The organism is Ruegeria sp. AK4 (genome assembly GCF_056541025.1).
In genome coordinates this window covers 441306-493776 of sequence record NZ_JBQFXS010000003.1, presented here as the reverse complement: position 1 = coordinate 493776, position 52471 = coordinate 441306, and the positions used below count along the sequence as shown (strand labels likewise).

Sequence of the window (52471 nt, the reverse complement as noted above, 5' to 3'; positions counted from 1 at the left end):
GCGATCTTTGAGGACCTGCAGCCGCATCTTCTGCCGCATACGATCTTGACCTCGAACACATCCTCGATCTCGATCACCCGACTGGCCAGCCGGACGGACCGGCCCGAGCGGTTCATGGGTTTTCACTTCATGAACCCGGTACCGGTGATGCAACTGGTGGAACTGATTCGCGGCATCGCGACCGATGAAGAGACGTTCAGCACCTGCAAGTCCGTGGTGGACCGGCTTGGCAAGACCGCCGCCAGCGCCGAGGATTTTCCCGCCTTCATTGTGAACCGCATCCTGATGCCGATGATCAACGAGGCGGTCTATACGCTGTATGAAGGTGTGGGCAATGTTCAGTCCATCGACCAGTCGATGAAGCTGGGTGCCAATCACCCGATGGGGCCGCTGGAACTGGCGGATTTCATCGGGCTGGATACCTGTCTGGCGATCATGAACGTGCTGCATGACGGGTTGGCGGACACCAAGTATCGCCCCTGCCCGCTGCTGACCAAATATGTCGAGGCCGGATGGCTGGGCCGCAAGACCGAGCGCGGGTTTTACGATTATCGCGAAGAGGTTCCGGTTCCGACACGGTAAAGGGGCCAGCGCCCTCGCCCGGAGTATTTTGGACAGATAACGTTTCGGATCAGGCGTCGGGTGTCTGGCCCAGTTCCATCGTGCGTTTTCTGAGCCAGGCCATGAAGCCGCGCGGGTCGCGTTCCAGCAATTGCATGTCTTCGTCCGAAACCGGATTGCCGATCACCGGGGATTGCGGTTTGTTGCAGGAGCGGACGATCTCGTGCAGCAGCAGGCCCTGCCGCAGGATCGCGGACAGTTTGTTGGCGATCTGGTAGGCGCGAGAGTTGCGGCCCGGGAAGAAGATCGGCACCACCTGAGCGCCCGAACGGCGGATCATCTTGGCGGTAAAGACGTTCCATTCGCGTTCGATGGCCGGGCCGAACCAGTCATCCGACGACATCACCACTCCGGACGGGAACAGGGCCACGACGCCGCCGTTTTTCAGATGCTCCATCGCCTTGCCACGCATTTCCAGCATTTTGGCCTGCGCCTCGGGGTCGTGCGGGAAGGGGACGGGGATCATGAACGAGGTCGCGGCCTCGTCCAGCCCGGTCAGGACCGAGCGGGTCAGAATGCGGTAGTCGCTACGCACCCGTCCGATCAGTTCGGCCAGGATCATACCGTCGACCATGCCATGCGGATGGTTTGCGACGACAACAACCGGGCCTTTCTTGGGAATGCGGTCCATCTGGTCCTGCGGGGTGGTCAGGTCGATCCCCATGATATCCAGCGCGCCGCGCCAGAATCTCTGGCCCCGGTAGTATTCGTTCTTTTTCTCGAACTTGTTGACCATCCGCAAAATGGTCAGCTTGCCGGTGCACCATTCGATGGCGCGGATGGCCGTTGCGGTCCAGGCGTCGTCGAACGAGTTCGCATAGGTCAGGGTTCTACGGTCGTAGATTTCGCCCTCATCCGCGGTCCCATCCACCATCGGGCCTGTCTTGGTTTCGTGCGTCGTTTCCGCCAATTCCTGGTCTTCCCGTTCTTCCTGTCCCGGCGGGGCGGTTCAGAACCCCTCTCCGAACTTGTCGTTCACAAGAGCTTCCAGGGCTTCTGCCAATGCCTCAGCATCCGGCCCGGACGTCTCGACGTCAATAGTGGTTCCGCGCGAGGCTGCCAACATCAAAAGACCCATGATACTGTCGCCCGAGGCAGAAAGTCCGTCTTTGGACACCTCGGCGCGGGCATCAAAGCCTTCGACCAGTTCCACAAGCTTGGCCGAGGCGCGGGCGTGCAGACCTTTTTCGTTAATGATTTTCAGGCTTCGGCAGGTCATTTCAGTCAATCCGGTCTTCGTCCAATGTCACATTTTGCGCATTGATGTACTTCCGTCCAGCCTCCATCGCGCGGCGCACCGCATCGGCAACCGGCAGGTGGCGGCTTTTGGCCAATTTGATCAGCATCGGAAGATTTGCGCCATAAAGGATGCGCCGATCCTGCGGCGCGCAGGCCCGCAGGCTGAGATTCGACGGGCTGCCGCCAAACAGGTCGGTCACGATGACAACGCCGTCGCCCACGTCAACCTCATCGGCGGCGCGGCAGATTTCGGCCTGTTTTTCGTCGCGGTTGTGGTCGGCCTCGATCGCGATGGCCTTCAGGCCGGGCTGCGGTCCGACCACATGCTGCATGGCGGACAGGTACTCCTGAGCCAACCCCCCATGCGCTACGATCACTATCCCGATCAATCCGGCCTCACATTCAACGCGCGTCGTTCCATTTCGCGGTGCCTAATTGCCACCTGCTGCCCCCTTTCTGCAAGGGCTTTCGCAACCGCTTCGGCCATGGCGACGGATCGGTGCTGCCCGCCCGTGCAGCCGAACGCCACGGACAGGTGGGCTTTGCCTTCGGCGCGAAAGGCCGGCAGCAAGAGGGTCAGCATATCCACGACACGGTCGAAAAACGGTGCGTAGTTCGTATCGGACTGTACATAGTGCGCCACATCCGGGTTTCGACCATCTGCCGCCCGCAATTCGGGGCGCCAATAGGGGTTGGCCAGAAACCGGCAGTCAAACACCATGTCCAGACCCCGCGGCAGGCCGCGCTTGTACGAGAAGGATTCGATCGACACCGCCAGATGCCGACCGTCCTTGGGGGCGAACCAGTGTTCAACCTCTTCGCGCAACTGGTGCACGTTCAATGCGCTGGTGTCGATCAGGGTGTCGGCAATCTCGCGGATCGGGGCCAGCAGCTCTTTTTCCTGCCGCACGCCGGTTTCCGGGCTGGAATCGCGCGCCACCGGGTGCCGCCTGCGCGTTTCCGAGAATCGCCGCAACAGCACATCGTCACTGCAATCCAGATACAGGACTGTCAGATCGACCTGCGCCATCCGGCCCAGCTTGGCCGCCAGTTCGATAAACCCGATGGTCGAGAAATCCCGGTTGCGGGCGTCGATGCCAAGGGCCATCGGGCGGTCGCTGTCGGCCCCGTCCAAAAGTCGGGACAACAGCCCCATCGGCAGATTGTCGATGGCTTCGAACCCCAGATCCTCGAGCACGTGGATCGCCGTGGACCGGCCCGCGCCCGAGGGGCCCGTCACCAGTACGATGCGCCGTTGCGAAGTCATGTCCCGGGCCAATCCGTGGTCACGCGTCCCATCCTGAGAAGTTGGATCAAAGCTTCCGCCAAATTGGGCAGGTCGGCCCCGCGAAGCAAGGGAACAGATTGCCTCAGCACCTGCGTGGTTTCGGGTTCCGGCAGGCGGGCGTTTTCGGTTTGGTCCAGATCGATGACATAGGCCAGCGGCGCGGGGCCACAAGGCGTGGCCCGCAACAGGCCGATACCGCGCGCCTCGATCAGGCCCGAGATGTGCGGAACGGCACCGGCCATGACCTGATCCTTGTCCATGTGCAGATTGACACGGTCATCGGCGACCAGCCCCGCCCCCAGCGCCATCATGCGCAGACCAAGGCCGGATTTGCCCGACCCCGAGGTACCGACGATCAGAAGCCCCTTGCCATCGACGGCAACGCAAGTTGCATGAACACAGGCGCTGTCCTGATTTGAAGCATCTGACAGGGCCGCTATGGTCATGGTGTCAGACCGGCAGCCCCACGACAAAACGCGCGCCCAGCGGGTCCGAGGTGATGTCGGCCTCGGTCGGGCGGATGTTCTCGGCCCAGATCACGCCGCCATGGGCCTCGACAATCTGTTTCGAAATGGCCAGACCCAGGCCCGAATTGTTCCCGAAATGCTCGGCAGGGCGTTGCGAATAGAAGCGTTTGAACACTTTGGTCAGCGATTCTTCGGGGATGCCGGGGCCGGTATCTTCGACCACTACCAGCACGCGGTTGTCGCGCTTGCGGACCCAGACCCGGATCGCATCGCTTTCTTCGCAGAAGGAAATCGCGTTGGTGATGAGGTTGACAAAGACCTGCGCCAAACGGGCTTCCAACCCGTTAACCACGATGGGATCGGTCGGCAAGTCGGTGATGTAGTCGATGCCTTTCGACCGCGCATCCTCTCCCAGAAACTGCCCGATATTGCCCAGCAGTTTCAGCAGGTCAAAGGGCTGTTCTTCCTCTTTGACCAGTTCCGCATCCAGACGCGAGGCGTTCGAGATGTCGCTGACCAGACGGTCCAGCCGTTTCACGTCATGCTCGATCACGCCCAGCAGTTTTTCGCGCTGATCGTCGCGCTTGACCATGCGCAGTGTGCCGACCGCCGATTGCAGGCTGGCCAGCGGGTTCTTGATCTCATGCGCCACGTCGGCGGCGAATTGTTCGTTTGCGTCGATCCGGTTGTAAAGCGCCGTCACCATCCCGCGCAGGGCCTGGCTAAGGCGTCCGATCTCATCCGGGCGGGCGCTCAGGTCGGGGATGCGGATACGGCCGGGATTGACGCCGGTGCCACGGTCCTTGCCCATTTCGGCAGCAGCGGCCAGATCGGCTAGCGGATTGGCGATGGTCGAGGCCAGCACAAGGCTAAGCCCGATGGACACCAGCAGGGCCACCACGAACATCTGCAGCACACGTTCCTGTTCGCGCCGGGCCAGCGCGTCAATTTCACCGGCAGGCCCGGTAATCGCAACCGCACCGGCGGGGATGCCCTCGTACAGGATCGGCGCGGCGGCCACGATCACGGTATCGCCCGCATCATCGGAAACCGCCTGCACCTGATTCTGGCCCTGCAGCGCGGTCGGAACGATGGTCTGAACCCGCTGCGCGAGGGTGGGCGCCTCAACTTCCGACGACCAGTTGAAGATACGCGACAGGCCGGTCCAGACCGCGTTCAGCGTGTCACTGATCACCGTGCTTCCGGTCTGCAAATCCGCATCCGAGCGCAACAGCACCGGCAGTTCCGACTGCGGAGACGCCCCTCGGGTCCAGCCGATCAGGGTGCCGCTGGAATCGTAGACGAACACCTCGCCGCCTTCGGGCAGGCTCAGGCCCGCCAACGTGTCCTTGACGTCCAGATCAGCAGCGTTGCGGGGATTTTGCGCGCTGCCCTGCCGCAACTGCGTCTCGAAAACGTTGCTGACCAGCTGCGCGTCGCCCATCAGGTTGCGCGCGGTCTGCTGAACCTGTTCCTTGCGGGTGTCGTTCAGGTAAAGCAACCCGGTCACGAGAATGACCAGCGCGATCAGGTTGAAAGTGATGATCTTGCGCGCCAGCGGCGAGCCGCGCAGGGAAAACAGGTTCCGCCTGGATCGCTTCTGCTGCAGCTCTACCGACTCGGGGTCCTGCGGGATAACCCAGTCATCCCCCAGAACGACGTCACCGTCGCGCATTTCGTCGGATCGTTCAGTGTCGCGCACGGAACCCCATTACCTCTTGTAGACGGCCACGCCTATTCTTCGTTGTATCTGTACCCGATCCCGTACAGGGTTTCGATGGCCGAAAACTCTGGGTCTGCTGCGCGCATCTTCTTGCGCAGGCGTTTGATGTGGCTGTCGATCGTGCGGTCGTCCACATAGACCTGATCGTCATAGGCCACATCCATCAGCTGGTCGCGGCTTTTGACAAAGCCCGGACGCTGGGCCAGCGCCTGCAGCAACAGGAACTCGGTCACGGTCAAGGACACATCGGCCCCCTTCCAGCTGACCGCGTGGCGCAGCGGGTCCATCCGCAATTCACCCCGTTCCATCACCTTGGTGTCGCCGGTATTGGCGGCAGCGGCATCGCCGCTTGTGGCCTCTTGCCGGCGCAGCAGCGCGCGGATGCGTTCCACCAGCAAACGTTGCGAGAAAGGCTTTTTTACATAGTCATCCGCGCCCATGCGCAGGCCCAGAACCTCGTCGATCTCGTCATCTTTCGAGGTCAGGAAAATAACTGGCATCTGCGTCTTCTGGCGCAGCCGCTGCAGCAAATCCATGCCGTCCATACGCGGCATCTTGATATCCAGCACGGCCATATCCGGAAGCTTCTTGTTGAACGCGTCCAGAGCGGCCTGCCCGTCATTGTAAGTTTCGACCTCGAAACCTTCGGCTTCAAGCGTCATGGACACGGACGTCAGTATGTTTCTGTCGTCGTCCACCAGTGCAATCTTCGACATCGGGTTCACCCCTATTCCTGCTCACTCACGCAATAATACGCTTTTTTGTAAGACATTGTTGGCGGTTTTGATCTACCGAATCAATCCGTAACCACGAATCGTGCCATTCTTGCGGCAGGTATGCGGCAAAATTGCCTTGCCCTGCCCGAATTGTTGCCCTGAATAGAGGCAGGCAATTCGTGATGGCGCTAAACCTGTGCTTGGTTGCGCTAACTCGCCGAACCCGCCTGTTCATGCCCCAAAATACCATGATAAGAGGCGCTTGACCGCCGGACTAATTCCGGCATCTGCCCCAAAGGCGCATCCGGCCCAGAGCCCTCGCGCCGCCACAGGAGAAGACACACATGACATCTGGACGGGTTAACCCGCAATTCCGCCTCGAGGATCAGGGCATCGAGGGTCTGGGACATGTCTATTACAACTTCATGGAACCGGCGCTGATCGAAGAGGCGCTGAAGCGCGGCGAAGGCACCCTTGGCAATGGCGGTGCGTTTCTGGTCACGACCGGCAAGTTCACCGGCCGCTCGCCCAAGGACAAGCATGTCGTCAAGACCGACAGCGTCGCCGACACCATCTGGTGGGAAAACAATGCCGAGATGACCCCGGATGGCTTTGACGCGCTGTACCAGGACATGCTGGCCCATATGAAGGGCCGCGACTATTTCGTGCAGGACCTCGTCGGCGGGGCCGATCCCAGCTTTTCGATCAACGTGCGCATGGTCACCGAACTGGCCTGGCACAACCTGTTCATCCGCCATCTGCTGCGCCGCCCGGATCGTGAGGATCTGGACGATTTCACCGCAGATTTCACTGTCATCAACTGCCCCAGCTTCCAGGCCGACCCGGCCAAACACGGCTGCCGGTCCGAGACTGTGATTGCGCTTAACTTTGACCGCAAGATGATCCTGATCGGCGGTACCGAATATGCCGGTGAGAACAAGAAATCCGTCTTTACCCTGCTGAACTACATGCTGCCGGAAAAAGGCGTGATGCCGATGCACTGCTCGGCCAACCACGCCGTTGGCAACCCGGTCGATACGGCTGTGTTCTTCGGCCTGTCGGGCACCGGCAAGACCACCCTGTCCGCCGATCCGGCGCGGGTTCTGATCGGCGACGACGAACATGGCTGGTCGGACCGCGGCACCTTCAACTTCGAGGGCGGCTGCTATGCCAAGACGATCAACCTGAACGCCGAGGCCGAACCCGAGATCTACGCCACGACCAGCAAGTTCGGCACCGTGATCGAGAACATGGTGTTCGACCCCGAGACCAAAGAGCTGGATTTCAACGATGACTCGCTGACTGTGAACATGCGCTGTGCCTATCCGCTGGAATATATCTCGAACGCATCGAAATCGGCACTGGGCGGGCACCCGAAGAACATCATCATGCTGACCTGCGATGCCTTCGGTGTTCTGCCTCCGATCGCGCGGCTGACGCCTGCGCAGGCGATGTATCACTTCCTGTCGGGCTTCACGTCGAAGGTTGCAGGCACCGAGCGTGGCGTGACCGAACCGCAGCCCACATTCTCGACCTGCTTCGGCGCGCCCTTCATGCCGCGCCGCCCCGAGGCCTATGGCAACCTGCTGCGCGACAAGATCGCCCAGCACGGCGCCACCTGCTGGCTGGTCAACACCGGCTGGACCGGCGGTGCTTATGGCGTGGGCAGCCGGATGCCGATCAAGGCCACCCGTGCCCTGCTGACCGCTGCCCTGGAAGGTTCGCTGGCTGACGCCGAATTCCGCAAGGATGCGAATTTCGGCTTTGACGTGCCCGTCTCGGTGCCCGGCGTTCCCGAGGTTCTGCTGGACCCGCGCCGCACCTGGGACGATCAGGCCGCGTTCGACAAGCAGGCCGAGAAGCTGGTGCAGATGTTTGCCGAGAATTTCGAGCAATACGTCCCGTTCATCGATGAGGATATCAAAGCCGTCGCAATCGGCTGATCCGGATCAAGGGGCGTTCGCGCCCCTTCTTCTTTCCGGGCACCTGTGTGCCCTTTGATCACCTTAGAGTTGCGAAATTAACGGATTAGTTACGAATGCATTGCCCGTCGCTAAAACATCGGGTAAATCTGCTGCCTATTAGACTGAATAAGCCCGGCGCTGACGCACCGGGCCGAAATTGAAAATACCTATGGGCGGCTCATGCAAACACACTCACGTTGGCGATTTGAGCAACCTAATCAGACGTGTAGTCTATAAGTATGGGGATATGTGTCAATATGGGACTTGCTGAAAAATATCTTGTTCAGCCTGTTTCGACTCGTGGTGAATTTGCGGGCTTTGGCGCAGGCAACAACAGGTAAATCAATGACAGAAATCTCGAAACTCACCGAGCTGCGCAAGCTGATGCAGAGCATGGAACAGACCCTTGGGCTGGAAAAGCTCTCTCCGGTTGAACGCGATATCTACTACGCGGCCGAAGAACTTTCCAAAGCCGATCAAGAGGTCCGCACCTTCGGTCTGATCGAACACACGCTGGTCAAAAGCGTGTCGCGCCCGACCTTTTTCCGCGCCCTGAAGTCGCTGGTCGAAAAAGGCTACTTGTCGCAAAGCGGTACGGCCAACCGGGGACGGTATATCGTTCATGCCCCCAGATGACGCCCCGAACCTGCGTTTCGGTGACTGACCACCGTGCGCAACTGGGCTTCTGACACCGTATACGCCTCACTGGCTTACGTTCTGGCGTGGTTCCTCTCGTTCGAGGTGCTGATGCCGTTGCAGAACGTGTTCTTTCCTGAATATCCCAGCCGGGCCAGCCTGTTGTTCCTGCCGCATGGCGTGCGGGTTCTGTCGGCGTGGCTGATGGGGTGGCGGGCCATACCCGCCCTGCTGCCCGGCGTGTTTTTCGTCTTTTGGTATGTCGGCGGGTCGGACGTCTTTCTGCCCAGCCGCCTGCTGGCCATCACGATTGCTGTCACCACCGTTCCTGCCGTGTTCTACCTGCTCAAATGGGCGGGATGGGACCTGTTTCCACGGGCCGACCGCAAACCCTGCTGGAGCTGCATCATGGGCGTCGGGGTGATCACCTCATTCCTGGTGTCCATGCTGACCAATCTGGCCTTTGGCAGTGCAACCGCCGAATACATCGCCTATCTGATCGGCGATATCTCGGGCCTGTTCTTCCTGATGCTGGGCCTCTATTTCGCCTTCCGTTTCGCCGAGAACGGGCGTTAACCCACAAGCCCGCGCCGCAGCAGGTTCAGACCGGCCACAAGCAACACCCAAAGCGTCGCCTTGCGAAAACTCGCCTGATCGATCCGGTTCTGCAGACGCACGCCAATCCACATCCCGGCCAAGGCGGGCAGTATCAGCGCGGCGGACAGCGGAACCGTATCGGCACGCAGAATCCCCGACCCCAGATGCGCTATCACAAGGGCCACCGCACCCAGCCCGTAAATGACGCCCTGAATGCGGATCTGTTCCAGTTTCGGCGTGTTCAGCGCCGTCAGATAGGCAACGGTCGGCGGCCCCCAAACGCCGGACATGCCGCCCACCAGCCCGGCAACCGACCCGACCAACGCCTCGATCCGCGCCGAAGGGTGATGGATCACCAGACGCACGCCCAACACCTGTATCAGCGCAAAGAACGTGACCGGAATGCCGATCATCAGCAGGAAGGCCGATGGCGGCAGGATGCTGACGAACTGCGCCCCCGCCAGCAGAAAGATCAGCCCCACGATCAGAAACACCCGGAACCTGCGGATCGATTGCACCGCCGCGCCTGTCCCTTCGCGCAGGGCCTGCACCCCGTTGGTGACAAGCGTGGGCAGGATCAGCCCGGCCAGCGCCAGATTGGGCGGCATGATCATGCTGAGACCCGAGACCAGGATCATGGGCATCGCGAAACCGACCATGCCTTTGACGCAGCCCGCCACAAAGGCGATCAGGATGGCCAGCGCAAATTCCAGTGGCGTGAGTGCGGAAAAAAATGTCATGACCTCTCAATATCATCCACCGGGCGCTCTGCACCTGCAAAATGAACAGCGCAACTTTCGAACTTTTTTATGCCTCCACAGGTATTTTTGTTGCGCTGCATGTGCAGCATGGTATGACCGTACGACCGACAAAAGGATGCGATTCATGGCCCACGACGGACAGGATATGACCGAGATGACGACAGCAGCAGTTTTGCCCGACCTTCTTGCCCTGACCCGGGCCGCAGTGCCAGCAGTCAAGACCGTGTTCGAGCGCGCCCGCGAGTCCGTGCGCGGCATGGTGACGGCAGATGGCCGCATCTCGGGCGCTCTGATCGAGGCCAACCAGACCGCCGCCCACGGGCTGGCGTGGCTGGCCACCTATCACCAGTCACTCACCCAGATGCAACGCTGGGCCGAGGCGCTGGAGGCCGAAGGCAAGTTCGGCGAGGTCGAGCAGCTTTTGCACCAGATCGCCTTTGGTGAATACCTGCATCAGGTCGCAGGCGGCATCCCGATGAATCAGGGTGAAGTCGTGCGCCTGCAGGATTTGGGGCTGGGATGGGATGCGCTGTCGGGCTTCCAGTGCAGCGAAGTGCAGACCCTAATGGCGCAGGCCAATTCGCAGGCCGCGCGCACGCGTCTGGTCGAATTGATGCAGGATCAGGCCGGTTCGACCATGTTCGGGGCCTCGGGTCTGGACGAAGAGCTTGAGATGATCCGCGAGCAATTCCGCCGCTATGCGCAGGAAAAGGTCGAACCGAATGCGCATGACTGGCACCTGAAGGACGAGTTGATCCCGATCGAGATCATCGAGGAACTGGCCGAGATGGGCGTTTTTGGCCTGACCATCCCCGAAGAATTCGGCGGGTTCGGGCTGTCCAAAGCCTCGATGTGCGTCGTGTCCGAGGAACTGTCGCGCGGCTATATCGGTGTCGGCTCGTTGGGCACACGGTCCGAAATCGCCGCCGAGTTGATCATCGCCGGCGGCACGGATGAGCAAAAAGCGCAGTGGCTGCCCAAAATCGCCAGCGCCGAGATTCTGCCCACCGCCGTTTTCACCGAACCCAACACCGGCTCCGACCTCGGCAGCTTGCGCACCCGCGCGGTCAAAAATGCCGAGGGCGATTATGAGGTCACCGGAAACAAAACATGGATCACTCACGCGGCACGCACCCATGTGATGACCCTGCTGGCCCGTACCAACCCGGACACCACGGACCATCGTGGCCTGTCCATGTTTCTGGCCGAGAAAACACCGGGCACGGACGAAAACCCCTTCCCCACCTCCGGCATGACCGGTGGCGAGATCGAGGTTCTGGGCTATCGCGGCATGAAGGAATACGAACTGGGCTTTGACGGCTTCAAGGTCAAGGGCGAGAACCTGCTGGGCGGTGAAGAAGGTAAAGGCTTTAAACAGCTAATGGAGACCTTCGAATCCGCCCGCATCCAGACCGCCGCCCGCGCCATCGGCGTGGCGCAAAGCGCGCTGGATATTGCCATGCAATACGCGCAGGACCGCAAGCAGTTCGGCAAGTCGCTGATCAACTTCCCCCGCGTCTCGGGCAAACTGGCAATGATGGCGGTCGAGATCATGATCGCCCGCCAGCTGACCTATTTCAGCGCGTGGGAGAAAGATCACGGCCAGCGCTGCGATCTTGAGGCCGGGATGGCCAAGCTGCTGGGCGCGCGCGTGGCCTGGGCGGCAGCGGATAACGGTCTGCAAATCCACGGCGGCAACGGCTTTGCACTGGAATACAAGATCAGCCGCGTTCTGTGTGACGCGCGCATTCTGAACATTTTCGAAGGGGCCGCCGAAATTCAGGCACAGGTCATCGCACGGCGTCTGCTTGGGTGACCGAATTAGGCACTCCTGTTTCCCCGACTGACCCGGCCTTTGTGCCGGGTCTTTTTCTGTGCCAGCGGGTCGACCACCCTGCCCTGATCCGTCGATGCAGCAACTTCCCCTATGATCCGGGCCGGAACACAGGTAGAGCGTCCTGCGAGACAACACCCCTGACCGAGCAGTTATATGACGAGACGACTTCTGGCACTTTGGGCAATCCTCGCCGCCCTGGCACTTGGCGGCTGTGCTACAGCGCCGGCGACCGCCACCCAAAGCGATATTGACGAGCTGGCGCAAGCCATCCGAAGCCTCGGCCCCGATGTCGATCCGGCCGAGGCGCAAGAGGCCGCCGTCATCGCCTATATCCATTCTCAGCGACTGAAGCAGGAATGGAACGTCACCGACGCGGCCATCATCCACAACGCCAAGATCGCCAACGGGTTTCGCGAAAAGGGCCTGTGCAACGACTGGGCCGAGGCCATGACCGGGCGTCTACGGCAAGAGCAGTTCAAAACGCTGGACCTGCATTGGATCACCTCTCCGCCGACGCAGTTCCGGATCATCCATCACTCGGCGCTGATCAGCGCCAAAGGTGACCCGATGGACAAGGGCATCATCCTCGATCCCTGGCGCAACAGCGGCGCGCTGTTCTGGACCCCGGTGGTCGAGGACACACGCTATAACTGGCGGCCCCGCCTGGAGGTGCGCGAGGAATTGCTGAGCGGCGCGAACCCGTATTGAAGGATACTCCCGATGACACGCCTGACCCTTCTGCTGCCTCTGATGGCCTTGTTCCAATGTGACAAGGACGAAACCGTCGCCGCCTATGGTGCGGCGGATCAGACATGGGTGCTGCAGGAAATTGACGGGCAGCCCTATGAAGCCAGCGCCCTGCTGCGCTTTCCCGAACAGGGCCGGATCGAGGGCAATGCCCCCTGCAACAGCTATAACGGCGCGCTGAACGCACCCTATCCGTGGTTCGAAGTCACGGACCTGACCGCCACCCGCGCCGCCTGCGCCGGTCTCGAGGCCGAGGGGTTCTATTTCGCCGCCCTGATGGCGATGACGCAGTCCGAGGTATCCGGCGACGTGCTGATCCTGCGCAACGAGGATGGGCACGAAATGGTGTTCAAAGCCGCCGAATAAGCTGTTCTAGAAACCGCGACCGCGCCTCGGGCAGCGGGTTATGCCCCAGTGCCGGGGCGACGCGGTGCTGCAGGAAATAGCCGGTGGTTTTCAGCCCCTCGACAATTTCTGAATCCGGCGCCTGCCCTTCGCCACGCAAGCAGGGCGGCAGCGGCAACAGCTTGTCGGCCCATTCCCCTGCCCCCTTGGCACTGACGGCCCGCCCGGTTTTGGGCGAGACATAGACCAGCCCCTCCGCCGCGCCAGTCACAGCGCAGGTTTGCAGGTCAAGGCCAAAGCCCAGCTCCTCCAGCAGCGCCAGTTCCCAACGCAGATAGGCCAGCGGCCAGATCTCATCCTGCCCCAGCAGGTCCATCAACTGTTCGGTCTGTTTGTAGATCGCGGGATGCGGCTCACGTTCCGGCAGGCAGAAGGACAGCAGCGCCACCACCGCGTTCAGCCCCGCCAGCGCCATCCGCCCCGAAAACGCCGCCGCCGCGCGGGACCGCAGGGGTTCGACCTGAAAACTGCCGATATGTTCCTCGAGCCGCGCACGCCACAGCACATCCAGTTGCGCACCGGGCTGCAGGATCGGCGCGATCTTGCGGCTGGTGCCACCGCGCACGACACCGGCATGGCGACCGTGGCCCTCGGTAAAGACCTCGATAATCGCTGCCGTTTCGCCATGACGGCGAGAGGTCAGAAGAATGCCGTGATCGCGCCAGTCCAAGATGTGATCCGGTTTTGTGTCAGCCTGCCCGCAGAAAATCCCAAGGACGCCTGATACGCAAGTGCTGACGATTCAGGGGCCCTTTTCAAAGCCGCCAAACTCTTGTGACTTTCTGCCATCCGTTTTGTCCGCGTTCTTGTCGCCCCCACCTGTGCCGTCATCAGGAAAGAGGGCATTTTATGATTGATGACGAACCCCTGCCAGCCACCTATTACGATGACAACGACATCTGGACGCTGGATCCCACCGCTGCGGACAAGCATGTCTACGAGGCGTTTGCCGCCGATGTGGTCGATCTTGTTCAACTGCTAGACGACAACAAGCCGATGTTGTCCCGGGATGTGTATGCAAGGCTTTTTGCCTCGCTGCGGGACCTGTCCCGGGTGTTGGGTCGGTACGAAGAGGGGTGGAATTTGGACTAGCGGGTTTGGTCGACCCGTCCACGAAAGCTTGACCCATCAGCCTTGCACGGATTAATTTAACTATATCGTTAAACAAGGATCCGATACCATGCGAGGCATCACAATCACCTACAAATACGACGGGGACGAGGCCGAATGGCTGGCCGCCGTCACCGAATTCATCGCGGCAATCAACAGCGACCCGGCTGCGGCGGGCAAGTTCACATATCAGGTCGCCGTGGCCGATGACGGCGTCACCCGGTTTCACTGGGGCCGATGGGACAGTGCCGAAACGTTGGCCCATGTTCAGGCTCAGCCCTATTTTCAGGCCTTTGCCCCCAAGGTGAAGGGTTTTGCCGGGGACACGCTCAGCGCCACCGGGCACGACGTCACCCTCAAAAGCAGCGGCTGGTGAGAGCCCCGCGCCCCGTCAGAATGTCATACCGGCGTGGATCAGGATGCCGACGACCATCAGGATGTTCAGCACCATCGAGATGCCATTGCCCACATAGATCGGCAGCTTGCCGACGACCAGCCCATAGGCGAACCACAGAAAAGACAGCGCCGCATAAAGCGACCAGGACAGCAGCGACTGGCCGGTGGCGTGTTGGGAATGGGTGAAATACAGCTTGACCAGCTGCGGCAGCGTCGCAAAGGGGCCGACCACGCCGATGAACACCATGAACCCCTCGAACCGCTGCATCCAGTGGCCCAGATTTGACTTTTCCAGTTTCTCTGCAAGCGTTTCAGCCACGCCAACACCTCATTTTTCCTGCTGTATCCGCGGGATGTGCCGGATTCTGACCGTGCGGGACACCGCGCCAAAATAATCGCTTTGCGCCGCCTGTCCAAGACCCGTTGGCGCGGACGTCAGTCCAGCCCTTCCTCGCCCAGCAGATGCCGCCCCTGCCGGTCTTCGACCTCGATCACCCAGAGGTCGGGGTCAAAGCCGCGCTGCCGGGTGACGGCGGCATCGACGTCAGACTCGGGGCCGCTGGACAGTTCGACCCATTTCCGCGCACCGCTCATCAGATCGAAGCTGCGCTGGAACGCGACCGCTTTCCCGTCGAGCGTGTTCAGCTTGACCAGAACAGCGCCGGCGGTGTTGTCGCCATGAGTGACGACAAAGGCCGGGATATCCTGCAGGCGCAGCCGCGCCAGATAGGCATGGACCCAGAATTCCGCCGTCAGCCGCGTCATGCATTGCCGTCTTTGAAATCCAGACCCATTTCCGAATACCGCTCGGATTCCTCAAGCCAGTTGGGCCGGACTTTCACCTGCAGAAACAGGTGGATCTTGCGGTCCAGGAACTCTTCCAACTCGGCCCGTGCGGCCTGACTGACCGCCTTGATGGTCTCGCCGCGTTTGCCCAGCACGATGCCCTTGTGGCCGTCGCGCATGACATAGATGACCTGATCGATCCTGGCCGAGCCGTCTTTGCGCTCTTCCCAGTTCTCGGTCTCGACGGTCAGTTGATAGGGCAGTTCCTGATGCAGGCGCAGGGTCAGTTTCTCGCGCGTCATTTCGGCAGCGATCATGCGCAGCGGCAGGTCGGCGATCTGGTCTTCGGGGTAAAGCCACGGACCTTCGGGCAGTTCCGAGGCCAACCACGTGCGCAGATCGTCAACGCCGTGACCCTTTTCGGCGGAAATCATGAAGGTTTCGGCAAACGGATAACGCGCGTTCAGGTCGCTGGTCAGCGCCAGCAATTTCTCGGATGGCACCTTGTCGATCTTGTTGATGGCCAGCGCGATGGTGCGGCCCTGCCCGATCTCTTCCAGACCTTCGAGGATGCGCTCGACCCCTTCGGTGATGCCGCGATGCGCCTCGACCATCAGCACGACAACATCGGCATCGGCGGCGCCGCCCCATGCGGCGGCGACCATGGCGCGGTCCAGACGGCGGCGGGGTTTGAACAGGCCCGGCGTGTCAACGAAAACCAGTTGCGCATCACCCTCCATCGCCACGCCGCGAATGCGGGCGCGGGTGGTTTGCACCTTATGCGTCACGATCGAGACCTTGGCCCCGACCATGCGGTTCAGAAGGGTGGATTTGCCTGCGTTGGGCTCTCCGATCAGGGCGATAAATCCGGCGCGTGTGGTCATGTGTGATGCGATCCTGTTTGCAGGTGCGCACCCCTATAGCAGAATGAACCTGCGGGCCAGAGGCATTTGTCGCATTGCCGCCATGCGGATAGGGCGGCAAATATGCGAACACGCCACGCCAAACCCAGCCAGGCACACCCTTTTCAATGAGGCAAAAATGAAACGACGCGAGTTTCTTTTGGGCAGCGGGGCCGCTGCCGGAGCGCTGGGGCTGGGCACATTCGGCTTGGCTGCGGGGGCTGAGGAACTGACCATGCAGCCCGCCAGCTTTGCCCTGCGCGATCAGGTGACGACCGGCATGGTCAGCCTGTCGCCAGACGCGCCGCCCCCGGTTCTGTACGGCCGCCAGGGCGAGGTGATGCGGCTGCCGGTGCGCAACACGCTGCCGGATTATACCGCGATGCACTGGCACGGGCTGCGGATTCCCAACGCAATGGACGGGGTCCCCTATCTGACGCAGATGCCCATCGGGCCGGGCGAGCGGTTTGACTATGAATTCACGCCCCCGGATGCAGGCACCTATTGGTATCATCCACATTGCATGACGATGGAGCAGATGGCCCATGGCCTGACCGGCGTGATGGTGATTGCCGAAGCCGAGGACCCCGGTTTCGACAGCGAACAGGTGATCAACCTGCGCGACTTCCGGCTGGACGAGGTGGGCGCATTCCTGCCCGCCTATACGCCGCGCGGGGCTGCGCGGGCGGGAACCTTTGGCAATGTGCACACGGCCAACTGGCTTCAAGCGCCGGTCTATGACCACACGGCAGGCGGGCTGGTGCGCCTGCGCATTGTCAACTCGGATACGACCCGCATCTACAAGCTGCATCTGCAGGGGGCAGACGCCCGGATCATTGCCTGGGACGGGCACCCGGTCGAGGGTGAGGTGGCGATGCCGACCGCCGAAGATCCGCTATTGGTCGGGCCGGGCCAGCGGGTGGATTTTGCTGTCGCGATGCCAGAAGTCGAGGGCGAAACCGTCGACCTGATGGCCAAACTGCCGGGGCAGCCACACCGGGCGATGACCCGGCTGCGGGCCATTGGCGCGAGCCTTGCCCGCGATCTGCGTGAGCTGCAACCTTTGCCGGTCAACCCGGTGCCGCGTCCCGATCTGGCAAACGCCGAGCTACATGAGTTCGTCTTTGGCTGGACTCCCGAAGGCGGCGAGCCCACCAACGGGTTCTGCGGCTCGCTGGGATATAATTTCTGGTCGATCAACCGCACGCCCTGGCCGGGGGACGCAGCGCAAGGGGTCGGGCCGCTGGCGACGCTGAAGCAGGGCAGGAGTTATGTTCTGCGCCTGCGCAATGAATCTCCGAACCTGCATCCGATCCACCTGCACGGGCTGGCGTTTGTTCCGTTGAAATCGAACCTGCGCAACCTGCCGCCATTGCTGACGGATACGATGTTGTTGCTCAAGGATGAGGTGGTGGAAATTGCTCTGGTCGCCGACAATCCCGGGGATTGGGCGTTCCATTGCCATGTGATCGAGCACCAGAAAACCGGGCTGACCGGATTTATCCGGGTGGTCTGACCCCTAGGGTTGCAGCGGCACGTTCAGCGCCAGCACATGGTTCGGGTAGGCTTGACCTTCGATACGGAAATCCGTGGTGCCAACCTGCCTGAACCCCTTGGACACATAGAAATCAATTGCGGGTGTGTTCTCGGAGTTTGTCGTCAGCCAGATCACGCTCCTGCCGTGGTCCCGGCAATACTCGACGGCGACGTCCAGCAAAGCTGTACCAATACCCTTTCCGTGATGTCTGGGCTGTATGTAAAACGTCACAATCTCTAGATCGGAAAGCCCGTCGACGGGTGCATCCCGTCCTTTTGCCAGCCGAACATACCCGTCGATGCCATCGCGGTTTTCCGAGACCATGACAAAGTCATTCCCTTCCTCAAGAAGGGTCTCAAACCGGTCCGTGGTGAACTCGGTCAACGCAAAATCGGCGAAGAATGAGTTCACGCCCTGCCGCAGGTAAGTGCCGACCCAAACCTCGATCGACAAGGCCGCAAGGCTGGCGGCATCTTCCTTTTTTGCCGGCCTGATCTTCACGCCTCACCCCCGGTGCGCAGGTTCAACCCAACCGCTCCAACAGCGCCTTGGCGGCCGCCTGTTCAGCCTGCCGCTTGGACCCTGCGGTGGCCTGAGCCTCGGTTCCGTCCTGCAGGCGGGCGGCGATGGTGAAGACGGGCGCGTGGTCGGGGCCGCTGCGTTTGACCTCGATATAGCTGGGCGGTTTCTGCCCGCGCGCCTGCGCCCATTCCTGAAGCGAGGTTTTGGCGTCGCGCGCATCGGCCTCGACCGTGTGGATGCGGTCGCCCCAGAGGGCCAGGATCACGTCGCGGGCGGCCTCGAACCCTGCATCGCGGTAGATGGCGGCGATGACGGCCTCCATCGCGTCGCCCAGCAGCGCCTGTTTGCGGCGGCCACCCGAGAGCATCTCGGACCGGCCCAGTTTCAGCACCGCGCCCAGATCGATCTGGCGGGCCACGTCAGCGCAGGCCTCTTTCCGGACCAGCGCGTTGAACCGCGGGGCCAGTTGGCCCTCGGAGGCTTGTCTGTCGGCCTCGAGCAGCGCGGTGGCCATGACGAGGCCCAACACGCGGTCGCCCAGAAACTCCAGCCTTTGGTTGTCGGGGCGGGTGGACGACGAGACCGATCCGTGCGTCAGAGCGCGCAGCAGTAATTCGGGGTTCGAGAATTCATACCCCAACCGCTGCTGGAACGCTCTTATCTCAGCGGAAAGCTTCAATTGACCGCCTTGAAGAACCGATCCCCGCGCCATGTCCAAAAGAACAGCATCGACCGGCCAGCAGACGAGAACATGATGCGGTCAGCGCGACCGATCAGGTTTTCATAGGGCACATAGCCAACCCCGTTTGCCGATTGCGGTATGCGGCTGTCGGCAGAGTTGTCGCGGTTGTCGCCCATGAAGAAATAATGGCCGGCGGGCACCGTGTAGATACCGGTGTTGTCCGAGCCCTGATTGCCGATATTCAGAACATCGTATGACACGCCGTTCGGCAGGGTTTCGATCAGGCGGTTCTTTTCACACACACCACCCAGCCCCACCGGGCCGTTGGAACAACGCGGGCGCAGGCGTTGCGGGCCTTGCGGTTCAGCGGTTTCGGTGAAGACGCCATCGGGCTGCTGCGGGACCGGCGTGCCGTTCAGGATGATCTGGCCTTCGCGGATCTGAATGCGGTCGCCCGGCAGGCCGATCAGACGTTTGATATAGTCGCGCCCGGTGACCGGGTGGCGGAAAACGATGACATCGCCGCGCTCGGGCTCACCGCCCCAGATACGGTTGCCATCCTCGCCCTGCATCCAGCCGCAGACGTCTTCGGCATCGATGTTCAGACCGACGCTGGGAATGATCAGGCTGGGGCACGAGGCGTAGGAGTAGCCGTAAGCCATTTTGTTGACGAACAGAAAATCCCCGATCAGCAGGGTTTCCTTCATCGAACCGGACGGAATCCAGAAGGGCTGAAAAAACAGGGTCCGGAAGACGCCTGCGATCAGCAGGGCGTAAACGATGGTTTTGATCGTTTCCCAAATGCCACTTCCGGTTTTGGCTTCCTCGGCCATACTGCTCTCCAGTCCTTGCGTCTTTGGGGTGCTACATGCGGGGCGGGTGGGGGCGAGTCAAGGCCGGGTGGCGCTATCTTGAAGCGGGCGCGCCTCGATCACCACAAAGGCCTGCGCCCAGGGGTGATCGTCGGTCAGGGTGACGTGGATGATCGCCTCGTGGCCTTCGGGCGTCATCTCTTTCAGCCGCTCGGCCGCCCAGCCGGTGACATGCATCACAGGCTGGCCGGTGCGCAGGTTGGTGACGGCCATATCCTTCCACGCGATCCCCATCCGCAGACCGGTGCCCAGCGCCTTGGAGCATGCCTCTTTCGCGGCCCAGCGTTTGGCATAGGTGCCTGCGGTGTCGTGGCGGCGCTCGGCCTTGTTCTGTTCGGTGTCGGTGAAGACACGGTTGCGGAACCGGTCGCCGAACCGGTCGAGTGTTCCTTTTATGCGGTCGATATTTGCGAGGTCTGTGCCGATGCCGAGGATCATGGTTTTCAGCCTCTTTCACCGCCAAAGAGCGTTCGTTTTGTCTATGTCGATTGCCATAATACGGTTCTGCAAAGTCCGATGGAAACCGCTGCCCAAAACAGCAGTACACTGTTTCTTAGAAGAAGGTCCCAAAAATCAATCTGGTGCCAATACCTGATCCTGTAGACCAACCCAACGAACTGCACAGTCAGCAACACCGATACTGACAAGCCAACCATGTAGAAGGCGTTGTACCACAACGTCGCGCTTGGGATCGCTTCAGAATGGAGTTTTGACCACGGATGCGATTGGACCAGTGTCGCCATAATTACCGGGAACACCAGGAGGTCGAGAGGAAAAAAGAACAGGCCATCGAGCCCCAGCTTATTTTTGGCAAAACCCGAATTGACCGACACCATCAATAGAAGAAAAAACCAAACAACGTATGTTATCCGATTAAACAACAAGGTTCTCTGCCCAGGCTGCCACAATTTCATCACGACAACCGCACCGTCAGGATCTTGTAACTCGCCAGCCCAAAGAACCCCGCAAAGGCGAAATCGAACCAGCGGCGGGCGCGGCGGTAGGTGCGGACCATGCGCTCGGACGAGAACAGGAAGGCGTAGCCGATGAAGATCGCCAGCGAGCCCGCGTAGAGCAGGCCGAAATAGCCCAGCAGCATGGACAGGCTGGCGTCATTCGGCGCGACGATGGCATAGATCGAGCCCCAGCTCAGGATCGCCTTGGGGTTGGTCAGGTGAATGGCCGCGCCCTTGGCGAAAATGGTGCCCAGCGAGCCAGTAACAGGGTTGCCCAGCGCGACCTCATCGGATGTCATCGCCCGGCGCAGCGCTTTCAGCGCCAGCCAGCCCAGATAGGCGACGCCGACATAGCGGATCACCTCGAACACCCAGACATTGGCCAGCATGATCGCCGACAGGCCCAAGGCGGCGGCAATGCCCCAGGCGGCGGAGCCTGCGCAGATGCCAAGGGCAAAGGCCAGACCGGCGGTGCGGCCTTCGTTCATGGCGGTTCCGGCAATGCCCATCGTCGCGGGTCCGGGGGACCCTCCGGCCATGATCCAGGCGAACCAGATCGCTATGAAGCCCGGGGTGATCATCGCGCAAAGGCCGATCTGATCAGGCCCAGTCCGGCAACCGCGAACAATCCGGCGACAACGCCGTCGATCCAGCGGCGGAACCGGCGGTATCCGGCCATCATACCGCTGACCGAAAACAGCATCGAATAGAGAAAGTTGTTCAGAAACCCTGCCGCAATGCAGATCAACGTCGCGGCGCCAACGGACAGCAAACCGTCATCCGGGCCGAGGCCGACCGACAATGCCGCCATCCATGCAATCACCGATTTCGGGTTGGACAGGTTCAGGACCAGCCCGCGCCAGAACCATTTGCCGCTGGCCGGGACGGACACTCTGGAGGCGTCGGGCCGCAACGCGGACCGCCCCGACTGCCACGCCAGCCACAGCAGGTAGAGACCGCCCAGCACCTTGAGCACCATCAGGACGTAGAGCGAGCTTTGCAGCACCGCGCCCATGCCGCTTGCGGCAATCAGCCCCCAGAACACCAGACCACAGGACAAGCCGACACCGTAGATAAGGCTGATCCTGCGCCCGTAACTCATCGCGATTGCGGCGTTTGAGATATTCGCGGGGCCCGGTGAGACCGCGACGATAAAGAAGGCAAGGGCCGTTACCGCAAGTGAGGTCAGGTCAATCATTCCCGCGCCTCATCCATCAGGCGGCGCATTTCGGCTATGGCGGGGGTGAGGCCCAGAAAGATCGCCTCGCCGATCAGGAAGTGGCCGATATTCAGCTCGCGCACTTCGGGGAAAGCCGCAACCGGTTTGACGGTGTCATAGGTCAGGCCGTGGCCCGCGTGCACTTCGAGGCCCAACGAATGCGCAAAGGCCGACATCTCGCGCAGGGCTTCCAGCTCGCGCGCGGCTTCGTCCATGCGGCCCTCGGCATGGGCATCGCAATAGGCGCCGGTGTGCAGTTCGATAACCTCGGCCCCGATGCGGTGGGCGGCCTCGATCTGGCGCTGGTCGGCGGCGATGAAGATCGAAACGCGGCAACCGGCCTCGCGCAGGGGCGCGATGTAATGGGCCAGCTTGTTTTCTTCGCGCGCGACCTCAAGCCCGCCCTCGGTGGTGCGTTCCTCGCGCTTTTCGGGCACGATGCAGACCGCATGCGGTTTGTGGCGCAGGGCGATTTTCTGCATCTCTTCCGTCGCGGCCATCTCGAAGTTCAGCGGCACCGACAGAACTTCCATCAGCCCGTCGATATCGGCGTCCGAGATATGGCGGCGGTCTTCGCGCAGATGCGCGGTGATGCCGTCAGCCCCGGCTTCTTCGGCCAGCTTCGCGGCACGCAGCGGGTCGGGATAAGCCCCGCCGCGCGCATTGCGCACGGTGGCCACGTGGTCGATATTCACGCCAAGACGCAGGTGGGTGTCAGACATCGTTCGAATCCTTCATTGTCCCTTGGGCCGACCCTAGTGGGTTTGACACCGTAACGTCAGCCTCTGCCTGCGCAAGACGTTTGATTTCTTCAAATTTCGCTTTGATCTTGGCGCGGCGGCGCTGCTGATAGGTGCGGATCAGCGGCAGGCTGAGATAGCCGCAGGCCACCCCCGCCACGATGCCCGGAATGACGCCGCCGACCATGTAGGGAAAGAACACATCGTCATAGAACCGGCTGAGCCCGTGCCAGTCGGCCTCACGTTCGGTGAACATGGCGATGCAGTTGTCTTTCAGATCACCCATCGCATCGGCGAACTTGCCCATCAGCCCGTCGGTGTCGCCCTTGCGGAACCGCGTGCCCAGCAGGAAATGGCCGGTCTGCAGGCTGACCACACCTATGGGCACATAGGTCAGCGGGTTACCAAAGAACGTACCTGACAGCGCGGCCAGAATGTTGCCGTTCAACAGCCGCGCGAGGACGGCGGCCACCAGAAAATGCAGGCCGTAGAACGGGGTGAACGCGGCGAACACCCCGGCCCCGATGCCGCGCGCAATGCGCTCGGGGCTGTCAGGCAGGCGGCGGACGCGGTGTTTGACGTAGTGAAAGGCGCGGGTCCAGCCGCCGCGCGGATAGACGAACTCTGACGCGATCTGGACAGGCGAGCGGCGATCTCGGCGCTTGAAAACCACTCCTGCTCACCCTTTCTCAGCCAGCCGCAACAGCGGTTTTCGCGCGTTCCCGAAACCGTTCGACCGCCGCAACGTCGCTTTCCGCCTCGAGCGTCAGCATCAGCGAATGCAACTGTTCCAGGTCGCGCAGTTCCACATTGATCAGCAGACGGTAAAAATCCGGTTTGCGGTCAACAAATTCGAGGTTCGAGATATTGGCCTTTTTCTCGCCGATCAATGTGCAAATACGCCCCAGCACCCCGGCGTCATTGCCAATGGTCAGATCCAGCGTCGCGCCGTAGACGGCCGGGTGCGTGCCCGAATGCCAGTGCAGATCGACCCAGCGTTCGGGCTCGTTTTCGAACTCGGTCAGGCGGTCGCAATCGATGGCGTGCACCACCACGCCCTTGCCGCGATAGGTGATGCCGACGATACGTTCGCCCGGCAGCGGCTGGCAACATGGCGCGCGGTCGAATTTCTGGCCGGGCTCCAGACCGATCACCGCGCGGCGCAGCGGGATGGCATCGCCTTCGTCCTTGGCCAGATCGGGATAGACCGCCTCGACCACGTCATGCGCGGTCAGTTCGGCGCTGCCCAGACGGGCCAGCAACTCGTGCCGGTCCTTCAGGCGCAGGTGTTTCGCGGCGGTGTCCAGCGCCTTGTCGGTGGCCTTGCGGCCCACATGTTCAAAGCCTGCGCGCGCCAGTTCCTTGCCCAGCTTGATAAAGCGCTCTCGGTCCACCTCGCGCAGTGCCCGACGGATCGAGGTGCGCGCCTTGCCGGTCACGGCAATCTCAAGCCATGTCACCTGCGGCGTCTGGCCATCGGCGGTGATAATGTCGACCGACTGTCCGTTTTTCAGCCGCGTCCACAGCGGCACACGGATGCCATCCACCTTGGCCCCGACGCAGGAATAGCCAATTCTGGTATGGATCGCATAGGCGAAATCAATCGGTGTCGCCCCACGCGGCAGTTTGACCACGTCGCCCTTGGGCGTGAAACAGAACACCTGGTCGGAATACATTTCCAGCTTGACAGCTTCGAGGAAGTCTTCGTGATCCTCTTCGTTGTCGAACTGTTCCGTCAGGTTGGCGATCCACTTGGCCGGGTCGACCGCAAACGGGTTTTCCGAGCGCACACCGTCGCGATAGGACCAGTGCGCCGCAACGCCGGTTTCGGCCACGTCGTGCATCTGGCGGGTGCGGATCTGAACCTCGACCCGTTTGCCATCACGCCCCGAAACGGTGGTGTGGATCGAGCGATAGCCGTTTGATTTCGGCTGGCTGATATAATCCTTGAACCGCCCCGGCACCGCGCGCCAGCGCTGGTGGATCGCGCCCAAAGTCCGGTAACAGTCTTCCTCGGTCTGGGTGATGATGCGGAACCCGTAGATGTCGGACAGGCGTGAGAAGCCCTGATCCTTTTCCTGCATCTTGCGCCAGATGGAATAGGGCTTCTTGGCGCGGCCGAACACCTCGGCTTCGATCCCGGCTTTCTCAAGCTCGTGCCGCATGTCGCCGGTGATCCGGTGGATCACATCGCCGGTTTCCCGCTGCAGAGTGATAAAGCGGCGGATGATCGACTGGCGGCCTTCGGGGTTGAGCACACGGAAAGCGAGGTCTTCCAGTTCCTCGCGCATCCACTGCATCCCCATTCGGCCCGCAAGCGGCGCATAGATATCCATCGTCTCGCGCGCTTTCTGCACCTGCTTTTCGGGGCGCATCGCCTTGATCGTGCGCATGTTGTGCAGACGGTCGGCCAGCTTGACCAGAATGACCCGCAGGTCCTTGGACATGGCCATGAACAGCTTGCGGAAATTCTCGGCCTGCTTGGTCTCGCGGCTGGACAGTTGCAGGTTGGTCAGCTTGGTGACGCCATCGACCAGCTTGGCGACCTCGTCCCCGAACAGTTCGGACACCTTGCCATAGCTGGCCTTGGTGTCCTCGATCGTGTCGTGCAGCAGGGCTGTAATGATGGTCGCATCGTCCAGACGCTGTTCGGTCAGGATGGCGGCAACGGCAACGGGGTGCGAGAAATAAGGCTCGCCGGAATGGCGGAACTGCCCGTCATGCATCTGCCTGCCGAACTCATAGGCCCGGGTGATGCGGTCGGCATTCGTTTTGGGGTTGTAGTTGCGGACCAGCGCAATCAGGTCTTCAGCAGAAATCATCCGGTCCGCACCTTCGTTTTTGGGGATTACCCCTGGCCTTGAGCCTCCATCAGAGCGCGCAGCAGTTTTTCCTCGGACATGTCGTCATCGGCAGGCTTGTCCGATTCCGCACCCATCAGCAGCGCCATCTGATCTTCTTCGGGCTCATCCACCTCGATCTGGGTCTGGTTGGCCTCGATCAGGCGCTCGCGCAGCTCGTCGGCGCTTTGGGTCTCATCGGCGATTTCGCGCAGGGAAACAACGGGGTTCTTGTCGTTGTCGCGGTCCACGGTGATCGGGCCACCGGCGGAAATCTCGCGCGCACGATGGGCGGCAAGCATCACCAGTTCGAACCGGTTTGGAACCTTGTCTACGCAATCTTCAACCGTCACGCGGGCCATTGGGCGCTCTCCGTTAGTGAATCCATGTCAGGAAGAGGTTTATCTAAGGCTGTTTGAACGCCTTGACAAGCAAGAAATGCTGCAAATGCGCGGATCACAGGGGCGTAACCCCGGCGACATCCGCCGACGGCAGCGCGGCAAGCAATTCTTGGGCCGTCCGTCCCAGCACCGGATGCCGCCAATCGGGGGCCACATCGACCATCGGCACCAGCACAAAGGCACGGTCCTGCAGGCGCGGATGCGGCAGAACCAGCTGCTCCGGTGCCTGCTGCCGCTGCGCCTGTGCGGGCAGGGTCAGCCAGTGGTCAAACACCGCAGGGTCCGGCAGCACCAGATCGCCGTAGCAGACCAGATCCAGATCCAGCGTCCGCATCCCCCAGCGTTGCTCCCGTTCGCGCCCGAACTCATGCTCGACCTCGTGCAGCACCTGCAACAGGTCCCCGGGGGTTTTGTCCGTCTCGATCAGCGCTGCCGCGTTGACGTAATCCGGCCCCGCGCCCGCAGGAAAACATGGGGTCGCGAAGAACCGGCTGGCTTCGCGAATCAGCACGCCCTGACGCGATAGCGCGTCAAGAGCCATTTGAAGCGTCACCTTGGGACTGTTTCCTCTCAACCTGAGATTGGCACCCAGGGCAATTACGGCAATTTGCACGGGTTTGCTCATTTAATCCCCTATATTCGGCGAATTGCATACTTGCGATGCATGATAAATGCCCTAATTATAGGCTCACCAGCGCGCGCCACATTTTTCAACCACTCACTCATCACGTTGCGTTCTGGTTTATACCGGAAGGGACTATTATGTTTTATAAGGACGAACGGCTAGCGCTGTTCATCGATGGCTCGAATCTTTACGCTGCGGCAAAAGCACTCGGTTTTGACATAGACTACAAACTTCTGCGGCAGGAATTCATGCGCCGCGGCAAGCTACTTCGCGCCTTCTACTATACAGCACTACTGGAAAACGACGAGTATTCGCCGATCCGTCCACTGGTTGACTGGCTGCATTACAACGGCTTCACCATGGTGACGAAACCGGCCAAGGAATACACCGACAGCATGGGGCGTCGGAAAGTCAAAGGAAACATGGATATCGAACTGACCGTAGATGCCATGGAACTGGCACCGCGCGTCGATCATATCGTGCTGTTCTCGGGCGATGGGGATTTCCGCCCGCTGATTGCCAGCCTGCAGCGTCAGGGCGTGCGGGTGTCGGTCGTATCGACCATCCGCAGCCAGCCGCCGATGATCTCGGACGAACTGCGCCGTCAGGCGGACAATTTCATTGAACTGGAGGACCTGCGCGACGTAATCGGCCGCCCTCCGCGCGAGATGCCCGCAGAGCCCCGCAGCGTCGCTGCGGCAGGTGGACACTGACACCCGGCCACTCACTTCCGGGGGGAATGATGGCGCGGTCAGGGCTTAACACCCTGGCCGCGCCTCTTTAACTATGGTCAGGTGCTCAAACAGCTACTGGCTAGCACCGATTCATGTCAGATGAATGACGCGGTCCTGTCTGGACCAAGGCAAGGAAAAGACTTACCTGTGCCCCAAGGAGACAGCGACATGACCAAGCCGCCACTGACACTTTATCTGGCCGCGCCGCGCGGGTTCTGCGCCGGTGTGGACCGCGCCATCAAGATCGTCGAGATGGCTCTGCAGAAATGGGGCGCGCCGGTCTATGTGCGGCATGAGATCGTGCATAACAAATTCGTCGTGGACGGGCTGCGCGCCAAGGGCGCGGTGTTTGTCGAGGAACTGGATGAATGCCCCAATGACCGCCCGGTGATCTTCTCGGCCCATGGTGTGCCGAAATCGGTGCCCGCAACGGCGGAGCGGCGCGAGATGATCTATGTGGATGCCACCTGCCCGCTGGTCTCGAAAGTGCATGTCGAGGCGCAACGCCATGCGGATGCCGGGTTGCAGATGATCATGATCGGTCACAAGGGCCACCCCGAGACGGTTGGCACCATGGGGCAACTGCCCGATGGCGAGGTGCTGCTGGTCGAAACCGTCGAGGATGTGGCTGAGGTCGCTGTGCGCGATCCCGCGAAACTGGCCTTTGTGACCCAGACCACGCTGTCGGTGGATGACACCAAGGATATCATCGCAGCGTTGCAGGCGCGGTTCCCCGCCATCGTCGGGCCGCACAAGGAAGACATCTGCTACGCCACTACCAACCGGCAAGAGGCCGTGAAGGCCGTGGCCCCGAAATCCGATGCCCTGCTGGTGGTCGGCGCGCCGAACTCATCCAATTCACGCCGTCTGGTCGAGGTCGCCTCGCGCGCCGGATGCGACTATGCGCAACTGGTGCAGCGCGCGACCGAGATCGACTGGCGCGCCCTGCAGGGTATTTCAACCATCGCGATCACCGCAGGGGCCTCGGCCCCCGAGGTTCTGGTCAACGAGGTGATCGACGCCTTCCGCGATCACTATGACGTGACGGTCGAACTGGTCGAGACCGCGCAGGAAAACGTCGAATTCAAAGTGCCGCGGGTTTTGCGGCAACCGGCATGAACGGCGCACCCAAGGCCCCGTTGTATCTGGGCCTTGCGGGGTTGATCCCCTTTGTCTGGGGCGCGCTGACCTATCTGAGCGGCGATTTGAACGACTGGGGCCGTCAGGCGCTGGGGTCGCGGTTCGTCGGGCCTTATGTGCAACTGTTCTACGGCTCGGTGATCCTGAGTTTCATGTCCGGCATCCTGTGGGGCTTTGCCACCAAGACATCCGGCAGCAAGGCGACACTCTGTTACACGCTGTCGGTTCTGCCTGCACTGTGGGCGTTTTTCACGACGGGCGGCGGGCCGGTCAGTGCCGGGATCAACCTGATCATGGGCTTTGCCGGGCTGCTGTTTCTGGACGCGCTGTTCTGGTATTGGGGTCTGGCCCCGCGCTGGTGGATGAAGCTGCGCATCCTGCTGACCGCCATCGTCATCCTGTGCCTGTCTGTCGGAGTGTACCTGTGACCGATCAGAAAACGATCAATGCCTATACCAAGCGTGTGTCCGAATACCTGAGCATCCCTCTGCCCGCCGAACAACTAAAGGCGCGCACAGGCTTTGCCGACGCAGTTGTCGCGGGCGGTTACGTGCTGGATCTGGGGTCCGGCCCCGGTTCCGACAGCGCGTTTTTTCAGCGTGCAGGGCTAAAGGTGCGCGCGCTGGATGCGACCCCGGCCTTTATCGACCATGCCCGCGACTGTGGTATCGAAGCGCATCTGGGGACGTTTGATGACGTCACCGAAGTGGCGGAATTTGACGGCGTCTATGCCAGCTTTTCCCTGCTTCATGCCCCGCGCGCAGATTTTCCCCGGCATCTGGCCGCAATCCACCGGGCCCTGAAGCCCAAGGGCATCTTCTTCCTCGGCCTGAAACTGGGAAGCGGAGAGCACCGCGACGAACTGGACCGCTACTACACCTATTACTCACAGACCGAGATTGAGGACGCGCTGGCCCGGGTCGGGTTCACCATCAATCAGGTCACGACCGGCGTTGGCAAAGGTCTGGCCGGGTCTTATGACGGGTTCATTCTGGTGCTGGCCCATGCCTGAGCTGTTTGCCTATACCGATGGCGCCTGCTCCGGCAATCCCGGCCCTGGTGGCTGGGGCGTGCTGCTGCGCGCGATGGATGGCGAGACCGTTCTGAAGGAACGCGAACTGAATGGCGGTGAGGCCGAAACCACCAACAACCGCATGGAATTGCTGGCGGCGATCAGCGCGCTTGAGACGCTCGAACGCCCTTCGACCATCACCGTCGTCACCGACAGCGCGTATGTGAAGAACGGCGTGACGGGGTGGATTTTCGGGTGGAAGCAGAACGGCTGGAAAACCTCGAACAAGAAGCCGGTCAAGAATGTCGATCTGTGGCAGCGGCTGGATGAGGCGCAGACCCGGCACGATGTCACCTGGGAATGGATCAAGGGCCACGCGGGCCACCCCGAAAACGAAAAGGCCGATGAACTGGCCCGGGCGGGCATGGCTCCGTTCAAACCGAAAAAGGCGCAGGCGTGAGCGGGCTTGCCCTGCTGGACTATGCCTCGGTTCTGGTCTTCGCGCTGACCGGCGCGCTGGTGGCCAGCCGGGCGCAGCTTGATCTGGTGGGCTTTGCTTTCATCGCCTGCCTGACGGCAGTTGGCGGCGGCACGGTGCGTGACCTGCTGCTGGACCGGCACCCGGTTTTCTGGGTCGGCCAGCCGGATTACATCCTGATCGCGGTTGGTGCGGCGGTGCTGGTCTTTTTCACCGCACATCTGGTGGAAAGCCGGTACAATTGGCTGATCTGGCTGGACAGTTTCGCCCTGTCCATTGCAGTCGCGGCTGGCACGGGCGCGGCCCTTTCGCTGGGCCAGTCCGGCATCATCGTGGTGCTGATGGGGGTCACCACGGGCTGTCTGGGCGGGCTGATGCGCGACGTGGTCTGCAACGAGGTGCCGCTGGTGCTGAAACAGGGCGAGCTTTACGTCTCGTGCGCGTTTGCCGGCGCCTTGATGGCGGTGCTGGTGACGCGTCTGGGGCTCGAAGGCCTGCCCGCGCTGGGATTATGCGCCTTGACCTGCTGGGCGCTGCGTGCGGGATCGCTGCTGTTTGGCTGGCAGTTGCCGGTCTACAAAGCGCGGCCGCCGCGGAGCTAGGGTAAGGAAAGAAAGATGCCAATGACCCTCCGATTTCTCTGTCCGGCTGCCTTGTCGCTGTTGGTGGCCTGCGCGGACCCGTACACGCCGATCAGCTTCACCGCCGACGGGGATCGGATCGTCGCAACCGGCACGATCGACCACAGAACCCTAAGCGCCTTTGAGGAGGTGATCGACGAAAACCCCGAGATCAGAACACTGGTGCTGCAGAATATCGAAGGCTCGGTCGATGATGACGCCAACGTCGTCTTCAGCCGCGTGGTGCGGCAGGAAGGGTTCGATACGGTGGTGCCATCCGACGGGCTGGTTGCCTCGGGCGGAACGGACCTGTTTCTGGCGGGCAACCGGCGCGTGCTGGAACCCGGCGCCTGCGTCGGTGTCCACAGCTGGGGTGGTGGGGGCTATGTCGCCGCAGACCTGCCCGAGGATCACCCGGAACACGACCGATACCTCGACTATTTCGAAGATATCGGCGCGGACCCGGACTTCTATTGGTTCACGCTGGACGCCGCATCCGAGGATGAGATGCACTGGATGACGGCGTCCGAGGCCAACAGGTTCGACATGACGACCCGCACCGCCCCTCAGCTGGGATCGGCAGAAATCTGCGAATTCCGTTAAGGTCGACGGCGGGTGCAAACCTGCCGAATCCAGATCACGAGTAGTGCGCCCAAAACCGAGCCCGTAAAGCCCGAATACCAACCCAGGACGTTTCGAAACAGGGCCTCCGCCACCAGCGCGCCGACGATACCGATCAGCATGGTGGTGCGGATGTCCGCCTAAATCCTCATCAGGCGGGTGGCGAGGAAGCCGACGGCGGCCCCAATAACGATCACGGTGACGATGGGCACGTCATTTCCTCCAATGCGTCGGCACGATGATCAGCGCGCCGATTGAGGACAGCACCGCGTCCAGCCCCGGCGGGCCGAAGCTGATGCCGAACATGATACGGAGGAAATAGAACAGGAAGGCCCCGCCCACACAGATGATGATCGATTGCAGATAGCCGTTATGGGTAAAGCCGGTCGTCTCGGACAGATAGCCCACGATCCCGGCAATCACCACGGTGCCCATCAGGATCAGGAACATCTGCTTACTCCGAAGTCAGGCGAGTGCCGACCGGGATGGGCCAGCCCCGCAGGAAAGTTTCCCTATCCTGCGCGCCTTTGCCCGCCCTTTGCAAGCGCAGCAGTTCGACCGCGCCGGTGCCACACGCCACGCGCAGAGTGCCGTCCAGCACCTCGCCCGGAGCGCCCTGCCCTTCGGCCAGCCGCGAGGCGAGCAGTTTGATCCGGTCGCCCTCAAATTCGGTCCATGCGCCGGGAAACGGGGAAAGACCGCGTATCTGCCGGTCAACTTCGGCGGCGGGGGCCGACCAATCGATCCGCGCCTCGGATTTGTCGATCTTGGCGGCGTAGGTCACGCCGTCCTCGGGCTGCGGTTCGGGGGTCAGGCCGGGCAGTTTGTTCAACGCCTCAACGATAAGTCCGGCCCCCATGATCGACAGGCGGTCATGCAGTTGCGCCGTCGTTTCCTCAGTCCCGATATCGGTTACCTCGCGCAGCAGAACGGGGCCAGTGTCCAGCCCGGCCTCCATCTGCATGATGCAGATGCCGGTCTGCGCATCGCCTGCCATGATCGCGCGGTGGATCGGCGCAGCCCCCCGCCAGCGCGGCAACAGGCTGGCATGGATGTTCAGGCAGCCATGGGTCGGCGCGTCCAGAACCGGCTGGGGCAGGATCAGACCATAGGCCACGACCACGGCCACATCGGCATTCAGCGCGGCAAAGGCTTGCTGTTCTTCGGCAGATTTCAGCGAAACCGGGTGCCGAACGGCCAGACCCAGCGCGTCAGCGCGCGCATGCACCGGTGTCGGGCGGTCCTTTTTGCCCCGTCCCGCCGGGCGCGGGGGCTGGCAGTAGACCGCGGCGATCTCATGCCCGGCCCCGACCAGCGCATCCAGCACCGGGACCGAGAAATCGGGCGTTCCCATGAACACGACGCGCATCGCTACCCCTGCTTTCTGGCCTTGCGCAGCAGCATGTCGCGTTTGACCTTGCTGAGCCGGTCGAAATACATCCGCCCGTTCAGATGGTCGATCTGGTGCTGCACGCTGGTCGCCTCGATCCCTACGAAATCGCGGCGGTCGATCTGGCCGTGTTGGTTGAGGAATTTGACCGTAACGGCCCGCGGGCGCTTCACCTTGGCCGAGACACCGGGCAAGTTCGGGCTGGCCTCATCATGTTCGCGCAGTTCGATGGAACTGTGCAGGATCTCGGGGTTCGCAAGCCGCACGGCGCGGCCCCGCTCGGTCGAGCCATCCACAACCGCCAGCCGCAGCATCACCCCGATCTGGGGCGCGGCAAGGCCGACACCCGGCATCGCCTCCATAGTGTCGATCATGTCGTTCCAGATGGCGCGGATGTCGTCGGTGATTTCGGTGACGTCCTCGGCCTTGGTCCGCAGGCGTTTATCGGGCCATGGCAGGCAGGTCCGCACCGTCATGCGCGGGCCTTCTCACGCTTGAGCTTCTGCATCTTGCGCGTGATCATCTGGCGCTTGAGCGGCTTGAGATAGTCGATGAACAGCTTGCCGTTCAGATGATCGATCTCGTGCTGCACGCAGGTGGCCCAGAGGCCATCGAAAGTCTCTTGCTGCAGATTGCCATCACGGTCCAGCCACGTCACATCCACCACTTTCGGGCGCGTGACCTCGGCATATTGCTCGGGGATCGACAGGCAGCCTTCCTCGTAGACGCTGGTTTCGTCCGAGGCCGCGATGACCTCGGGGTTGAACATCACCAGCGGGCGCGGGGCCTCGCCCTCTTCCTTGACGCAATCCACCACGATCAGCCGGTCCAGCACGCCGATCTGGGGCGCAGCGAGGCCGATGCCGGGCGCGTCATACATCGTCTCCAGCATGTCATCGGCCAGTTTGCGCAGATCGTCGGTGATATCGGCCACCGGCGCGCAGACCTTTTTCAGGCGGGGGTCGGGATGGATCAAAATAGTGCGTTTCATGAGGCTGATTTAGGCCATCGCGCCCGCCACCGCAACGGCCCCCTTGCACCTGATGGATTTGTGGTTAGCTTTCGCCCCGACAGATGGAGATGACATGACTTTCAACGACCTGATCGACCGCCGGGGCACCAACTCTTCGAAATGGGACAAGATGGAGCGGCTCTACGGCGTCTCGCCCGAGGACGGGCTGGCCATGTGGACAGCCGATTCCGACTATGCCACCGCGCCCTGCGTGATCGAAGCGGTGCGGAAAGCGGCAGATCATGGCGCGTTTGGCTATTCGTGGATGCACCCGGATTATCTGAACGCGATCCAGTGGTGGATGAAGACCCGCCACAATTGGGAGGTCGACACCGATTGGATTCTGACCTCGCAGGGCCTAGGCAACGCGATTGCCCTGTGCATCGACGTCTGGAGTGAGCCCGGCGATGGCGTGGCGATTTTCACCCCCGTCTATCACGAGTTCGCACACAAAGTGAACAAGGCGGGCCGCCGCGTGGTCGAATGCCCGCTGGTGCGCGAAGGCGACAGCTATGGCCTTGATCTGGAGGATGCACAGTCGCGACTGGACGGGTCGGAAAAGCTGCTGCTTTGGTGTTCCCCTCAGAACCCTTCGGGCCGGGTCTGGACGCCGGACGAACTGCGCGCAGTGGCGGCGTTTGCCGAGCGCAACGGGTTGATCCTGGTATCGGACGAGATTCACCACGATCTGGTTTACCCCGGCCATAGTTTCGTGCCGATGGATGTGGCCGCCCCCGACGCGCGCCCCTGGACCGTGACGCTGACCGCCGCGTCCAAGACGTTCAACATCGCAGGTCAGCGCACCGGAAACATGATTATCCCGGACGCCAAGCTGCGGGCTGAGATGCGCCACCGGTTGCAAACGCTGGATTTCGACCCAAGCGCGCTGGGTGTGGCGATGATCACCGCCGCCTATTCGCCTGAAGGCGCGAAATGGGTCGATGAGCAGGTCGCCCATCTGGAGTCCAACCGGAAACTGTTCGATGCCACCATCGCCGGGATTCCCGGCCTGTGGTCGATGCCCCTGCAGGCGACCTATCTGGCCTGGGTCGATTTCTCGGGCACCGGGATGGATCACCCCGAGTTTGTGCGCCGCCTGCGCGAGGACGCACGGATCGCGACCTCTCCCGGCCCCGGGTTTGGCGCGGGCGGGGAGAACTTTGAGCGGTTCAATCTGGCCACCCAGCGCGCGCGGGTGGAAGAGGCCTGCAAACGGCTGAAAACCGCCTTTGGCGATTTACAATAAGCGACGCAAAATAAGGCTGGTCGAAACCCGCCCCTAATCCTCGTACCCCAACAGCGCAATCGGTGCGTCCGGGGCGCGGTAGAAATCCAGCGGGGCTTTGTCATGGGCGGCGGTGCTGCGCTTGAATTCGTAACGCATCTCGCCGCCTTCTTCCTCATCCGCGATGATCAGGCATTGGTAGAGGTGGTTGGCCCCGTCATAAATATCGACCAGCCCGCGCAGGCGTGGGGTCGTTTCAGCCTCGACCGAAAACCCGTCCTTCCACAGTTTGAGGATTTTGAACGTATTGTCGCCCAATTCGACCCGCAAACGGCTGGTCTTTTTCAGGCCGGCGATTCGCGCGGCATCCAATTCCGCGCTTATTTCCTTTGAAACATAGGTACTCATAAATCTATTCCCCCGCTCACACCCCCTTATTGTGCCGGAATGATTGTAAAAATCCAGTAAACCACATCACATAGCTGCGCTTGCCCGCCTGCTGTGGCGTAGACATCCCAGGCACGGGCTGTGCGTGGGCGCAGGCCCGGTGCGCGGGCGGTGCCATAGGAACAGGCGGAACACCGGCCTATCTTTGCTCAAACACAGATGCGGAGGACTTGATATGGGCCTGTTGGTCGACGGCGAATGGCACGACACCTGGTATGACACCGAATCCACCGGTGGGGCGTTCAAACGCAGCGCCGCACAGTTTCGCAACTGGCTGACCGCCGATGGCAGCGCAGGCCCATCGGGAAAGGGCGGATTCGGAGCCGAAGCCGGGCGCTATCACCTCTATGTCAGCCACGCCTGCCCTTGGGCCCACCGCACGCTGATATTCCGCGTGTTGAAGGACCTGAGCGACCATATCTCGGTGTCCGTCGTGCATCCGGACATGCTGAGCAAGGGCTGGACCTTCGAGACCGATACCAACGGGGCCACGGGCGATGACCTTTATGGGCTGGACTTTGCCCATCAGATTTATTCCAAGGCCGACCCGACCTATTCGGGCCGTGTGACGGTTCCGATCCTGTGGGACAAGCAGCAGGAAACGATTGTCTCGAACGAAAGCTCGGAAATCATCCGCATGTTCAACTCGGCTTTCGACGGCATCACCGGCAACACTGACGATTACTGGCCCGAAGCGATGCGCTATGAGATCGAAGTGGTCAACGCCCGCATCTATTCCGACGTGAACAATGGCGTCTACAAATCAGGCTTCGCCACCAGCCAACAGGCCTATGACGCCGCCGTTGACCCCCTGTTCGACACGCTGGACTGGCTGGATGCGCGGCTGGCGCAAAACCGCTACCTGATGGGGGATCGCCTGACCGAGGCCGACTGGCGGCTGTTCACCACACTGATCCGGTTCGATCCGGTCTATCACCTGCATTTCAAATGCAACCGGCGGCGGCTGGTCGATTACCCGAACCTGTGGGCCTATACCCGCGAATTGTACCAGTGGCCGGGCGTCGCACAGACAGTGAATATGACCCACATCGTGCGCCACTATCATTACAGCCATGACAGCATCAATCCGCACCGGATCATCCCGACGAACCCGGTTCTGGACTATCACGAACCCCATAGGCGGGATCAGCGGCCCGCCGCGTAATGTTCGACCATCGCCGCCAGATCCTCTGGCGGCGTTCCGCTTTGCACATAGGCACAGGCGTTTGGACTATGGGCAAAGATCGACCCGTCCGAGAAAAAGGTGGTGTTGGTGACAAAAATCACCCGCGCCTCGGGGCGGCGATAGCTGGCGAAGTCGGCCACAGCCAGCGCGCTGCCGGTTTCCAGAACCAGATCCAGCACGATGATATCGAAATCCGCGCCATATAGCGCAAGGATCGCGGCCTCTTGCGTTTCCACCAGTGTGACCTCGGCCCCCTGCCTTTGCAGATGCCGCTGCCAGACCCGACCAAGGTCGGGGTTACTCTCAACAATCAGTACTTTCATTTGCAACAACCTCGGCACGTGATAGGGTGATTGGTGCCGACCCCTGTGATCCGTGATCACGCGATTTCCTTAACAAAGTGTTAACGACACCCGCACAGGGCTGTGATCGGGCGGATTCGCTTGTATGGGCGGCAAAAATCCGCTTGAAGCAGGCCAACACGGCGATTCCGGCAGGGCAAATGGTGGAACAGGACGACAGATTGAACCCGCGCAGCATTCGCGATCACGGCGGCGGGCTGGACGGGGCCATGGCCCGCTATGGCGGCGCGCGCAGCGATTGGATCGACCTGTCGACCGGGATCAACCCGCATCCCTATGAGGTTACCGGCCTGCAACCTTCGGACTGGACGGAGCTGCCCGACCATGGCGCGTTTGAGCGCCTGTCGGTCGCGGCGCGCAGCTTCTGGCACGTGCCTGACGGGGCCGCGATTCTGCCCGCGCCCGGGGCCTCGGCCTTGATCGCGCGCCTTCCTGCGCTGGCCGAACCGGGCCGTGTGCAGATCACCGCGCCGACCTACAACGAACATGCAGCCGCTTTCACGGCACAGGGCTGGCACGTAACCGGGCAAGGCCCCGCCGACGCCCGCGTTATCGTGCACCCGAACAATCCAGACGGGCGGGTCTGGCAGGCCTTGGATGCCGACGCGCCGCTGACGGTGATTGACGAAAGCTTTTGTGACATAAGCCCCGACGCCTCGCTGATCCATCTGGCGCAGCAACCCGGAGTGATCGTGCTCAAGAGTTTCGGCAAGTTCTGGGGGCTGGCGGGGCTGCGGCTGGGGTTTGCCATCGGCCATCCCGATCTGATCGCCCGCCTGAACGATCTGACCGGCCCCTGGGCGGTGTCCGGCCCGGCGTTGCGCATTGGCACGCAGGCGCTGCGTGACACCGTTTGGGCGGACACGACTCGCGCCCAACTGGTGAATGAGGCCGCGCGGCTGGATGCCCTGATCACCGGCAAAGGCGCGACCCTGATCGGCGGCACGACACTGTTCCGCCTCTACGAGGTCGACAACGCCGCCACTTGGCAGGACCGTCTGGCCCACGCCCATATCTGGAGCCGCGTCTTCCCCTATTCCCATACCTATCTGCGCCTCGGCCTGCCCCCCTCGGACGGCTGGCACCGGTTGGAGGCCGCACTGTGAGCACCGCGCTGCTGTTGGCCTGCGCCCTGTGCCTTGACGCCGCTTTGGGCGAACCCGACTGGCTGTGGTCCCGCGTCAAGCACCCGGCAGTGGTCATTGGCAACTGGATCGGCTGGCTGGATACGCGCCTCAACCACGGCGCGCGGCGGCGGATCAAGGGCGTGGCGGTTCTGCTTGTTCTGATCCTGACGGCCGGGATCGTTGGGTGGGCACTGGCCCTGTTGGGACCGGTGGCCGAGGTGTTGATCTGCGCCATCCTGCTGGCACAGAAATCGCTGGTCACGCATGTGCGGGACGTGGGTACAGCCCTGCAATCCTCGCTGCCCGAAGGCCGCGCTATGGTCGGGCGTATCGTCTCGCGCGACACGCGGGTCATGACCGAGGCTCAGGTCGCGCGGTCTGCCATCGAAAGCGCGGCGGAAAACCTCAGCGACGGGGTCATCGCGCCTGCGTTCTGGTTTCTGATCGCCGGTCTGCCCGGCATTCTGATCTACAAGGCCGTCAATACGGCGGACAGCATGATCGGCTACCGCAACGACAAATACCGCGAGTTCGGCTGGGCCTCGGCCCGGTTCGACGACCTGCTGAACCTGATCCCGGCCCGCCTGACCTGCGGGATGATCGTCGCTTTGTCCGGTCAGTGGCGCCTCTGGCGAGGTATCGTCACGGACGCCACTCACCACGTTTCCCCCAACGCAGGCTGGCCCGAGGCCGCCATGGCCCGCGCCCTGAACGTCGCCCTGGCCGGGCCGCGCAGCTATGACGGGCAGGTCCGCGATCTGGCTTGGGTCAACGGTGACGCCCCCCGCGAAATCGGCGCAAAGGAAATTTTCCGCGCATGCGGCATGCTGTGGCGCGTCTGGGGGCTTGCGCTTGCTCTCGTGTCAGTGTCGGTTGGGGTCAGCTTTTTTCTATAACGGACCTGTCCATGCGCATTCTCTCTGGCGTTGTCGCCGCTGCCCTGCTCGCCTCGCCCGCTGTTGCCCAATGCGGGGGCGGGTTCAATTCCTTCGTCAAAGGGCTGAAGGCAGAGGCGGTCCAGCAGGGCTATGACAAAAACACCGTGAATGCCTTCTTCAACGGTGTGCAGCAGGATGGCGCCGTGCTCAAAGCCGACCGGGCGCAGGGTGTGTTCCAGAAACCGTTCATCGAATTCTCCCGCCGCCTGATCTCGCAAAACCGGATCGACCGGGGCAAGGCCATGTCGGGCAAATACGACGCGGTGTTCGACCGGATCGAACAGGAATACGGCATCTCGCGTGGGGTGCTGCTGGCCTTTTGGGCGTTCGAGACCGATTACGGGTCCTTTCAGGGCGATTTCAACACCCGCAACGCGCTGGTGACGCTGGCCCATGACTGCCGCCGCCCCGAGCTGTTCCGCCCGCAAATCTTCGCCGCGATTGAGCTGTACAGCCAGGGCAATTTCGACCCCGCCCGCACCACCGGTGCCTGGGCTGGTGAGATCGGCATGGTCCAGATGCTGCCGCGCGACATTCTGGAAAACGGCGTCGATGGCGACGGCAATGGCAAGGTCTCGCTAAAAACCTCGGCCCCGGATGCACTGATGTCGGGGGCCAAGATGCTGTCGCATCTGGGTTGGCAACCGGGCCAACCGTGGTTGCAGGAAGTGACGGTGCCGGCGCAGATGGATTGGTCCCAGTCCGGCCCCGGCAAACCGCGCCCGGTCTCCGAATGGCAGGCGATGGGCGTACAGGCCCGCAGCGGGTCGCTGGCCAACCTGCCCGCCTCGCTGATCCTGCCGCAGGGGCACAAGGGGCCGGCCTTTCTGGCCTACCCGAACTTCGACGTCTATTTCGAATGGAACCAAAGTTTTGTCTATGTCCTGACCGCCGCCTATTTCGGCACCCGGCTCGAGGGCGCGCAGATTTACGACGCGGGCAACCCGGCGCCGGGCCTTTCGGGGGCCCAGATGAAGCAGTTGCAAAGCAAGCTGCAGGCACGCGGGTATGACGTGGGCAAGATCGACGGCATTCTGGGGGCTGGCACGCGCGCTGCGGTTCAGGCCGAGCAGGTGCGGCTGGGGTTACCTGCGGATGCGTGGCCGACGGCGGAGTTGTTGAACAGGTTATAGCCCTTAATCGTCCGCAAAGACCGGGCGTGGCGCGCCGTTTTCGTCCAACGCAACAAAAACGAATTCGGCTTCGGTTACCTTTTTCCCATTCTGCGATTGCCGTGGACGCGCCCAGACATCCACATGAATACGGATGGATGTGCGCCCGACATGCGTCAGCGCCGCATAGAGGGTCACCTCATCCCCAACCTTGACCGGCTGCAGAAACTGCATGGCCTCGACCGAGACCGTGGCCGAACGCCCCTGCGCCACACGCGCCGCCATATTGCCCGCAGCCAGATCCATCTGCGACATCAGCCAGCCGCCAAAGATGTCTCCGGCCGGGTTGGTATCCGCAGGCATCGCAATGGTGCGAATTGTAAGAACACCGTCCTTTTGCTGGCGACCATGCGATCCGAGTTTCATTCCACGGGCGAGTCTGGTGTCTTCAGTCACGAAGTATGTCCTTTGCTGGGCGATTGCCTGACGCGGTCACGAACACAGTCTCGCAACTTTATCACCCGAGTTGAAGGGACTATCGGTATCTGAGGCTCATGTTCGCACTACTCCGGCCTTACCGGATAGCGATCCCCTTTCTCGTCAATCAGGATCAACCTCTCTCCGCTGCGCACATACAGATCGCATCGGCTGAACCCGTTGCGGTAGGCGATGCAGACGCTGCCGTCCTCGGCGATGGAATAAGTGCCGAATGCCGTACCGCCGCCATTGGCAGCGGAATAGGTGTAGGAATAGGCCCCGTCATCGGAAAATTTCGACTGCCCATCGTCATAGAAAGTCAGCGTGCGTCCGGCCAGCGCATCCAGCTCTTCGGGCGACAGGGGGACGTCTCCGGGTTTGGTGGGCCATTCGGCGGCCAGGGCCGGACCGGCGGTCAGCAAGGCAAGGATCAGAAAGCGGGTCATGCGGGCAGTTTAGCCTGAACCGCGCTGCAACAGGCATAACGTTGCGGTGATGGCTCAGGCGACCATCTGCTCGGCTTTTTTCAGGTCGACCGAGACCAACTGGCTGACGCCCTGTTCCTGCATCGTCACGCCGAACAGCCGGTCCATCCGCGCCATCGTCACCGCGTGGTGGGTGATGATCAGGAAGCGGGTGTCGGTCTGGCGGCACATCTCATCCAGCAGGTCGCAGAAACGGGTGACGTTGGCGTCATCCAGCGGCGCGTCGACCTCGTCCAGTACACAGATCGGCGCGGGGTTGGCGAGGAAGACACCGAAGATCAGCGCCGTTGCAGTCAGGGTCTGTTCGCCGCCCGACAACAGGCTGAGGGTCGAGAGCTTCTTGCCCGGCGGCTGGCACATGATTTCCAGACCGGCATCCAGCGGATCGTCGCTTTCGACCATGACCAGATTGGCCTCACCACCGCCGAACAGGTGTTTGAACAGCATCGCAAAGTTCGAATTCACTTGTTCAAACGCCGTCAGCAAACGCTCGCGCCCTTCGCGGTTGAGGCTGGCGATACCGCTGCGCAGGGCTTTTATGGCCTCTTCCAGATCGGCCTTTTCGCTGTTCAGCGTGTCGAATTCGTCCTGAACCTCTTTGCTGTCCTCTTCGGCGCGCAGGTTCACCGCGCCCATCGCGTCGCGCTGGCGTTTGTGGCGGTTGACCTCGGCCTCCAACGCGTCGGCGGCAGGCATCTGGTCGGGGTTCACGTCCAACTGGTTGAGCAACTGGTTCGGGGTCAGTTGCTGATCCTCGGCAATCCGTTCCGCTGCGGCGGTGACGCTTTCCTTGGCGGCATCGCACCGCGCCTCAGCCGCGGCGCGGCTTTCGCGCGCTTCCGAGGCCAGACGTTCCGCATCCCTCTCGGCCAGAACAACCTCGCGCTGCTGGGTCTCGGCCTTGGCCAGCTTGTCGGCGGCCTCGGCGCGGCGGGTCTCGGCGGTTTCGATCAGCTCGTTCAGTTCCTCGCGCGCCTCGGCGATTTCGCCGGGGGCGGCCATGGCTTCCGAGAGTTCCTCTTCCGAGCCTTCCTTGCGCTCGGCCAATTCGGAAATCCGCTTCTCGGCGGTCTCCAACCGGTGTTTCCAGCCGCTGAGGTCCGTGGTCACTTCTTGCGAGCGCCGGGTCCGTGCCTCGCCCTCGCGGCGCAATTCATCATGGGTCGAGCGGTGGGTCAGCATGGTGATCCGCGCCGCCTCGACCGTCTGTTTGATGTCCTCGACCTGCGCGCGGGCGCTGTCGAGATTGCCCAGGCTGTTCAACGCTCCCTCGGCTTCGCGCAGCTGCGCACGGGCGGACATGGCGTCATCCTTGTGGCGGTCCACGGCCAGTGTCAGGGTTTCCAGCTTGCCCTGCGCCAGATTGCGATCCGCCTCGGCCCGGCTGAGCATCCGCGCGGTTTCGGCCATGCGCTGATCGGCAGCGCGGCGCGCTTCGCGCGAGCGGCGGTCGGCTTCGGTCACATCGGCCAGTTGCTGCGACAAGACCTCGTGCGCGGCGCGGGCCCCTTCGGCCTGTGCCTCGGTCCGGGACAGTTCCTGTTTCAGCGCCTCAAGCTTGTTTAGCTGTTCCAGCCGCAGGGCTGCCGCACTTGGCGCATCCTCGGCCCAGGCGCGGAACCCGTCCCAGCGCCACAGATCGCCCGAGCGCGAGACCAGCCGTTGACCGGGTTTCAGCGACGCCTGCAACCGCGCGCCCTGATCTGCGTCGACCAGCCCGATCTGCGCGATCCGGCGGCTCAGGCGGTCCGGGCCCGACACATGCAGGGCCAGCGGCTCGGCCCCATCGGGCAAAGGCTGGTCGATGTCATAGCCGGCGACCTGCACCCAGCCCGAGGGTCCATCGCCTTCGACCAGCGGCGCGCGCAGGTCGTCGGCCAGCGCCGCCCCCAAAGCCTTTTCATAGCCCGGGGCAACGCGCAGCAGGTCCAGCACTTGGCCGCCTTCAGCCGTGTCGCGCTCGACCAATTTCGCCAGCGCCGTCGTTTCGGCACGAATGGCCCCCAACTCGCCCTCGGCTTCAGAGCGTTGAGCACGGGCTTCGGCCTCGCGCGCCTGAGTCTCGTTGCGCAATTCATCGGCGGCGGCCAGCGCTTCTTCGGCGGCTTCGGCGGCTTCGCGGGCTTCTTCTTCGCCGTCCTGCGCCGCCTCAAACGCCTCAGTGGCGCGGGTCAGGGCGGACTTCGCCTCATCCACGGCAAGGCGGGCCTTTTCCTCCTCACCTTCGGAGCGGGCCAGAGTTTTCCGGCTGTCCTCAACCAAACGCTGTGCCGATTGGTGGCGGGCGACCAGACGGGCCATATCCTCGGTCTGTTGCGACAGGTGATCCTCGCGATCCTGCAGAACCGCAGCCGCCTCGCGGGCAATCTCGGCGGCCTCGGCGACCTTCTCGTCATGGCCCTCGGCGGCCTTGGCCAGTTCGCGGGCCTCCCATTCCAGCCGTTCGATCATCTGCCCGGCATCCCGGTTCAGACCGGTTTCGCGTTCAATATCATTGGCCAGTTGCTGGATACGGTTGGTCAGCGTCTCGATGGTCTGGCGCGCGCGGGTTTCCTGATCCGAAAGCTGATCGCGCTGCACCTGCTGGCGCTGCAGCACGGCGGCGGCGATGGCCTCTTCCTCGCGCAGGGGCGGCAGGGTTTCTTCAATCCCGGCACGTTTGGCGGCCGCTTCGCGGGCGGCGGCTTCGGCACGCGAGGCTTCGGTGAGCCGCTCGCGCAGCTTTTCTTCAGCCGCCTGACGGGCCATGTCGGCCTCCTTCCAGCGGCGATAGAGCAGCATCCCTTCGGCCTGACGCAATTGCTCGCCAATCTCGCGGTAGCGCGCAGCCTGACGGGCCTGACGGGCCAGTTGCGCCAGTTGGCCGCCCAACTGTTCCAACACGTCATCAACGCGGGTCAGGTTGGCCTCGGTGCCTTTCAGCTTCAACTCGGCCTCGTGACGCCTTTGGTAGAGCCCCGAGATGCCCGCAGCCTCTTCCAGAATACGGCGGCGGGCGCGGGGTTTGGCGTTGATCAGCTCGGCGATGCGGTTCTGACCCACCAGCGCCGGTGAATGCGCGCCGGTCGAGGCGTCGGCGAACAGCATCTGCACATCGCGGGCGCGAACATCCTTGCCGTTGGTCTTATAGGCGCTTCCCACGTCGCGGGTGATGCGGCGCACAATCTCAAGCTGGTCCGCGTCATTGAAGCCCGAAGGTGCCAGCCGTTCCGAGTTGTCCATGGTCAGGACCACCTCGGCAAAGTTGCGCGCGGGCCGGGTAGCGGCCCCGGCAAAAATCACATCCTCCATCGCGCCGCCGCGCATGGATTTGGGGCGGTTTTCCCCCATCACCCAGCGCAGCGCTTCCAGCAGATTGGACTTGCCGCAGCCATTGGGACCCACAACACCGGTCAGCCCGTCCGCGATGATCAGATCAGTCGGGTCCACAAAGCTTTTAAAGCCGGTCAGTTTGAGTTTGCTAAAGCGCAATGGCTGCTCTTGGTATGATTCCTCTGGCTATGAAGTCTGCGCAACGGAGGGGGGAGGTGTCAACGTGATTGCGCAGGATATAGGATATTGGGCCAAGTTATCCACAACATCTTGGCGAAACTACGCGCGGCCTCACGTATCTCAATAGGGCGTACATTCGAAGACCTGATAGCCGAAACCGCCGGAATAGCCGTAATTCACGCATTCATACGGGCGGCGGAGCAGCGCGCCGAAAATCAGCTTTTCCCCCAACTCGCGGTCGCACCCTAAAACACCCACCGTCACGGCCGCGTCGCCCAGCACATCGAGGATCGGACAGCCCGAAACCTGCGCCATGGCTACTGCGGCCCGGTCCCGGATCGGCCCCAGACGCGGGGCGTATTGCGGGTTCACACGCACCGCCTCAGCCAGTTCGTCGCGGACGCGCACGTCAAAGACACTGCCGTTCACGGCGATACGCGTGGCGGGCTGATCGCGGAAGTAAGGCGTGCCAGCCGAACAGGCGGCCAGCAGCAGAAGGGGCAGATAACGGATCATGCCGCCAGCTATGGGGCAATATGGTTAACAGAACCTTTCCGTCAGTCGCGCAGCAGCACACCCAACCTGCGGATGCCCTCGCGGATCGTGTCCTCGTCCGAGTTCGAGAAACTCAGGCGGAGAGTATTGGCACCGCTGCCATCGGGGAAAAAGGCCTGCCCCGGCACAAAGGCGACCTTGACCGTGTCCAAAGCCCGGGCCAGCAGATCACCCCCGCTGGTCCCGACCGGCAGGGTCATCCAGATGAACATACCGCCTTCGGGCCGGGTCCATTGAACACCATCTGGCATATGCGCCCCCAGCGCCGCCAGCATGGCATCGCGCCGCGCACGGTAGGCCTGACGCACTTTGGGGATGTGCGTGTCAAAACAGGCCTGCGCCACCTGATGCACTGCCATCTGATTGATCGTGGCCGAGTGTAAATCGGCTGCCTGTTTCATCAGAACCAGTTGCGAAATGATCGGCTTGGCCGCAACCACCCAGCCCATCCGAAGACCGGGGGACAGGGTTTTCGAGAAGCTGCCGCAATAGATCGTACGGCACGCCTCGATCGACCCTTTGCGCGCCAGTTCCAGCGCCAGAACAGGCGGGATTGGCGCGCCGTCATATCGCAGGGCCTGATAAGCGCCGTCTTCGATCACGGCGCAGTCCAGTTCCTCGACCAGATTCAGCAGCGCCTCTCTGCCCCGCAGGTCCACGGTTTGCCCGGTCGGATTGGCGAAGTCGGGCGACAGATAGGCGAACTTGACCCGGCCCTCTCCCGCCGCGGCGGCATATTCCGCCGCGCCCCGGTTTTCGTCGATGCCAAGGCGGTCAAAACGGGGCTCATAGGCGTTAAAGGCGGCAATCGCCCCAAGATAGGTCGGCCATCCGACCAAAGCCGTGTCACCCGGGGACAGGTAAAGCTTCCCCAGATAATCCAGCGCCTGTTGCGAGCCGGATGTGATGAGGACGTTATCCAGCGCGCAATCCACGCCGATCTGCCGCATGTGATCGACCAGCCATTCGCGCAGCGGACCATACCCCTCGCTGACCGAATACTGCAGCGCTTGCGCCTGAGTGTCCGGGCCCAGTGCCTGTTGAAAGGCCTGCGCAAAGGCATCCGCCGGGAACAAGGCCGGGTCGGGGATACCGCCCGCAAAAGAAATGATGCCCGGCTGGTCCAGCAGTTTCAGCAACTCGCGAATCTCCGAGGCTTTCATGCGGGACGTGCGGGTGGCGAATAACGGGTGCGTGGGCATCAGGCTCCTCCGATCTGGATTTTTGCAGCCTAGGCGCGCTTCAATTAAAGTCAATAATACTGACCTAATATTTCAGCCTTTGTGATATCCCCCGCTTCTTGAACCCGGTTTGGATGCGTGGTCATATGATTTGACCAATTCCGGAACGCCCAATGCCCTTTCACAAAGTTCAGACTGAAAAGCTGTCACATGCCGTCGTCCGGCAGATCGAATTGCTGATCCTGCGGGGCATCCTGCGCCCCGGCGAACGGCTGCCGCCGGAACGCGAACTGGCCGACCGGATGGGCGTTTCGCGCCCCTCGCTGCGCGAGGCGATTTCCGAGTTGCAGGAACAAGGATTGCTGACCGCCAGGGCCGGGTCGGGGATTTACGTGGCCGAGGTTCTGGGGTCGGCTTTTGCCCCTGCCCTGATCCGCCTGTTCAGCAGCCATGACGAGGCTGTGTTCGATTATCTCTCATTCCGGCGCGACATGGAGGGGCTGGCGGCGGAACGCGCCGCGCGGCTGGGCTCCGGCAGCGACCTGAAGGTGATCCAGACCATTTTCGACAAGATGGAAACCGCGCATGCCCGCAATGCCGCCGAAGACGAGGCCCGCTTGGATGCCGAGTTTCACATGGCCATTATCGAGGCCAGCCATAACGTCATCATGCTGCATATGATGCGTTCGATGTACGACCTGCTGCGGCAGGGCGTGTTCTACAACCGGCAAATAATGTTCCAGCAACGCGCCACGCGCGAGGCCATCCTGAACCAGCATCGCGCCATCAACACCGCTCTTCAGGCGCGCGATCCGTCCAAGGCGCGGGATGCGGTGGAACAGCATCTTAACTTTGTGGAACGCTGCATGGCGGATCAGCAAAAGGCCGAGAAGAACGAGGAAATCGCGCGGCAGCGGCTTCAGCAGGAAACCGATGTGCACTAGGCATCAGTGCCCGGACGAGCCCCCTTCACCCGCTGCTTCATCTCTTCATAGTCCTGCTGGGTCAGGCTGGCGCGGCGGTACTTTCTGTCAATGAAGCGTCGCCGCCAACGGTCGGGCCACCGAAACTTCTCCAGAGCGGTGAACGCGTAAATATCCCCGCTTAGATGCACTTTTTTCATGCCCAATTTGGCAGCCATGTAGTCGAGGCATTGTTCTGAGAAGAAACTGATATGCTGGCCCGTTTCAAAGGCCCAATACCACCAGTCGCGCTGCGGAAGATCGCCCGGATCGAAGCAGGTCGCCGAAAACAGCAATGTATCGAAACCAAACTGGTCTCGGGCGTTTTCGATATGCTCCAAAGGGTTTGGCAAATGCTCCAGCACTTCAAAAGCAGTTGCGACCGCATAATTTCCGCCACTGGCCTCAAACCCTCGTGCCAGCAGATTTTCGGCGTAAGGGTCGGACCAGTGGAAGTCCAAACCGCCATCTCTCAGGCCCCGTACCAGCAGCCCGTACCCTCCGCCAAGGTCGACGCCGCGCGCGTCGGCCAGACCGTTTGCGCGAAGGATGGTGGAAACCTTGCGGATGTTTATCTGGTTCCGCGCGACGATTCCGGTATCCGTCAGCGCGATCGCATCACTATACGCTTCTTCCAGCCATGTCGGACTATCCACCCAGATATATCCGCAGCTTTCATCCAGATAATACTTTGCCGGGTGCCGCCCGATGACCTCGGCTTCAAACAGAAAGGCACCGGCTTGCCCTGTGATCGGAGAATTGGTCATTGTTCAGTTGGTCCCTGAAATGCGGTTCATCAAAAGAGGCGGGAGCAAAGCGCCGCTTCCTTCGCCAAGATGCTCGGCCGGGGCGATTGTCGTTAAGGCCGGTTCGATAAACAGCCGCGCCCCGCGTTCTCGCATTGTCTTGTGCAGCATCACGTGTTCGCAGACAAGACTGCCCCGTTCATCCCGGCAAGCGTATCGCAGGCCCTTCAACGCTTTCGTCTTGTACAAACCCGCGCCCGCGAAGGCGCTGTCGACGGGTATCATCTGACTGTTTTCCGGAATATCGAACTGGCGGTCGTAGATCGCCGTTTTCAGCAAATTGCGGCGCCACTTTTTTCGACCGAACAGAGGTTTACGCGCATTGTGAATGCGCTGCCACACATCCTCGTCGCACCACCCTGTGCATCTCAGCGCATAGATGTCGTAATATGCTGGCCGTGAGTTCGCCAACAACGCGTCCCATTCAGGAGCCACCTTGCGAGCGGCTGCCAAAACAGCCTTTTCATCCAGACAAACGTTCGGGCCATCCAGGTCCAGCACCAAAGTCAACGCATTGCCAGGTTCGTTTTTTTCAAGCTCTTCCAGCACTGCGTTGCGCGCCACAGTAATGCGTTCAACCCGCTCGGAAACGTCAGTTGTGATCCCATCCAACCGAAGGATACGAATATCAGAGCACCGCTCTGCGTAGTCGACCAATGTATGATCCGTATCGTCGGTATTGTCGTTTGTTGCGATGACAATTTGGAACCGACCGAGACAGGACGTCAATCGTTCGATCTGTCCAATCGTCTGCTTAAGAGCGTCGCCACCGTTCCTGACCACACCCACGATGTTCATCGAGACCGTCTGTTCCGTCTCAGGCACGTCAGCCCTGCTTACGCCTGCCGTCATCTACGTCACTCAACTCCGAAAGCCGCTTTGGATCGCATTCCGTTTCTGGCATTGCCAGCCATCCCACAACGTCCAAGATGGCACAAATGGTATCCAACGGCCCGCACCACCGGTATAGTCCCGGCTTCGATGAACGGGAACCTCTGTTTTCCGGACCAACTGTGACACAAAAAATAGACCCGAAAGTTAAGAAACTCTCGGGTCGTCATTTTCAGTCGCTCGTCGAAACGGTGTGTCAGTGCAGCTTTTCACCGACATCCGCGATCGAGTCGTCGATCAGCTTGTTCGCCTGCGCTGCGGTCATCTGCTTGGCCAGAACCGCGCTTGCGGCCGAGACCGCGACGGACACCGCCTGATCGCGCACTTCTTTGACAGCCGAAGCCTCGGCCGATGCGATCTGATCCTGCGCAGCGGCCAGACGGCGTGCGATGGATTTTTCCAGATCGACCTTGGCTTGCTCAGCCGCCAGAGCCGCGTCTGCTTTCGCCGCTTCCACGATAGCGTCCGCCTGGGTCTGAACTTCGCGCTGCTTGCGCTCGTACGAGGCCAGCAGGGTGCGCGCTTCTTCATGCAGGGCGCGGGCTTCGTCCAGTTCGGACTTGATGCCCTCGGCCCGGTTGTCCAAAGCGCCGCCGATCATACCGGGGACCTTGAAGTAGAACAGGACCGCGATGAAGACGATGAAGCCCAGAGTGACCACAAAGTCGGTGTTGCCAAGCGAGAAGAACGGGCCGCTTGCGGCCAGCGCCGGGCTGGCGGCAGCAAAGGTCAGGATAAGGGCAAGAGTGTTCCGCATGTCACTTATCCTTTCATCTGCGCGTCAACGGCACCGTCGATGGCTTTGGCATCCGCCTCGCCGCCCAGTGCGCTAACCAGTTCAGCCGCCGTATCCTTGGCAACCACTTGAATGCTTTCCAGCGCGCCGGCACGGATTTCGGCAATTGCCTTTTCCGATTCAGCCGCCTTTGCAGCGATTTCCGCATCCGCCTTGGCAATTGCGTCATCCAGACCAGACTGGATTTCGGCGCGGGCTTCCGCTGCGATACGCTGTGCCTCAGACCGGGCATCGGCCAGCGCCTTGTTATAGGCCTCTTCGGCCTCGACCGCCTTGGCCTTCAGATCTTCGGCCGCAGCCAGGTCATTTGTAATGGTCCCCTGACGTTCAGCCAGGATTGCCGCGATGCGGGGCAGGGCCACGCGGGCCAGGACCAGAAAGATGACGACCAGCGTAATGACCAGCCAGAAAATCTGGTTGGGGAACCAATCGAAGCAGAGCTGCGGCATCCCGATGGCCGAACCACCGGCATCAACGCACGAGCCAACTACTTCTTCGCTAATGGGTTCAGTCGCCATGATGTCCTCCGTCGGAACGTTGTCTTTACAACAGGCGGGCCGCTATGGCTTGGGCCCACCTGCGCGTAAGGATCAGGTTCCGCAGATTAGACGGCGAACATCAGCAGCAGCGAGACCAGGAATGCGAAGATCCCCAGGGCTTCTGCGAATGCGATACCGATGAACAGGGTTGCGGTCTGCGAAGCAGCCGCCGAAGGGTTGCGCAGGGCGCCGGCCAGGAAGTTGCCTGCAACGTTGCCCACCCCGATTGCGGCTGCGCCGGAACCGATTGCTGCCAGGCCTGCGCCGATGTGTGCGAGATCGCCTTCCATGATGTATCTCCTTACGAATTGGAAGTTTCGATTTTGGGGGTTCGGACCTTAGTGCGACGGATGCAGCGCATCCTTGAGGTATACACAGGTCAGAATGGTGAAAACGTAGGCCTGGATGAAGGACACAAGGACCTCGAGGCCATACATTGCGGTGATCGCCAGCACGGACACGGGCGAGATCGCGGCAATCGCGGCAAAGCCTGCGAACACCTTGATCACGGCGTGGCCTGCCATGACGTTACCGGCAAGACGGATGGAGTGGCTGACCGGGCGCACGAAGTACGAGATCAGCTCGATAATCGCCAGAACCGGTCGCAGCGCCATTGGTGCGCTGGAGACCCAGAACAGGCCCAGAAAGCCCGCGCCGTTCTTGACGAAACCCAGAACGGTCACGGTCAGGAACACGGCCAGCGCCAGCGGGATGGTCACGGCGAAATGCGATGTGGTGGTGAAGGACATGGGCAACATGCCCAGGAAGTTGGCGCAGACGATGAACATGAACAGGGTCATGACATAGGGGAAGTACTTGACGCCTTCCTTGCCGCAGATGTCTTCCAGCATCTTGTAGATGAAGCCATAGGCCAGTTCGGCCACCGACTGCATCCGGGTCGGAACGATCGCGCGCTTCGAGGTGCTGAGCACCAGCAGCGCAAAGATCGCCGCAATCGCCAGAAACAGCCACAGGGTCACGTTGGTCGGCGTGTACCATGCAATCGCACCGTCGCCGAACAACGGCTTGACGATGAACTGGTCCATCGGGTGGAATACCAGGCTGCTGCCTTCTGCTGCGGTGGTCTCGGTCGCCACGTTCAGTCCCTTTCGTCTCGGTCAGCCGGTTCGTTGGCCGCCATTTGTTTATCTTGGACCTCTTTCGCGCTACGGAGCATAACCTTCACGCCCGCGACAAGGCCCAGCAATGTGAACAGCACCAGAAAGATCGGGATCGTCCCGAGCAGGCTGTCCAGCCCGTATCCGATGCCAAATCCGATCCCCAGACCGGATACCATTTCGATGACCATCCTCCAGGCAAGCTCGCCCCCGGACACGTCAGCATCCGCACGAGGTTTCGGCGCCTTGGCCTTTTTCGCCGCCTCGATCTTGGCCTCCAGCTGCGCCATACGCTGCTTTTGGTCGTCTTCGGTCACGGGCGGTTCCCTCGCACAGTCTTGGGTAGGGTGCTAAGGGGCATGGGGCGCAGAGTCAACGCTGTTGCGCGCCCGGATTGTCGCAGTTCAATACACTGATAATAAAAGACTTTCCATTCGAAATCTCTAGTCAGGTTTCCGGCCAATCCCGGTGCCACACGTCAAAAGGCATGAATCCGCATATTCAACCAAATGGTTGACCAAACTCCGGGGCTGTGGTTCAGCGGGGCCATGTCCAATGACCTCGACACCGTGTTCGCAGCCCTCGCCGACCCGACCCGCCGCACCATCCTTGCCATGCTGCTCGAGGATGACATGGCCGTGACGGACGTCGCCGAGCCGTTCGAGATGTCGCTGGCCGCGATCTCGAAACATCTGGTCATTCTGACCAAAGCCGGGCTGATTTCACAGGAAAAACGCGGTCGGGTGAAATGGTGCAAGCTGGAACCCGACGCCCTGCGCGCGGCCTCGGTCTGGATGCAGGGGTTCGGTCAGTTCGAACCGGTCAATCTGGACGCGTTCGAACGGTTTCTGGAAGTCGAGCTGCCTGCGGGCGACGATTAGAGCTATCTGACCACAAAAACCGAGACGCTGGCATGTTTGGCCAGATATCCCGCATGGCTTGAAAAGATATAGTCGGTGATCCGGGGCGCATGCGTGCCCACGATGATCAGGTCCGCGCCGATCTCGTCAGCCGCCTTCGCCAGATCCCCGTCAACCTCGGCAGCCACGTCGACCGAATGGATGTTTCTGAACGCGACCTCGGTCCCGCTGTTTCCGGACAGTCGATCCGCAAACGCGCGCAAATCATCGTTGACCGCCACAACCGTCTGAGCCGGATCGGTCCCGGTCACGCTGA

At 61.6% G+C, this 52471-nt stretch carries 68 protein-coding genes (2 of these 68 only partly in view); 24 read left to right on the top strand and 44 right to left on the bottom strand.

Annotated elements, in window-relative coordinates; translation table 11 throughout:
• Positions 1–582, top strand: the 3' portion of a protein-coding gene (locus ACR0EZ_RS08965) for a 3-hydroxybutyryl-CoA dehydrogenase (protein ID WP_480612374.1). Its footprint begins 294 nt before the window's first position; only the last 582 of its 876 coding nucleotides appear in the window; its start codon lies off the left edge, out of view; it ends in the stop codon at positions 580–582.
• Between the two features lie 49 nt (positions 583–631).
• Here ACR0EZ_RS08965 and ACR0EZ_RS08960 read toward each other — a convergent pair whose 3' ends face one another.
• The 7 genes from ACR0EZ_RS08960 to ACR0EZ_RS08930 all read right to left on the bottom strand — a co-directional run bounded on the left by ACR0EZ_RS08960 (position 632) and on the right by ACR0EZ_RS08930 (position 6054).
• The gene (locus ACR0EZ_RS08960; protein WP_480612373.1) at positions 632–1495 is read right to left on the bottom strand and encodes a lysophospholipid acyltransferase family protein; all 864 of its coding nucleotides are present in this window, start codon (positions 1493–1495) and stop codon (positions 632–634) included.
• A 75-nt stretch (positions 1496–1570) separates the two neighbouring features.
• Entirely contained in the window at positions 1571–1840 is a 270-nt protein-coding gene (locus ACR0EZ_RS08955) for an HPr family phosphocarrier protein (protein WP_480612371.1), read from the bottom strand.
• A gap of 1 nt (position 1841) precedes the next feature.
• The gene (locus ACR0EZ_RS08950; RefSeq protein WP_480612369.1) at positions 1842–2249 is read right to left on the bottom strand and encodes a PTS sugar transporter subunit IIA; all 408 of its coding nucleotides are present in this window, start codon (positions 2247–2249) and stop codon (positions 1842–1844) included.
• The gene (gene rapZ, locus ACR0EZ_RS08945; protein ID WP_480612367.1) at positions 2246–3127 is read right to left on the bottom strand and encodes an RNase adapter RapZ; all 882 of its coding nucleotides are present in this window, start codon (positions 3125–3127) and stop codon (positions 2246–2248) included. The genes ACR0EZ_RS08950 and rapZ overlap by 4 nt, the downstream gene beginning before the upstream one ends.
• Positions 3124–3594 carry an HPr kinase/phosphorylase gene (locus tag ACR0EZ_RS08940; RefSeq protein ID WP_480612365.1) on the bottom strand — a complete coding sequence of 157 codons (471 nt, stop codon included), beginning with the start codon at positions 3592–3594 and terminating at the stop codon, positions 3124–3126. Before ACR0EZ_RS08940 ends, rapZ begins: the two co-directional genes overlap by 4 nt.
• A gap of 4 nt (positions 3595–3598) precedes the next feature.
• Positions 3599–5290 carry an ATP-binding protein gene (locus ACR0EZ_RS08935; protein ID WP_480612417.1) on the bottom strand — a complete coding sequence of 564 codons (1692 nt, stop codon included), beginning with the start codon at positions 5288–5290 and terminating at the stop codon, positions 3599–3601.
• A 59-nt stretch (positions 5291–5349) separates the two neighbouring features.
• Positions 5350–6054, bottom strand: a complete 705-nt coding sequence (locus tag ACR0EZ_RS08930; protein ID WP_480612363.1) for a response regulator — start codon at positions 6052–6054, stop codon at positions 5350–5352.
• 344 nt (positions 6055–6398) lie between these two features.
• Here ACR0EZ_RS08930 and ACR0EZ_RS08925 point away from each other — a divergent pair, with 344 nt between their 5' ends.
• From ACR0EZ_RS08925 to ACR0EZ_RS08915, 3 genes are all read left to right on the top strand, one after another.
• Entirely contained in the window at positions 6399–7997 is a 1599-nt protein-coding gene (locus ACR0EZ_RS08925; RefSeq protein ID WP_480612362.1) for a phosphoenolpyruvate carboxykinase, read from the top strand.
• Between the two features lie 366 nt (positions 7998–8363).
• Complete coding sequence (locus ACR0EZ_RS08920) at positions 8364–8654, top strand: hypothetical protein (RefSeq protein ID WP_480612361.1); 291 nt, start codon at positions 8364–8366, stop codon at positions 8652–8654.
• A 33-nt stretch (positions 8655–8687) separates the two neighbouring features.
• On the top strand, positions 8688–9230 hold the full coding sequence (locus ACR0EZ_RS08915; RefSeq protein WP_480612359.1) for a hypothetical protein: 543 nt from the start codon (positions 8688–8690) through the stop codon (positions 9228–9230).
• Here ACR0EZ_RS08915 and ACR0EZ_RS08910 read toward each other — a convergent pair.
• Entirely contained in the window at positions 9227–9991 is a 765-nt protein-coding gene (locus tag ACR0EZ_RS08910) for a sulfite exporter TauE/SafE family protein (protein ID WP_480612357.1), read from the bottom strand. The two genes, ACR0EZ_RS08915 and ACR0EZ_RS08910, sit on opposite strands and share 4 nt — an antisense overlap.
• Positions 9992–10136: 145 nt before the next feature.
• Between ACR0EZ_RS08910 and ACR0EZ_RS08905 the strand changes: the two genes are divergently transcribed.
• From ACR0EZ_RS08905 to ACR0EZ_RS08895, 3 genes are all read left to right on the top strand, one after another.
• Entirely contained in the window at positions 10137–11828 is a 1692-nt protein-coding gene (locus ACR0EZ_RS08905) for an acyl-CoA dehydrogenase family protein (RefSeq protein ID WP_480612356.1), read from the top strand.
• 174 nt (positions 11829–12002) lie between these two features.
• Entirely contained in the window at positions 12003–12557 is a 555-nt protein-coding gene (locus ACR0EZ_RS08900) for a hypothetical protein (protein ID WP_480612354.1), read from the top strand.
• Positions 12558–12569: 12 nt separating this feature from the next.
• Positions 12570–12962, top strand: coding sequence for an META domain-containing protein (locus ACR0EZ_RS08895; RefSeq protein WP_480612352.1), 393 nt, complete (start codon positions 12570–12572; stop codon positions 12960–12962).
• On the opposite strand, the gene recO is transcribed toward ACR0EZ_RS08895, so the two are convergent.
• Positions 12946–13671: a DNA repair protein RecO gene (gene recO, locus ACR0EZ_RS08890; RefSeq protein WP_480612351.1), complete on the bottom strand. Its 726-nt coding sequence runs from the start codon at positions 13669–13671 to the stop codon at positions 12946–12948. The genes ACR0EZ_RS08895 and recO overlap by 17 nt on opposite strands.
• A gap of 179 nt (positions 13672–13850) precedes the next feature.
• On the opposite strand from recO, the gene ACR0EZ_RS08885 reads away from it, so the two are divergent.
• A complete protein-coding gene (locus ACR0EZ_RS08885) occupies positions 13851–14093 on the top strand; it encodes a hypothetical protein (RefSeq protein WP_480612349.1) in 243 nt (80 codons plus the stop codon).
• A gap of 88 nt (positions 14094–14181) precedes the next feature.
• Positions 14182–14487, top strand: coding sequence for a putative quinol monooxygenase (locus ACR0EZ_RS08880; RefSeq protein WP_480612348.1), 306 nt, complete (start codon positions 14182–14184; stop codon positions 14485–14487).
• Between the two features lie 15 nt (positions 14488–14502).
• Here the strand turns inward: ACR0EZ_RS08880 and ACR0EZ_RS08875 are convergent, their stop codons facing one another.
• The 3 genes from ACR0EZ_RS08875 to era form a co-directional block, all read right to left on the bottom strand.
• A complete protein-coding gene (locus ACR0EZ_RS08875; protein WP_480612347.1) occupies positions 14503–14826 on the bottom strand; it encodes a SemiSWEET transporter in 324 nt (107 codons plus the stop codon).
• A gap of 116 nt (positions 14827–14942) precedes the next feature.
• On the bottom strand, positions 14943–15272 hold the full coding sequence (locus ACR0EZ_RS08870) for a DUF1491 family protein (RefSeq protein ID WP_480612345.1): 330 nt from the start codon (positions 15270–15272) through the stop codon (positions 14943–14945).
• Positions 15269–16177 carry a GTPase Era gene (gene era / locus ACR0EZ_RS08865; protein ID WP_480612344.1) on the bottom strand — a complete coding sequence of 303 codons (909 nt, stop codon included), beginning with the start codon at positions 16175–16177 and terminating at the stop codon, positions 15269–15271. Before era ends, ACR0EZ_RS08870 begins: the two co-directional genes overlap by 4 nt.
• 157 nt (positions 16178–16334) lie before the next feature.
• Here era and ACR0EZ_RS08860 point away from each other — a divergent pair, with 157 nt between their 5' ends.
• Positions 16335–17711, top strand: coding sequence for a multicopper oxidase family protein (locus ACR0EZ_RS08860; protein ID WP_480612342.1), 1377 nt, complete (start codon positions 16335–16337; stop codon positions 17709–17711).
• A 3-nt stretch (positions 17712–17714) separates the two neighbouring features.
• On the opposite strand, the gene ACR0EZ_RS08855 is transcribed toward ACR0EZ_RS08860, so the two are convergent.
• The 12 genes from ACR0EZ_RS08855 to folK all read right to left on the bottom strand — a co-directional run bounded on the left by ACR0EZ_RS08855 (position 17715) and on the right by folK (position 26589).
• Positions 17715–18233: an N-acetyltransferase family protein gene (locus ACR0EZ_RS08855; protein ID WP_480612340.1), complete on the bottom strand. Its 519-nt coding sequence runs from the start codon at positions 18231–18233 to the stop codon at positions 17715–17717.
• A 22-nt stretch (positions 18234–18255) separates the two neighbouring features.
• The gene (rnc, locus tag ACR0EZ_RS08850) at positions 18256–18933 is read right to left on the bottom strand and encodes a ribonuclease III (RefSeq protein ID WP_480612338.1); all 678 of its coding nucleotides are present in this window, start codon (positions 18931–18933) and stop codon (positions 18256–18258) included.
• Positions 18930–19769: a signal peptidase I gene (gene lepB, locus ACR0EZ_RS08845; RefSeq protein ID WP_480612336.1), complete on the bottom strand. Its 840-nt coding sequence runs from the start codon at positions 19767–19769 to the stop codon at positions 18930–18932. Before lepB ends, rnc begins: the two co-directional genes overlap by 4 nt.
• Before the next feature lie 57 nt (positions 19770–19826).
• Entirely contained in the window at positions 19827–20246 is a 420-nt protein-coding gene (gene acpS / locus ACR0EZ_RS08840) for a holo-ACP synthase (RefSeq protein ID WP_480612335.1), read from the bottom strand.
• Between the two features lie 41 nt (positions 20247–20287).
• Positions 20288–20644 carry a hypothetical protein gene (locus ACR0EZ_RS08835; RefSeq protein WP_480612333.1) on the bottom strand — a complete coding sequence of 119 codons (357 nt, stop codon included), beginning with the start codon at positions 20642–20644 and terminating at the stop codon, positions 20288–20290.
• 77 nt (positions 20645–20721) lie between these two features.
• Positions 20722–21345: a LysE family translocator gene (locus tag ACR0EZ_RS08830; protein ID WP_480612331.1), complete on the bottom strand. Its 624-nt coding sequence runs from the start codon at positions 21343–21345 to the stop codon at positions 20722–20724.
• Complete coding sequence (locus ACR0EZ_RS08825; protein WP_480612329.1) at positions 21342–21962, bottom strand: LysE family translocator; 621 nt, start codon at positions 21960–21962, stop codon at positions 21342–21344. Before ACR0EZ_RS08825 ends, ACR0EZ_RS08830 begins: the two co-directional genes overlap by 4 nt.
• Positions 21959–22705, bottom strand: a complete 747-nt coding sequence (locus tag ACR0EZ_RS08820) for a pyridoxine 5'-phosphate synthase (protein WP_480612328.1) — start codon at positions 22703–22705, stop codon at positions 21959–21961. The genes ACR0EZ_RS08825 and ACR0EZ_RS08820 overlap by 4 nt, the downstream gene beginning before the upstream one ends.
• Positions 22698–23396, bottom strand: coding sequence for a DUF2062 domain-containing protein (locus ACR0EZ_RS08815; protein WP_480612326.1), 699 nt, complete (start codon positions 23394–23396; stop codon positions 22698–22700). The genes ACR0EZ_RS08820 and ACR0EZ_RS08815 overlap by 8 nt, the downstream gene beginning before the upstream one ends.
• A gap of 16 nt (positions 23397–23412) precedes the next feature.
• Complete coding sequence (locus ACR0EZ_RS08810; protein WP_480612324.1) at positions 23413–25545, bottom strand: RelA/SpoT family protein; 2133 nt, start codon at positions 25543–25545, stop codon at positions 23413–23415.
• A gap of 26 nt (positions 25546–25571) precedes the next feature.
• On the bottom strand, positions 25572–25925 hold the full coding sequence (gene rpoZ / locus ACR0EZ_RS08805; protein WP_010437681.1) for a DNA-directed RNA polymerase subunit omega: 354 nt from the start codon (positions 25923–25925) through the stop codon (positions 25572–25574).
• 94 nt (positions 25926–26019) lie between these two features.
• Positions 26020–26589 carry a 2-amino-4-hydroxy-6-hydroxymethyldihydropteridine diphosphokinase gene (folK, locus tag ACR0EZ_RS08800; protein WP_480612323.1) on the bottom strand — a complete coding sequence of 190 codons (570 nt, stop codon included), beginning with the start codon at positions 26587–26589 and terminating at the stop codon, positions 26020–26022.
• A 137-nt stretch (positions 26590–26726) separates the two neighbouring features.
• Between folK and ACR0EZ_RS08795 the strand changes: the two genes are divergently transcribed.
• The 7 genes from ACR0EZ_RS08795 to ACR0EZ_RS08765 all read left to right on the top strand — a co-directional run bounded on the left by ACR0EZ_RS08795 (position 26727) and on the right by ACR0EZ_RS08765 (position 31176).
• The gene (locus ACR0EZ_RS08795; RefSeq protein ID WP_170686665.1) at positions 26727–27302 is read left to right on the top strand and encodes a LabA-like NYN domain-containing protein; all 576 of its coding nucleotides are present in this window, start codon (positions 26727–26729) and stop codon (positions 27300–27302) included.
• A 189-nt stretch (positions 27303–27491) separates the two neighbouring features.
• Complete coding sequence (gene ispH / locus ACR0EZ_RS08790) at positions 27492–28442, top strand: 4-hydroxy-3-methylbut-2-enyl diphosphate reductase (RefSeq protein ID WP_480612321.1); 951 nt, start codon at positions 27492–27494, stop codon at positions 28440–28442.
• Positions 28439–28891 (top strand): DUF3429 domain-containing protein, encoded by a 453-nt coding sequence (locus tag ACR0EZ_RS08785; RefSeq protein WP_480612319.1) that lies wholly within the window; start codon positions 28439–28441, stop codon positions 28889–28891. Before ispH ends, ACR0EZ_RS08785 begins: the two co-directional genes overlap by 4 nt.
• Positions 28888–29475, top strand: a complete 588-nt coding sequence (locus ACR0EZ_RS08780; protein WP_480612317.1) for a class I SAM-dependent methyltransferase — start codon at positions 28888–28890, stop codon at positions 29473–29475. The genes ACR0EZ_RS08785 and ACR0EZ_RS08780 overlap by 4 nt, the downstream gene beginning before the upstream one ends.
• On the top strand, positions 29468–29935 hold the full coding sequence (gene rnhA / locus ACR0EZ_RS08775; RefSeq protein WP_480612316.1) for a ribonuclease HI: 468 nt from the start codon (positions 29468–29470) through the stop codon (positions 29933–29935). The genes ACR0EZ_RS08780 and rnhA overlap by 8 nt, the downstream gene beginning before the upstream one ends.
• Positions 29932–30555: a trimeric intracellular cation channel family protein gene (locus ACR0EZ_RS08770; RefSeq protein WP_480612314.1), complete on the top strand. Its 624-nt coding sequence runs from the start codon at positions 29932–29934 to the stop codon at positions 30553–30555. Before rnhA ends, ACR0EZ_RS08770 begins: the two co-directional genes overlap by 4 nt.
• A 15-nt stretch (positions 30556–30570) precedes the next feature.
• Positions 30571–31176, top strand: coding sequence for a COG3904 family protein (locus ACR0EZ_RS08765; RefSeq protein WP_480612312.1), 606 nt, complete (start codon positions 30571–30573; stop codon positions 31174–31176).
• On the opposite strand, the gene ACR0EZ_RS08760 is transcribed toward ACR0EZ_RS08765, so the two are convergent.
• The 5 genes from ACR0EZ_RS08760 to def (ACR0EZ_RS08740) form a co-directional block, all read right to left on the bottom strand.
• Positions 31173–31316 (bottom strand): GlsB/YeaQ/YmgE family stress response membrane protein, encoded by a 144-nt coding sequence (locus tag ACR0EZ_RS08760; RefSeq protein WP_480612310.1) that lies wholly within the window; start codon positions 31314–31316, stop codon positions 31173–31175. The two genes, ACR0EZ_RS08765 and ACR0EZ_RS08760, sit on opposite strands and share 4 nt — an antisense overlap.
• Positions 31317–31407: 91 nt before the next feature.
• Entirely contained in the window at positions 31408–31644 is a 237-nt protein-coding gene (locus tag ACR0EZ_RS08755; protein ID WP_480612308.1) for a hypothetical protein, read from the bottom strand.
• A gap of 4 nt (positions 31645–31648) precedes the next feature.
• Positions 31649–32563: a methionyl-tRNA formyltransferase gene (gene fmt / locus ACR0EZ_RS08750; RefSeq protein WP_480612306.1), complete on the bottom strand. Its 915-nt coding sequence runs from the start codon at positions 32561–32563 to the stop codon at positions 31649–31651.
• Between the two features lie 2 nt (positions 32564–32565).
• A complete protein-coding gene (def, locus tag ACR0EZ_RS08745) occupies positions 32566–33060 on the bottom strand; it encodes a peptide deformylase (protein ID WP_480612304.1) in 495 nt (164 codons plus the stop codon).
• Positions 33057–33575, bottom strand: coding sequence for a peptide deformylase (gene def, locus ACR0EZ_RS08740; RefSeq protein ID WP_480612302.1), 519 nt, complete (start codon positions 33573–33575; stop codon positions 33057–33059). The genes def (ACR0EZ_RS08745) and def (ACR0EZ_RS08740) overlap by 4 nt, the downstream gene beginning before the upstream one ends.
• Before the next feature lie 94 nt (positions 33576–33669).
• Here def (ACR0EZ_RS08740) and ACR0EZ_RS08735 point away from each other — a divergent pair, with 94 nt between their 5' ends.
• Positions 33670–34842, top strand: coding sequence for a MalY/PatB family protein (locus ACR0EZ_RS08735; RefSeq protein WP_480612300.1), 1173 nt, complete (start codon positions 33670–33672; stop codon positions 34840–34842).
• Between the two features lie 33 nt (positions 34843–34875).
• On the opposite strand, the gene ACR0EZ_RS08730 is transcribed toward ACR0EZ_RS08735, so the two are convergent.
• Complete coding sequence (locus tag ACR0EZ_RS08730) at positions 34876–35229, bottom strand: hypothetical protein (RefSeq protein WP_480612298.1); 354 nt, start codon at positions 35227–35229, stop codon at positions 34876–34878.
• Between the two features lie 214 nt (positions 35230–35443).
• Here ACR0EZ_RS08730 and ACR0EZ_RS08725 point away from each other — a divergent pair, with 214 nt between their 5' ends.
• On the top strand, positions 35444–36433 hold the full coding sequence (locus tag ACR0EZ_RS08725) for a glutathione S-transferase family protein (RefSeq protein ID WP_480612297.1): 990 nt from the start codon (positions 35444–35446) through the stop codon (positions 36431–36433).
• Here the strand turns inward: ACR0EZ_RS08725 and ACR0EZ_RS08720 are convergent.
• Positions 36415–36777 carry a response regulator transcription factor gene (locus ACR0EZ_RS08720; protein WP_480612296.1) on the bottom strand — a complete coding sequence of 121 codons (363 nt, stop codon included), beginning with the start codon at positions 36775–36777 and terminating at the stop codon, positions 36415–36417. The genes ACR0EZ_RS08725 and ACR0EZ_RS08720 overlap by 19 nt on opposite strands.
• A 179-nt stretch (positions 36778–36956) precedes the next feature.
• Here ACR0EZ_RS08720 and cobD point away from each other — a divergent pair, with 179 nt between their 5' ends.
• The 3 genes from cobD to ACR0EZ_RS08705 are packed head-to-tail and all read left to right on the top strand — an operon-like array spanning position 36957 to position 40014.
• Entirely contained in the window at positions 36957–37922 is a 966-nt protein-coding gene (gene cobD / locus ACR0EZ_RS08715) for a threonine-phosphate decarboxylase CobD (protein ID WP_480612416.1), read from the top strand.
• The gene (cbiB, locus tag ACR0EZ_RS08710; protein WP_480612294.1) at positions 37919–38839 is read left to right on the top strand and encodes an adenosylcobinamide-phosphate synthase CbiB; all 921 of its coding nucleotides are present in this window, start codon (positions 37919–37921) and stop codon (positions 38837–38839) included. The genes cobD and cbiB overlap by 4 nt, the downstream gene beginning before the upstream one ends.
• Positions 38840–38850: 11 nt before the next feature.
• On the top strand, positions 38851–40014 hold the full coding sequence (locus tag ACR0EZ_RS08705; RefSeq protein WP_480612292.1) for a lytic murein transglycosylase: 1164 nt from the start codon (positions 38851–38853) through the stop codon (positions 40012–40014).
• Positions 40015–40017: 3 nt separating this feature from the next.
• Here ACR0EZ_RS08705 and ACR0EZ_RS08700 read toward each other — a convergent pair whose 3' ends face one another.
• The 5 genes from ACR0EZ_RS08700 to ACR0EZ_RS08680 all read right to left on the bottom strand — a co-directional run bounded on the left by ACR0EZ_RS08700 (position 40018) and on the right by ACR0EZ_RS08680 (position 46204).
• Complete coding sequence (locus tag ACR0EZ_RS08700; RefSeq protein WP_480612414.1) at positions 40018–40419, bottom strand: acyl-CoA thioesterase; 402 nt, start codon at positions 40417–40419, stop codon at positions 40018–40020.
• 137 nt (positions 40420–40556) lie between these two features.
• Entirely contained in the window at positions 40557–40916 is a 360-nt protein-coding gene (locus ACR0EZ_RS08695; RefSeq protein ID WP_480612290.1) for a hypothetical protein, read from the bottom strand.
• A 54-nt stretch (positions 40917–40970) separates the two neighbouring features.
• Entirely contained in the window at positions 40971–44426 is a 3456-nt protein-coding gene (locus tag ACR0EZ_RS08690; protein WP_480612288.1) for a chromosome segregation SMC family protein, read from the bottom strand.
• Between the two features lie 141 nt (positions 44427–44567).
• Positions 44568–44963 carry a hypothetical protein gene (locus ACR0EZ_RS08685; RefSeq protein WP_480612286.1) on the bottom strand — a complete coding sequence of 132 codons (396 nt, stop codon included), beginning with the start codon at positions 44961–44963 and terminating at the stop codon, positions 44568–44570.
• Between the two features lie 41 nt (positions 44964–45004).
• On the bottom strand, positions 45005–46204 hold the full coding sequence (locus ACR0EZ_RS08680; RefSeq protein ID WP_480612284.1) for an aminotransferase-like domain-containing protein: 1200 nt from the start codon (positions 46202–46204) through the stop codon (positions 45005–45007).
• A 152-nt stretch (positions 46205–46356) separates the two neighbouring features.
• On the opposite strand from ACR0EZ_RS08680, the gene ACR0EZ_RS08675 reads away from it, so the two are divergent.
• Positions 46357–47127, top strand: a complete 771-nt coding sequence (locus tag ACR0EZ_RS08675; RefSeq protein WP_480612282.1) for an FCD domain-containing protein — start codon at positions 46357–46359, stop codon at positions 47125–47127.
• Here the strand turns inward: ACR0EZ_RS08675 and ACR0EZ_RS08670 are convergent.
• The 7 genes from ACR0EZ_RS08670 to ACR0EZ_RS08640 all read right to left on the bottom strand — a co-directional run bounded on the left by ACR0EZ_RS08670 (position 47124) and on the right by ACR0EZ_RS08640 (position 51612).
• The gene (locus ACR0EZ_RS08670) at positions 47124–47912 is read right to left on the bottom strand and encodes a class I SAM-dependent methyltransferase (protein WP_480612280.1); all 789 of its coding nucleotides are present in this window, start codon (positions 47910–47912) and stop codon (positions 47124–47126) included. The genes ACR0EZ_RS08675 and ACR0EZ_RS08670 overlap by 4 nt on opposite strands.
• A 3-nt stretch (positions 47913–47915) precedes the next feature.
• Positions 47916–48749, bottom strand: coding sequence for a hypothetical protein (locus ACR0EZ_RS08665; RefSeq protein ID WP_480612278.1), 834 nt, complete (start codon positions 48747–48749; stop codon positions 47916–47918).
• 289 nt (positions 48750–49038) lie between these two features.
• Positions 49039–49599: a F0F1 ATP synthase subunit B gene (locus ACR0EZ_RS08660; protein WP_480612276.1), complete on the bottom strand. Its 561-nt coding sequence runs from the start codon at positions 49597–49599 to the stop codon at positions 49039–49041.
• A 5-nt stretch (positions 49600–49604) separates the two neighbouring features.
• Positions 49605–50156 (bottom strand): F0F1 ATP synthase subunit B', encoded by a 552-nt coding sequence (locus tag ACR0EZ_RS08655; protein WP_480612274.1) that lies wholly within the window; start codon positions 50154–50156, stop codon positions 49605–49607.
• Between the two features lie 86 nt (positions 50157–50242).
• Positions 50243–50467, bottom strand: a complete 225-nt coding sequence (locus ACR0EZ_RS08650) for a F0F1 ATP synthase subunit C (protein ID WP_005981269.1) — start codon at positions 50465–50467, stop codon at positions 50243–50245.
• Positions 50468–50515: 48 nt separating this feature from the next.
• Positions 50516–51274, bottom strand: a complete 759-nt coding sequence (locus tag ACR0EZ_RS08645; RefSeq protein ID WP_170673622.1) for a F0F1 ATP synthase subunit A — start codon at positions 51272–51274, stop codon at positions 50516–50518.
• 2 nt (positions 51275–51276) lie between these two features.
• Positions 51277–51612 (bottom strand): AtpZ/AtpI family protein, encoded by a 336-nt coding sequence (locus ACR0EZ_RS08640; protein WP_480612273.1) that lies wholly within the window; start codon positions 51610–51612, stop codon positions 51277–51279.
• A 231-nt stretch (positions 51613–51843) separates the two neighbouring features.
• On the opposite strand from ACR0EZ_RS08640, the gene ACR0EZ_RS08635 reads away from it, so the two are divergent.
• Positions 51844–52176, top strand: a complete 333-nt coding sequence (locus ACR0EZ_RS08635; protein ID WP_480612412.1) for an ArsR/SmtB family transcription factor — start codon at positions 51844–51846, stop codon at positions 52174–52176.
• A gap of 2 nt (positions 52177–52178) precedes the next feature.
• Here the strand turns inward: ACR0EZ_RS08635 and ACR0EZ_RS08630 are convergent, their stop codons facing one another.
• Positions 52179–52471: the 3' portion of a universal stress protein gene (locus ACR0EZ_RS08630; protein WP_480612271.1), read on the bottom strand. Its footprint extends 112 nt past the window's final position; the window shows 293 of its 405 coding nt (coding positions 113–405); its start codon lies off the right edge, out of view; its stop codon occupies positions 52179–52181.

Excerpts from the sequence above, each read along its gene's own strand:
- ACR0EZ_RS08670 (WP_480612280.1), bottom strand. The coding sequence starts at position 47,912 with ATGACCAATTCTCCGATCACAGGGCAAGCCGGTGCCTTTCTGTTTGAA.
- ACR0EZ_RS08910 (WP_480612357.1), bottom strand. The coding sequence starts at position 9,991 with ATGACATTTTTTTCCGCACTCACGCCACTGGAATTTGCGCTGGCCATC.
- ACR0EZ_RS08870 (WP_480612345.1), bottom strand. The coding sequence starts at position 15,272 with ATGACGCGGCTGACGGCGGAATTCTGGGTCCATGCCTATCTGGCGCGG.
- ACR0EZ_RS08655 (WP_480612274.1), bottom strand. The coding sequence starts at position 50,156 with ATGGCGACTGAACCCATTAGCGAAGAAGTAGTTGGCTCGTGCGTTGAT.
- ACR0EZ_RS08760 (WP_480612310.1), bottom strand. The coding sequence starts at position 31,316 with ATGCTGATCGGTATCGTCGGCGCGCTGGTGGCGGAGGCCCTGTTTCGA.
- ACR0EZ_RS08925 (WP_480612362.1), top strand. The coding sequence starts at position 6,399 with ATGACATCTGGACGGGTTAACCCGCAATTCCGCCTCGAGGATCAGGGC.
- ACR0EZ_RS08705 (WP_480612292.1), top strand. The coding sequence starts at position 38,851 with ATGCGCATTCTCTCTGGCGTTGTCGCCGCTGCCCTGCTCGCCTCGCCC.
- ACR0EZ_RS08960 (WP_480612373.1), bottom strand. The coding sequence starts at position 1,495 with ATGGTGGATGGGACCGCGGATGAGGGCGAAATCTACGACCGTAGAACC.
- ACR0EZ_RS08735 (WP_480612300.1), top strand. The coding sequence starts at position 33,670 with ATGACTTTCAACGACCTGATCGACCGCCGGGGCACCAACTCTTCGAAA.
- ACR0EZ_RS08940 (WP_480612365.1), bottom strand. The coding sequence starts at position 3,594 with ATGACCATAGCGGCCCTGTCAGATGCTTCAAATCAGGACAGCGCCTGT.
- ACR0EZ_RS08955 (WP_480612371.1), bottom strand. The coding sequence starts at position 1,840 with ATGACCTGCCGAAGCCTGAAAATCATTAACGAAAAAGGTCTGCACGCC.
- ACR0EZ_RS08900 (WP_480612354.1), top strand. The coding sequence starts at position 12,003 with ATGACGAGACGACTTCTGGCACTTTGGGCAATCCTCGCCGCCCTGGCA.
- ACR0EZ_RS08685 (WP_480612286.1), bottom strand. The coding sequence starts at position 44,963 with ATGATCCGTTATCTGCCCCTTCTGCTGCTGGCCGCCTGTTCGGCTGGC.
- cobD (WP_480612416.1), top strand. The coding sequence starts at position 36,957 with ATGGTGGAACAGGACGACAGATTGAACCCGCGCAGCATTCGCGATCAC.
- ACR0EZ_RS08720 (WP_480612296.1), bottom strand. The coding sequence starts at position 36,777 with ATGAAAGTACTGATTGTTGAGAGTAACCCCGACCTTGGTCGGGTCTGG.
- ACR0EZ_RS08700 (WP_480612414.1), bottom strand. The coding sequence starts at position 40,419 with ATGAAACTCGGATCGCATGGTCGCCAGCAAAAGGACGGTGTTCTTACA.
- ACR0EZ_RS08860 (WP_480612342.1), top strand. The coding sequence starts at position 16,335 with ATGAAACGACGCGAGTTTCTTTTGGGCAGCGGGGCCGCTGCCGGAGCG.
- lepB (WP_480612336.1), bottom strand. The coding sequence starts at position 19,769 with ATGGCCGAGGAAGCCAAAACCGGAAGTGGCATTTGGGAAACGATCAAA.
- ACR0EZ_RS08680 (WP_480612284.1), bottom strand. The coding sequence starts at position 46,204 with ATGCCCACGCACCCGTTATTCGCCACCCGCACGTCCCGCATGAAAGCC.
- ACR0EZ_RS08880 (WP_480612348.1), top strand. The coding sequence starts at position 14,182 with ATGCGAGGCATCACAATCACCTACAAATACGACGGGGACGAGGCCGAA.
- ACR0EZ_RS08830 (WP_480612331.1), bottom strand. The coding sequence starts at position 21,345 with ATGATCACCCCGGGCTTCATAGCGATCTGGTTCGCCTGGATCATGGCC.
- ACR0EZ_RS08885 (WP_480612349.1), top strand. The coding sequence starts at position 13,851 with ATGATTGATGACGAACCCCTGCCAGCCACCTATTACGATGACAACGAC.
- ACR0EZ_RS08905 (WP_480612356.1), top strand. The coding sequence starts at position 10,137 with ATGGCCCACGACGGACAGGATATGACCGAGATGACGACAGCAGCAGTT.
- ACR0EZ_RS08795 (WP_170686665.1), top strand. The coding sequence starts at position 26,727 with ATGTTTTATAAGGACGAACGGCTAGCGCTGTTCATCGATGGCTCGAAT.
- era (WP_480612344.1), bottom strand. The coding sequence starts at position 16,177 with ATGACCACACGCGCCGGATTTATCGCCCTGATCGGAGAGCCCAACGCA.
- ACR0EZ_RS08820 (WP_480612328.1), bottom strand. The coding sequence starts at position 22,705 with ATGTCTGACACCCACCTGCGTCTTGGCGTGAATATCGACCACGTGGCC.
- ACR0EZ_RS08810 (WP_480612324.1), bottom strand. The coding sequence starts at position 25,545 with ATGATTTCTGCTGAAGACCTGATTGCGCTGGTCCGCAACTACAACCCC.
- def (WP_480612302.1), bottom strand. The coding sequence starts at position 33,575 with ATGAAACGCACTATTTTGATCCATCCCGACCCCCGCCTGAAAAAGGTC.
- ACR0EZ_RS08935 (WP_480612417.1), bottom strand. The coding sequence starts at position 5,290 with ATGCGCGACGGTGACGTCGTTCTGGGGGATGACTGGGTTATCCCGCAG.
- ACR0EZ_RS08825 (WP_480612329.1), bottom strand. The coding sequence starts at position 21,962 with ATGATTGACCTGACCTCACTTGCGGTAACGGCCCTTGCCTTCTTTATC.
- ACR0EZ_RS08835 (WP_480612333.1), bottom strand. The coding sequence starts at position 20,644 with ATGGTGTCGGTCAATTCGGGTTTTGCCAAAAATAAGCTGGGGCTCGAT.
- acpS (WP_480612335.1), bottom strand. The coding sequence starts at position 20,246 with ATGATCCTCGGCATCGGCACAGACCTCGCAAATATCGACCGCATAAAA.
- ACR0EZ_RS08755 (WP_480612308.1), bottom strand. The coding sequence starts at position 31,644 with ATGTTCCTGATCCTGATGGGCACCGTGGTGATTGCCGGGATCGTGGGC.
- fmt (WP_480612306.1), bottom strand. The coding sequence starts at position 32,563 with ATGCGCGTCGTGTTCATGGGAACGCCCGATTTCTCGGTCCCGGTGCTG.
- ACR0EZ_RS08695 (WP_480612290.1), bottom strand. The coding sequence starts at position 40,916 with ATGACCCGCTTTCTGATCCTTGCCTTGCTGACCGCCGGTCCGGCCCTG.
- ACR0EZ_RS08660 (WP_480612276.1), bottom strand. The coding sequence starts at position 49,599 with ATGCGGAACACTCTTGCCCTTATCCTGACCTTTGCTGCCGCCAGCCCG.
- ACR0EZ_RS08675 (WP_480612282.1), top strand. The coding sequence starts at position 46,357 with ATGCCCTTTCACAAAGTTCAGACTGAAAAGCTGTCACATGCCGTCGTC.
- ACR0EZ_RS08650 (WP_005981269.1), bottom strand. The coding sequence starts at position 50,467 with ATGGAAGGCGATCTCGCACACATCGGCGCAGGCCTGGCAGCAATCGGT.
- def (WP_480612304.1), bottom strand. The coding sequence starts at position 33,060 with ATGACGGTGCGGACCTGCCTGCCATGGCCCGATAAACGCCTGCGGACC.
- ACR0EZ_RS08725 (WP_480612297.1), top strand. The coding sequence starts at position 35,444 with ATGGGCCTGTTGGTCGACGGCGAATGGCACGACACCTGGTATGACACC.
- ACR0EZ_RS08665 (WP_480612278.1), bottom strand. The coding sequence starts at position 48,749 with ATGAACATCGTGGGTGTGGTCAGGAACGGTGGCGACGCTCTTAAGCAG.
- rnhA (WP_480612316.1), top strand. The coding sequence starts at position 29,468 with ATGCCTGAGCTGTTTGCCTATACCGATGGCGCCTGCTCCGGCAATCCC.
- ACR0EZ_RS08765 (WP_480612312.1), top strand. The coding sequence starts at position 30,571 with ATGCCAATGACCCTCCGATTTCTCTGTCCGGCTGCCTTGTCGCTGTTG.
- ACR0EZ_RS08920 (WP_480612361.1), top strand. The coding sequence starts at position 8,364 with ATGACAGAAATCTCGAAACTCACCGAGCTGCGCAAGCTGATGCAGAGC.
- ACR0EZ_RS08930 (WP_480612363.1), bottom strand. The coding sequence starts at position 6,054 with ATGTCGAAGATTGCACTGGTGGACGACGACAGAAACATACTGACGTCC.
- ACR0EZ_RS08730 (WP_480612298.1), bottom strand. The coding sequence starts at position 35,229 with ATGAGTACCTATGTTTCAAAGGAAATAAGCGCGGAATTGGATGCCGCG.
- folK (WP_480612323.1), bottom strand. The coding sequence starts at position 26,589 with ATGAGCAAACCCGTGCAAATTGCCGTAATTGCCCTGGGTGCCAATCTC.
- ACR0EZ_RS08785 (WP_480612319.1), top strand. The coding sequence starts at position 28,439 with ATGAACGGCGCACCCAAGGCCCCGTTGTATCTGGGCCTTGCGGGGTTG.
- ispH (WP_480612321.1), top strand. The coding sequence starts at position 27,492 with ATGACCAAGCCGCCACTGACACTTTATCTGGCCGCGCCGCGCGGGTTC.
- ACR0EZ_RS08635 (WP_480612412.1), top strand. The coding sequence starts at position 51,844 with ATGTCCAATGACCTCGACACCGTGTTCGCAGCCCTCGCCGACCCGACC.
- ACR0EZ_RS08895 (WP_480612352.1), top strand. The coding sequence starts at position 12,570 with ATGACACGCCTGACCCTTCTGCTGCCTCTGATGGCCTTGTTCCAATGT.
- rapZ (WP_480612367.1), bottom strand. The coding sequence starts at position 3,127 with ATGACTTCGCAACGGCGCATCGTACTGGTGACGGGCCCCTCGGGCGCG.
- rpoZ (WP_010437681.1), bottom strand. The coding sequence starts at position 25,925 with ATGGCCCGCGTGACGGTTGAAGATTGCGTAGACAAGGTTCCAAACCGG.